Source organism: Fibrobacter sp., assembly GCF_017545445.1.
In the GTDB taxonomy this organism is placed as follows: domain Bacteria; phylum Fibrobacterota; class Fibrobacteria; order Fibrobacterales; family Fibrobacteraceae; genus Fibrobacter.
The window spans coordinates 1-57,671 of the sequence record NZ_JAFWOM010000011.1 but is presented as its reverse complement, the minus strand read 5'-3'; the positions used below and the strand labels follow the sequence as shown (position 1 = coordinate 57,671).

Genomic DNA, 57,671 nt, shown 5'->3' with positions numbered 1-57,671 from the left:
AATATCATAGCCCTTTAGCAACTCCCCACCGACGTTAAACCCAAGTCCAAGATATCCAACACTCATATCACCACTGTCATCTATTGTGGCTGTGCCTACAATCGCTCCAGCCGATTCCACGGATAATTCAGCAAACGACCTCATCCCATCATCGTTACCATAAGGCCACGTGAAATAAGAACTACCGCCATTACTGTAATCATCATACGCAAACCAATACCCGTATGAATCAGAGCCGTCATCTTTGCCCGTTTCAACTCGAATATCATATGATGCTGCGCAGAACATTGCTTTGGGGCACTTTACAGTACCCGTCACTTCCGTATAAGTTGTTTCATCAAGAACTGTAATTTTTGAGGAACTTGATTTTGCGGTAACAGTTCTGGACGATGAACTTTTCACAACTTTAGACGAAGAAGTAGTTGTAACAGGAGACGTGCTCGTGCAAGACGTACTCAGAGGAACCGCGGTATTGTTAGTACAGATAAAACTTATAGTACATACCCCATCGCTCGATGTTGTAATGGCACCTTCTTCACACATTCTCTGCGGTTGGGCATCGCAAGCAGTATTTAATTGAGCCCATTCGTTGTTACTACAAATAAAATATGTAGTACAATCCCCCTCTCTAACCGACGTTTGCGTTCCGTCCACACAAACTTGTTCTTGCACAGGAGTGCCTCCTGCAAAAGCGGCGGCATACTTGTCGTCCCATTGGCTTACGTAATCGGTACATCCCCACATTGCAGCGACAGATAAAAGCAAAAGAATCTTTTTCATAAGACTAGCACCCACTAAAAAAGGAATGTAAGACCAACACCGACAAGTCCGCCCAAAACCACACCCAACGAAATATTGCGGAAGGTTTGGTACTTTTGGGCATTGTCATGCCCCGTCTGGAATTCCACTTGGTTCGCCGGAGGAGTCGCTGTGGCGTCTTTAGCCTTTTTGTCAAACACTAACGCCATGGCAGCACCAATGACCGCAACACCGCCAGAAATCGCTATCGGCACCCAATGGATTTTCTTTCCGCCTTTATCCTTTTGAACGTCGCTTGCCGCTTGGTCGGCCTTCGCCTGGTTCGATTTTTTTCCATCAAGTTCATCGTAAGCAACTTTGGCTTTGGCCTCAGTCGCATCAACAGACATTGCAACAGCTTCCGGCGAATGCATGAGCTTATGCGTCACCTGCACAACTTCATGCCACTTGGGCTGCACATTCACTTTTTCGGTCCAGCCGTTCCCCTGGAGCATCACGTCTGCGCACAGAGGCACTTCTCCAGCGTAAGGTGTACTGCCAGCGTCTTCTCCATCAATGATAACAAGCACCGCCTGAGGTTCACCTTTGTATTCCACATTAAGTTCTAGACCGCCCTTACCGCGAACAAGTTCCTTATCGAACGTCTCCGTTTTGTTTTTCGCAATGGACACGCGGAATTCAACCGGATCATAGCAGGGATGCGTCACCCTCACATCATGGAACCCTGCCTCCAGTTCAATTCGGGAATCATCTTTACGGACACCATCGACGGTCACATTTAGCACACCGCGATTTGCGGCTTCATTCATGACCGGCTTCATTTCAAGCCAGCCAACGTTCGACGAAAGCGTAAGTTCTATTTTTTGATTATTGCTTTTGACACTTTCAACTTTTTCGGCATCTTCGTAACCATCAAACGTTGCCACAAAGCGATGTTCACCTTCTTCGATCTGGACTTTGCACGGCGTGCTCAAGCACTTGGGAATAGCTTTTCCATCAACCGTAGGCACAGCCCCAGCCGGATTCGAAACGATTTCCACGATAAACTTCTTTTTGCCGGCATAGCTAAACGAACCCGCTTCGCTAATGGAACCAAAACCGCCAACTCCAGCAAATCCGCTACCTTTCACACCGCGGAAAAATTCGGGAGCTTTCTGCTTGATCAAATCCAAAAGTTCTTCGACGTTCTGTCCGCGTCCATTGAAACTTGCAATGAGCTTGTTGCCCGCCGTTTCGTAAAGTTCGGCAGAAAGCGTAAGCGACGAACCGAAACTCCCCACGCGGGCCTGGCAAATATAGTCGGCAGAAATGTTCTTGCCGGTTTCCACTAGGCAACTGCCTTCGCAATCTTCAATCGCTTTACCCGGCGGGAGCATCTGCTGGATGTTCTCTCGCGTCATGATGGTGTAGTTCTGCACCGCAGGGAGTTCCTTGACGGCTTGTTCACGCAATACGTTTGTTAGGTACTGGCGATCCGAAAGCGAGACATTTTCCTTGGCGGCACCATCGACTCCCGTTTCAAGCACAGCTACGTATGTAGCCAAAGCATCCGCAGCAAGCAATAACAGAATTGAGAAAGCAAAAAACAATCGTTTCATGCACGAAAAATAATTTTTTTAGCTATTGGTCATTGGTCTTTGGTCAATGGACATTAGTTATTAAAGGTTTGGAGCTATAAGCGGTGATTGGGGTTAGGGGAAAGCCTTCCCCTCGCTTCTGCCCTACGGGCATCCGCTACCCCTTCTTGCGGGCTTCAAACGCCAGCCCGCAACGCCTGGCTCAGATGGAGTCAGGAAAACACCCCCCGGCGCTACGGCACGCTCAGCAGCCTAGCGAGCATTCTCTCGTCTAGATTCCAGCCAGCGCTCGTAGAGGAAGAGTGCGATCAAATTCTTTCCGTCGATGAACTGGTGAGCAGCTTCTTCGTAGGGCAATACTTCCGTACGAATCCACTCGTTTTCGTCAGTGTAAGTCTGGTTCTTGCCATCCATCGCATCGAGTTCTTTTCGAGTCACATGGCGCTCAATAGCGTAAAGGCGGATGCGCTCGTCCAAAAGCCCGCAGCTTCCGGCAAAGCCATCGCTCGCGCCCTTGTACCAAAAATCCATCAAGTCGATAAGTTCAGAATCGTCGGCCTTGATTTGCGCTTCTTCTTCAAGCTCCGAAAGCGCCACCTTGCGGAAATCGCCCGACCAGTCCAGAATCCCCGCCGGAATTTCAAGCGACGCCGTCTCCGAAATGGCGAATCGCGGTTGACGCACCAAAAGCAAGTAACGCTTGCCTTCGCAATAAAGCACGACAAGCACGCCCACGGCATGCCCGCGCACAAGCACAATCCCGTGCACCGGCTTGCCATCTGGCAAAAAAGCTGTCGCATTCAATTTGATAAACAGCGGAACATGGCGTTTACTAAAATAATCGACCGAAGCGAAATGCACCTTCGTAATCGTGAATTTTTTTTCGGAAGCCTCGAGCCATTGCTTATAAATTCGACTTTCGAGAATTATCGGTTTGTCTTCTTCAGGGATTTCAGCAGCAAAGGAATATTCAATCATTTCGAGACCTTCTTATCATCATGAAGCGAATCGGCTTTAACGGTATCGCGGGCAACGGAATCTTGCACAACCGTATCAATCACAACAGTATCGCGTGCAACCGTCGCCGACTTCCATATACCGAATAAACTATCTACAAACTTTGATTCGTCCTCTTCATCATCGTTTTCAAGAACAAGGAAATTTGACGAAAGATTATAAACAAACCAATCTATCTTCGTCGAAGGTCCACAAGAAATTTCATTATCGTCCGGCACGAACATAGAACGCCAAAATGTCATCTTTTCACCAAACACAAAACCGGAATATCTGAATGTTTCCACCCATGCGCACTTTGGAATTTTTTCGATATAGTACAAATTCGTATGCCAAACCGTATCCAAACGCACATTGACCTTGCCTAAAGCCGTAGTATCATATTCCCACTTGTCTTTAAGGCAATACATAGAATCAGCCGAAGCGCAAGCATAATGCACCGGAACAAGCACCGTATCGTCAAGGCGCCAGTTGTCTGGGAAAAGCGTATCCGCAACAACATCGCTGCATTTATCCACACGCCTTGTACAATTCGCACGGAGCGTCCGCCAATAAAACTTCTGCGGAGTAATCGAATCCAGCACCCGCAAAACCGAAGGAGAATCCTTTGTACGCAACGGGAGTGAATCCATTTTTGCAAAAGCCGAATCTACAAAAATGTAGAACGTATCCGTGACAATCTTTCCGCGACGAAGCTTGATGGAGGTAATCAGCGAATCCGTATCGTTTTTCACGACTATATCCGTCAAGTCCGAAGGAACATCTTCGGGAAGCACCATTTTGAATGTCGTATCCGAGCGGTACATCGGCGCCGGACAATCGTCCGTATTCACCTTGATGTTCACTTGGGGAGAAATCACAAGCTGAGATTCCTCGTAACTTTCATCCAAATCAATTGACGTAAGCGAACAATTCGAAAACGACCAAATCTTAGAAAGCGTAATATATAGCGTATCCGAAATCAAGTGGACAGACTTTCCCGAATCTAGCACAGCCCCCAAGAAAAATCCATTACCCTCTACCGCCTCACCGCCAGGCATCACATCAAGCGGACCATCGCCGTCATGCGTACAGCCGGCGAAAAGCATCATCAAAGGGAACAATAAAATCGAGAATAAAAAAATTGCGGATTCACGCTTCATACAGACTCACTCAAAAAGGCAAATGCTTCTTGAATATAGCAATTTGAGCGGAATCCACTGGGTGCGTCAATTTGTAGAAATCCTTCCAACGCACAAACAACCCATTTTGACGCAAAGTCAAGAAGAACGAAGCGCTATCTTGCGGAGATAAGCGGCCCACAGCATCCTTGACATCAAGCATCTTTCCGACGGTAGGAGCCATTTTCCACGAGCCAATGCCGAACATACGCGAAGTCACGCCATTGCCATGATTGAGTTCGACAAACATTCCCAATGAATCGCGCCCCGCCTCCAGCACAACCCCCGGAAGCACAGGGTAAATCGGAGCCTCCCCTAGCCCTCTAAAGACATCCGCTGAAAGCAATTGTTCCAAACCCTCGAAGTCAAAGTTATCGACAATGGATAGCGCAGACCATCCGAGCGGAACATGCGGACACGGCCCCGGAAAAAGGCAGCCGGTCTTGCTCGAAATCCAGACCTTCGAAGAATCTTCACGCGGCATGTGCAAATAAACACTACGAGTCGTATCTTCTACAACGACAAGAAGCGCCTCGCCAAAATCCTTCTTGGGAGCGACCCAATGAATTTTCGCCCCATCCGATGCTAAACCTTTGACATAGCGCAAAAAGGAATTCGGGAGGACTAGCGAATCATTCACCACCCACGAACACTGCACATAGCCATCCTTGAGTTCAAATGGGGTTCCATCATAAGACGTGCAACCTTCAATCCACTCTTCAACACGCTGAAGAACGGGTTCCTCGTTTCCGGGGAGCGGAAGTTTATCGGCCAGCTTGCGAAACCAGCCGTTCGAGAAAGCAACAACTATCAGAATGAAAAAGAAAACGATTCTTACTAACGGGAACTTGTGCTGTAAGTTATTTTTTCTTTTTTTACGTTGGATCTCTGTCGGAAAATCTACGGGCATCGACTACATGAGGTAATAGGTCGCTGCAGCAATCGCAATCAGCAAAAGAACGATTACGACAAAAGCAGTGCTCTTCGAAGACGGTTCTTCATCTTCAAGCGGGTTTTTGTCCAAAACTTTCGGTTCAACTGGTGGAGCAGGCTTTTCAACAGGCTTTTCATAAACAGACGGATCGATTTTTTCCACGACCGCAACACGAGCTGTCGGAGGATCCTTTTTCGGTATATTAGCCACCGACGGAGCCGCAGTTGACGGAGCCGCATCTTTGGGCGTTTCTATCGGCGTAAATGCCGCCATATCCGATTCGCTCATAAAAATGCGGATAAATCGTTCTAGCCCCACCTTCTTCAAACTATTCGATAGAGATTCCTTATCGGCAAGAACCGCAAACGCACCGTTCTTGTTAGACAGTTCCTGATGGCACTGCATAAAGGCATTGTAGGCATCGCTATAGACAAAGTCAAGTCCCGACAGATCCACAGCAACAAACCTGAAGCCAGCATCATAGCTCATGATGGTACGGAAATTTGACTTGAACCGTTCTGCATCAAACGCACCTATCGGATTGAGAGGAGCTGGGAGAACAAGGAACAAACCCACATTTTTTGTATATATCTGCGTCATGTAAACAAATATAAGCTATTGTACGAGCAATATACTCAAAAAAATGAAGATTTTTAGTGTAATATGTAGGGATTTTGGGTATGAGGTATGGGCTCGGGGCTTGAGCCCCTTTGACGCCTTCGGCGTCTGCGTCTGCACTCGGTCATAAAAATATGCAATAGTTCACAAGGCGAAGCAAGCAGAAAACATTTATGTTTTCTATTTGTGAGCCGAAGAAATAGACGCGAAGCGTCAACCATATTTTTGCGACGCTCGTTTTGCACGCTACTGGGGTATGGGCTAAAGCAAGTGGTTGGTGGTTAGTGGTTAGTAAACAGTAGGCAGTGTGCGGTCATCCTGGAGCGTAGCATAGGGACAACCTCAAAAGGCGAGCATCGTAGCCATACTTGTATGGATATGATTGAGCCAAAGAGGTTGGGGCTTGCCCCATCCAGTGAAAGTTTGGGGTATGGGCTCGGCACTGCGTGCCTTCGGGGTATGGGGTATGAGGTATTGCAACTAGTTCCGTGTAAGCTGGTCCCGGCCCTTCGACGTAGCTCAGGGACCTTAGGCCGGGATGACAAAGCAATTAGTTCCGTGTAAGCCACCAACGCCGACGGCCTAACGACTAATGACCAATGACTAAAAACTAAACTATTCCAATATTTCGTCGTCGGTTTCGATAATCGGCTTTGCGGGAGCCGGTGTCGTTACAGACGATGCCGGAGCGGCGCGATTTTCGACGGGAGCTGCCGGTTCCGATGTTGCAGACGAGGTCGGAGCAGAAACTTGAGTCGTAGGTTCCGCAGAAGCCGGAGCAGCAGGTGTAGCGTTCGCAGGTTCCGTTGCAGGAGCCGTCGTCGGAGTCGAACCAACAGCCGATTTCGTTTGCGAAGCAGCCTCAGACACAGGTTGTTCTTGAACCGTTTCCACTACAGATTCTTCAACCGCATATTCCTCTGTGTCCTCCGTCACAAGTTTCTTCGATGCAGCAGTCGGACTCAGGTGACTCTTCTCTCTCGGCTTGTGGCCAAAGAGGTACGGGCTAAAGCTAATGCTCACGCGGTGTACCGGAGAAAACACCGGATGCGATTCAAACGCATAATCCACGACGAGGAAATTCATAATCGTAAGACCGGCACCCGCCGTCACGCTTTTGAACGTCGTAAAGCTGCTAAGGCCGACCCGCAACTTGAGTCCAAAGTCAAACGCAAACTCGACACCACCGCGACCGCCAGACAGCCAATCCAAAGGATCTTCCCAAATGCGCTCGCCACCATGCGTATCTTCATCAAAATCCAAATCCCTGTGATCGTGATGGAAAAGTCCTGCGCTCTGCCAGTAGAAATTGAACTTGCCATAGAGGTACGCCACAGGCAGCCCATAGCTCAACGCGAGGTAAAATTCAGGAGCAGAATATTCAAATTCGCCAGAATCCCAGGATGCAGCCGACGAGGTCCAGCCTTTCAAGAGGCCCGCCACGTAAAAATCGTCTTTAATCTGGTAACGCGCACTCGCATCGCCACGGAACCCCCAACCGCTCTGGTCCATATCACGATACAGCACATGGAACGCAAGTCCAAGGTCCAAACGGTCTAAAAAGCGACGGCCCCACGCCACAGAAAACACCCAGTCTGCATAAGAAAGCGTGTTGTAATTGGAACCTTCGGGCAGCGGCTCACCATCCTTGATGTCAGGAATATCGTCAGCACCGAACCTAGCGAACGAAACGCCAAGGCCTTGGTTGTTAAAAAGCGGAATCACCATCGACGCATAATCGTACTTGGTATCTTCATAATAAGCCGTATGCGAAAACGAAGCCCACATGTACTTCGCCTGCGAAAGCTGGTACGCATTCGTCGAAAGGCCCAGATAATCGCCTTCGACCGCTAAAGTCGCCGACCCCAAAGCCGCAGAACGCGCCCCCGGTTCAGTATCAAGAGTCGCATTCGCCCCCACAACGCGGTCAGCAGCATAAGCCACCGTCGCAAACGCAGAAGCAACGAAAAAAATCCGAAAAAAATTAAAATTCTTCAAAAAAGACATTTGGTGACCACTAAAATAGATTTTTTTCTCTCGGCAGACTCCCCAAAATAAACGTATTTCGTCCAAAAACGCATAAGACCTAGAATTTGCGAGCCCTTAGGCTTATTTTTACCCAAAAATGCTACCAAACCGACCATTTTCTTTCGTTTAGTAGCATTTTTTCAACTTTATACGAAATAAAAATGACATTACCAAGGAATTTGATGCTACCAAATCCACTTCTTTGAGATACTTGGTAGCATATTTCAACATCATTTTGCCGCAAAGTCCTATTTTTCAATTAATTTATAACAAAAATGTGATACCAAACCCCTAGAAAAATCCAATTTAGTAGCATAATTTGGCATTTTCCGCCCTTTTCGTCCTCGATTTTCACCAACAACGTCCATTTAAGCTGTTTTTCATCCGGAAAAATGTTTATTTTTCTCCACAGAAACCGTAAAAAACAATGCTTTTAGACGAATACATCCAAAATTTCTTGATATACCTGCAAACACAGCGCAGGTATTCCGAAAGGACGGTCATCACGTACCGGAAATCGCTTGAAAAATACCTCGCCACGCTCACGGCGGCTCAAGCGCCCCTCGAATCTTTCTCAGAAATGAACATTAAGGGTTTTGTGTGGGATATGAAGATCAAGCAAAAGCTTGCTCCCACAAGCATCTGCGAACACCTCGCCGCCCTCAAGAGTTTCGGCAAATACCTCGTCCGCTCCAAAATTCTCGACAAGAATCCCGCCGATGCCATCCCGATGCCCAAGCGCCCCAAGCGACTCGTCAACGTCCTCGGGCAAAAGGACCTCGCCGAAAACAAGTTCGACAAACTCGAAGAAACCCAAGAACCAACTTTGCCACAAGTCCGCGCACGTCTTTTGCTAGAACTCATTTACGGTTCGGGACTTCGCATCTCAGAATGCCAAAACCTCACCTGGGACCGTATCGACACAAGTGCAAAGCTTGTTCGCGTGCTCGGCAAAGGCAACAAAGAACGCATCGTACCGATTACAGAAAGCTTTATCAAGCGCATTGCGAATTACAAACAAATGCAATTACAAGCAGGGCATATTCCCACCGTAACAGGCCTTGTATTCTTGAGCGAAGAAGGCAAACCCTTCGGACTGCGAACATTGCGAAACGACATCCACGACTTGCTCCGCAGCATCGGCTGGGAGGGCAAGGCAAGCCCGCACGTGCTGCGACACAGCTTTGCCACGCACTTGCTCGAAAATGGTGCCGAAATCATGAGCGTCAAAGAGATGCTCGGACATTCAAACATCTCAACCACGCAAGTCTATACGCACGTCAACGCCGAACGCCTACGCGAAGCCTTCAAGAAAACACACCCAAGGGCATAACATTTAGCAGTGATTAAGGCGACTCTGATAACAAACCAAATCGTTGTCAGAAGAACGAAGCAAAGCAAAAACATGAAAATTTTCGATTATTTAGGCTGCGACGAGGTTTTGTCATTTTCAGAAAAATGAATGGGAACATAAACAACAATCTTCCCAGATTTAACCTTAGAGAATGTCCATTGACTTACTGCGTTTCTTATTTCTTCATCAAATTCTTTAACACCCGTAGTCGATTCCATTATCGACGTTTCTTTTACGGTTCCATCCGCAGCAATCGTTAGCTTCAAAGTGATTTCGCCTTCAATTGTATTAGCTGAATTTTTCTTCAGGAATTTTCCGTATATATAATTTAAATTGAGGCTTTGTCGAAATTCATTTGCAACTCTTGAACGCATATCTTGATTAAGAATTCGTTTATCCGCAGATTCAATCTTTTCATAAAGAACTTTCACAGTCCCTCTAGACACAATATCAAGAAAATTTTTAAGAAAACGATCGTTGTCACGACCAAATCTTGCAACAACACCATAATCAAAAGCTTGTGTACGAATATTTTTTAAGAAATCGCAAGCTGATTCAATTTTTTTAGAAGAGTCATACCTTAATAAGCATCCAATATCGTGCCGAAGCCCCCGATTCCTTTTTTCCTTATGAGTCCGTTCAATCGGGAAAAAAGCCTTCATCAAGCTATCTTTGGTCCGCTGCACTTCAAGTTGTTTCGCAGAATCCTGTAATACGGCAGTTTGCGTATTTGCATCAAGAGAATCTTCAGAAACCACATCCGCAAGAGAATCGCTTTTTTCCGTTACATTCTGTAACGCAGCAGAATCAGGCGATTCAGCGGGTTTGGATATTTCAGCTACACCGAAACTATTCGAAGCGTTGCTTACCGACTTTTCATTTTTAGAATCATTATCGACATTGCAACCAGCCCACAGCACCGCTGTAGCCAACAATGCAATTTCACTAAAATATTTGCTAAAGAAATTTGCCATACACCTATTATACAAAATAGGCTATTTATAGAATCGTAAAAATATCAAAATCAACGTGACTCATTGACCATAAAGCACGTTCATCTTTTCTACAACTTGTGGAAAATAGTGTTCTTCTACAACAAAAGATATTCCATTCTTTCTAAAAATGAACATGCGGAAACCATTGTTATTGCACTTCATTTTACACAGCCCCAATTTGTCAAACGAAAAAGTTTTTTCTCCGTAACGGGTGCAAAATACAAACTTATCATTGAACCATCTGATTTCAAGAATTTCCTTTGAATTGCGATAGGCTTCGACCCAAAAAAGGATAGCCAAACATAGGCAACAAAACCAATCAGAATCGACATTCCCATTTATTCCAATAAAAAGGCAAAGCACAGTCAACAAAAGTCCAATAATACATTGCCCCCAAATGGTTAACATGCCACAACGGCATCCCAAGGGCTTGTATGTTATATATTCAGCATTTTTTGCTTTGATCATTTTATCCGTTGAACATCCGTAAATTCGGCATAACATTTTCACAACATCTGGAAACGCCCTTTCACGAAGAACAAATGTCTGCATTCCCTTTTTTAGATAAACACCGAAACCATCTCTTCCTGCCTCACCGCAACGACAAGGGAAAAAATCATTAAACAAGAATTCCTTTTCGCCATAGAGAGTTTTCAAAATAAATTTATCCTTAAACCATTCCACAGCAAAAACTGTTTTAGAAAAAGTATAAATAGCAAAAGCATAAACAGCACTTGACACCAACCAAATCGGCCACAATGACTTCATGCCATCAACAAAAAATACCTCAACCATAACAAACACTAACGCTACGATGAAAAAAATCATTAGCAAAATACATTCGATACGGTTCGGCCTTGCAATTTTGTACTCAATGAACCTATCAGAATCTTTAACTAAATCCTGCTCATCATTTTTGTCAAGAAAAGTAAAGCCATTTATATCGCCTTGACTTCGTTTGATAATAGTTTCAAGTTGGCGTTTCCGCATTTCGGGCAAATCATAATAGAAATTCTTCAAAGCAATTAAATTCAACTAAAGATTAGGCAAGTTATTTGATGCAGAAGAACGTAGAGTTTTCAAGCGAATGATAACCGCGATGGTCGCCCCGATAAGGCACATGAACATATCCGTCTGCGTATCCCAAATGTAGCCCTGCGTTCCTAAAAACGCTTCGGTATCCGTCGGATTGCTGAGCGATGCAAGCCATTCGATAATTTCGTACAAAGCCGAAATCGCCTCAGCCACGCACACCGACAAGAACCCCGTCCAGCCAGCTGTCTTGATCGGAGTCGTGCGGCGCAAAAGTTCAATCATCACAAGCCCGGGCGTGACACCTTGCATCAAATGCCCGATTTTATCGTAGTTGTTACGCGTCCAGCCGAACCAATCCTGCATCCAGAATCCAAGCGGAACATTCGCATACGAATAATGCGCCCCCATCAAAAGCACCGCCATGTGGAGCGCAATCACCACGTAAAGAAACGTTGGCATCCTAAATCTTTTGTACGTCAACACAAGAACCAACAGCCCGACAATCGCGGGTGTCGCTTCAAGAACCCAAGTGAGGTAAGTATCTTTGACTCCGATAACAGACCAAAGCGTTGTCAGGAGAACAAATACAAGCAAGAACAAATGAGATTTTGGAATATTATTCATAGCGAGAAAATACAAATTTTCAATGATTTAAACAGCAAAATATGGTTTATTCATAAAAATGAATAGGCACATAAACAACAATCGTCCCTGATTTAACCTTAGGGAACGTCCATCGACTTACTACGGTTCTTATATTTTCATCAAATTCTTTAACGCCCGTCGTCGATTTCTTTATTGAAGATTCTTTTACACTTCCATCAGCAGCAATCGTCAATTTTAAAACAATTTTTCCTTGAAATGTATTAGCAGAATCTTTCTTGACAAATTTTCTGTATATATGCCTTAAACCCGGACTTCTTTGTTGAAAAACACGTTTAATTCTAAAAAGCATATCTTGATTAGGAGTTCGTTTGTCTGCGAATTCAATATTTTCATAAAGAACTTTCAGAGTCCATTTAGACGGAAACACATTCGAATTACCCAATAACGATTGAAGAATAGACCTACCATCTACAGAAGCGTTTTCAGGACCATTATTAAACCGACCTTCAGAACCATCATTAATGCCAAGACGACGTGGTCTATTCCTATCCGCAATAACACCATAATAGCACATAACAGAGCCCAAATCTGCTCTAGCTTTCAAAATCGAATCACGATTTTTTGCAAAAATAAACCTCCGCATAAGAGCATATTGATATCCGTCTTTCTTTTTTTCTACATCATTCCATTCAATCGGGAAAAAAGCTTTCATCAAGCTATCTATAGTCCGCTGCTTTTCAAGCAGTTTCGCGGAATCCAACAATACGGCTGTTTGGGCGTTCGCATCAAGAGAATCTTTAGAAATCTCATTCGCAAGAGAATCGTCTTTTTCCGTTACACGCGGCAACGTTGTAGAATCAGGCGATTCAGCGGGTTTGGACACTTCAGCAACACCGAAACTGTTCGAAGCTCTGCTTACCGACTTTTCATTATTCGAATCATTATCGACGTTACCGCAACCAGCCCACAGCAACGCTGTAGCCATCAATGCGAGTTCACTAAGATATTTGCTAAAAAAATTTGCCATGGCCATAAATAACAAAATTCAAAACAAGCAGTCAATGCCAAAAGATTTCTTTTACAATTTTTTTCACATCGTTTTGGCTCAAAGGTTTTTCGGAACTTTCCATTGAGATGATGAAATTTTTCCCAGGGACATAGCCGCTTTGGAGGTAAGACGATAATTTTTTGACCGCCAGCGACGCATACTCAGGATCGTCCATCATTCCCAAATGTTCCCACAGCACATCCTTGCGAGTCCGCAAATCAAGGCAAGTAAAATCAGGATAAACGGTCAGGCCGCCATCTGCGAGTTTCAATGGACATTCGTATTTATAAGGGATTCCCAAACGCCCAAGCGTATCCGCGATAATCACCTCGGACTTTGAGCGGACGCGTTCGCCATTCGCCGTCCGCAAATCAGGAGCACCCGCATCAAAACCTTTTCCCTTGTACGGTACGGCAAGCCAACGCCTTGCATATTCATCATCAGAAAGCTGAACCGGCTCAACCAACGACTTGCGCTCCGCATTCATCTGACTGTAAATGCTAGTCAATTCTTCAGGGCTATATTTTGCGATAAAGCCATCAATCAAAGAAAGTTCGCGTTCCATTTCACGAAGTGCTTTTTCGTCATAATCTTTTTGCGCAAGTTTTGACATTTGCGAGACATTGTCTTTGGGAATATACTCACCTTTTTGCGAATCGGCATCAGTCATATGATAACCGTAAAACTGATTTCCGCGTTTCGCGAGCCTCAAACGCCCCTGCGGAGCACGCTTTAAAGATTTCTTAGTCCATTCAACAGCACGGAGAAGTACCTCCGCACGAGATTGCAACAAAGGCAACAAAATATCGGGAGACAGCCGTTCAAACGATTGCATCGCACCCTCTTATAATAGCACATAAAACAAACGATATAGCAAACCGAGGAGCGGACGCATCCTGCATATAATAATAAAGAGCGAAGTCGCTTTTTAGGCAACCCTGCTGCTTAAATATGCAAAATTTTTAGTTTAAAAGCAAGAAGAAAGGCAATTTTTGTGTTTTCAAGGGGCATTTTTTGCCAAAACATGCTACTAAAACAAGATTTTCCGCAATTTAGTAGCACGAATTTTACTTTATATTCAATATTTGGAAGCTAAGTTGTTGCAATCATGCTACTAAAATAATTTTTTCAGCGATTTAGTAGCACAAAAAAAGAATTCGCAAACACCAAACCGTGCCAAAACAAGTTACTTTATTCAAATTTCATGCTACTAAATTCAAAATTTCGGCAATTTAGTAGCACATTTTTGCGATTTTCATACTTCAACTTGGCTAAATTGACTACAACACGCTCTAAAAACATTTCAAAAACTATTATTTCCGCACAAGCTTCAGGGCTAGGCCGAAGGCCGTGCTGTTTACAGGAACGTCGTCCTTATTGTCGCCATCAAAGCTAAAGCCCCATGCAATTTTTCCGCTAAGCCCTATCGCATAGTGCTCCGACACAGACCAAACATTGCCAAGTTCAAGAACTATAACTGTTTCTTGTTCAATGTTACTCATCTGGTTTCCGTTACTCGAATACTCCATAAGAGAAGGGCCTGCCGCAATGCTTACAAACACCCCCTGTAATGAAGAATCGTTCAATTCAAACGGATAAACCATCACCCCCAAAAGCAACGAGATGTACGCTCTCGTCCATTTCCTTTGAAATTCATCCTTATCGAGGGAATAATACTTGTACTCTTCCGTACCGTTTACATAGAATACGCCAACATTTAAAAAAGGAACAAATGAGAAGGGAAGAATATCCCTAAGTATAACTCCGCCTTTAAAATCAATATCTACACCCAAGCCATCAAAAGATGTTACGTTATAAAAAAGGTCCTTATTATAAACCATTTCATCTTTTTCACGGTCGAAATAATAATTGTACTTGGATTTGACCTTATACGATGTACTTATGGACTTTCCGCCTACAGTAACATCAAAGTACGGATAAACAACCCGTTGAGTATCGGCATACGCAACCCACGCGAAGGACAAAATAAAAAGCAATATTTTCTTCATTACCCTTCGTCCTTAAAAACAGCGTAGTTCACAAACTTGCCACACGACGTATCTTCTGGCGAAAGGAATGTCACCAAATCATAATCCCAACCACGAGGGTTAACAGCACGTTCATCAAGTTCCCTAAAATCATAATCGATTCGTCTTGAATGTATCGCTTCTATAACGTACGTAGGCAAAGGAATTTCACGTCCGTTACAAAAGAAAGATATATCGACAATAAATTCAACATTTTCTGAATGAACTTTTAAGCTATCCCAATCATCACTAAAAACAGCATTACCATGTGAATTGGAAACAGTCACACACTCTAGCGAATCTATAGCAGAAGACGAAACGCACATTTTCAACGAATCCGTCCCAGCAGGTTTCACAGCAGCAATATTGATATCGTAAGCGTGACCAGACGGCAAGTCAGGATCGCAGCCCATGCCACATAAGCACATTCCCAACAACAGTATCAAAGACGAAATACGAAATAAACGAACATTCATATTAAAAATGTATAAAAAAAAGCAGGAGTCATTTTGTATAAAAAAAATTACTTTAATCGTACTTTCAGAGCTTCAATTTCACCCGATTCCATGCCGAGAGCAAGCAAATATTTTTCTGTCGCAGCCGCCAAATCGACATTCTCGAAATCCGAAATATCGACACCTACGGTATGATACGAGTTTCGCAAATTATTGGCGATAACTTCCTTAATCAAATCAACCTGTTTCGAGGTCAACGCCACCTGCACACCATCTACAATGCTGTAGTAATTCGTGAAGGTTTTTGCGTAATCCGACTTGATTTCGTCGGCAGTCGCACCCATCAGCGCTTCGAGTACGGCAATCGTAAATCCAGTCCGGTCCATGCCATAAGTGCAATGCACCAAATACGGTCCATCATGTTCTATCATATAGCGAAAGCCCTTGACTAGACCGTTCTTGAAAACTTTATTCACAAATGTCGGAGGGACACCAAGGAAAACAACATTCTGCGTTGAATAATAAGAATTCGTCCAACCCCTATACGTAATAGCGGCATCCTCGCCTTCTGCAAGATCCATAAACGTCGCCACTCCGGCAACCTTCGCCAAGGAATCTGCATATAAATTACGCCCCAGCCCCGCATCAATCGGGCTTGACGAACGATACAGCACGCCCTCGCCCATTCCCGTTGTCTTCACGACTCTGAAATTCGCAAATTCCGGAATGGATAGGTCGGGGTAAGCATCTAAATAAGCGGACATCGATAAATGGTTTCGCAATTCTATATAATCGAGATAACCGCCCTTTTTCTTCATTTGAACAACAACGTTTATCGGGAATTTTGCATCGCGTTCAATGCCAACGGCTTCGGACGCATAGCCGTTACTGACCTCAAGCGTCACATAACCGGAACCATCACCGACACTTAAAAGAAATTCTCCTGTAGAAACATTGCCCGTAGATGTAACCACAGGAACATCCACCGTGTCGTAACCATCGAACATCACCGTCACGATGTCGCCACGTTCAAATACCGTCAAGAAGGAATCCGCCTTAAAATTGAGATTCACGTCCCCGTAATAGAAAAGATCCAAGGTGTCTTCCATGACAGTGGTCGAAATCGAAAGAACACCCTCTGGGGAAACAGTCTTCGAAGAGTTCGAAGTACTCGAAAGGTCAGCCGCAGAATTCGAAGAATCCACCGCAGAACTTGAGGAAACTACAGAAGTGTTCGAGATGGCGACAGAAGAGCTCGATTGAATATCCATCGAAGAAAGTTTTTCTGGAACAACAAGAAAATAACTAGGGTTATCGTCGCTGCAAGCGGAAAAAAAACAACGCCATAGCTAGCGAAAAAAAACGCAGCTACCCTCTTTTTGATAGTCAAGCCCAATCCCTTCATCGTTTTACCTCAAATTATATATAACAATTTTCAGCTCATAGATAAAAGGGGACCTCTAAAAAATGCTTTGATTAGGAAAAAGACGGGTGGACCAGCCCAATTTTAGTTTTTCACGATTTTGTAGCATGTTTTTGCATTTTCCGCACTTTCAAACAGCCAAATTCGCCTTTTGCGCCTTTCATCTCTCGTCTAAAAATCTATTTTTGCGCGCATGACGAAATACCACTTGGCCACTTACGGCTGCCAGATGAACGAATACGACTCCGCAATGATTGCGCAGGAGCTGGATTTATGCGGTTGCGTTGAGACGAACAACCAAGAAGATGCCGACATCATCATCGTAAACACCTGCAGCGTGCGTGAAAAGGCCGAGGAAACCGCCATCGTGAACATCAGCAAGCTCAAGTACTTGCGAAAAAAGAATCCCGATGTGAAAGTCGTGGTATGCGGTTGCATGGCAAAGAACCGCGGGCCGGAACTTTTGAAGCGACTCAAGAACGTGAACTATATCGTAGGCCCAGACCAGTATCGCAAAATTCCGGAACTGTTATTTGGCGATATCCACAGTCCGCTGCACCAGACGCACCACAAGATGTTCATTGACGAAGACCGCGACGAAAACTATCTCGGCGAATACGCCAAGTTGAACAACAACTTCAACACATTCGTCGCGATCCAGCGCGGTTGCAACAAGCGTTGCAGCTACTGCATCGTGCCGTACCTTCGTGGTCCCGAGAAGTACCGCAACATGGACGACGTGCTGACAGAAGTCAAACGAGCCGCAGACAAAGGCGTTACCGAAGTGATGTTGCTCGGCCAAACGGTGAATGCATACAAAACGCCAAACGCGGATTTTACGACATTACTGACAAAAGTTTCTGAAATCGGTGGCATCAAACGTATCCGCTTTACTAGCCCGCATCCACGCCACTATACGAACGAACTCATCGACGTTCTCCTGAACAACCCGAAAGTTTGCCATTACGCACACATTCCGCTCCAGAGTGGCTCCGACGCCATCCTCAAGAAGATGCGCCGCCAGCACAACATGGAACAGTACATGACCGTCATCGAGCAATTGCGTAGCAAGGACCCGTTCTATGCGATTTCGACAGATGTCATCTGCGGATTTGTCGGCGAGACCGAAGAAGATTTCGAACAGACTATCAAAGCGTTCGAAGCGTGCCAATTTGACACGGCATACATGTTCATCTACAGCCCGCGCAAAGGCACCGAATCGTACAAAGAAACGGAAATTCTCACGCCCGAAGAAAAGCTCGCCCGCCACACGCGCCTCGTGGAACTCCAGAACGCGATTACGCTCAAACGCAACCAGATGATGATGGGCCGAACCGAAGAAATTCTCGTCGAAGCAAGTTCCACCCGCGATGCCACTGAATTTGTCGGCAAGACGGACAACTTCAAAAAGGTCATCTTCAAGCCAGAAGTTGGCCGCATTATCAAGCCGGGCGATTACGTGCAGGTGAAAATCGACGACATTCGCGGCTGGACACTCCGCGGAACGCTAGTTAGTGGTTAGTGGTTAGTGGTCAGTGATTAGCAGGAAGTAGGAACGTCATCCTGAACGATAGTGAAGGATCCAGTTACAGTTCCTGCAAACAATGGCAAAGGATCAGGGGTTAGTGGTTAGTGGTTAGTGGTTAGTGGTTAGTGGTTGGTGGTCAGTAGGAAGTAGGAAGTAGGAAGTAAACGGCAGCCAATTGTTATGCTCTTACGAGTTTTTTAATCGGTCGCAGAATGCGTCAATGCACAAAGTTCATTTTTACTTTCTAAAACGTCAACCTCGCACTCTAGTTCGCCGATGTAACTCATGGAATATCAATGACTTACGCATTCTGCGATCACCGCTTTATAAAAATATTTGTATCTTTAGTCACGAGGGAAAATAGAGGCTACCATGGCTAAATACTTTATTCAAAATCTAGTTATTACCAGTGCACTGTGCACATTGGCCACAACTGCATCTTTTGCAGAGGCCTCCCCGACTCTTGCTACCGCCCAAAAGGCCTACGTGAATGGCAACTGGAAAGAAGCCGCCTCCGCTTATGAGCAGGTATGCCCCGTACAGCCCGATTCGACTCGTACCGAATGCTACTTGTGGAACATCCTCGCCCTTTCGCAAACAGGCGTTGCCGCAGATTTCAGTAAAGCAGGCAAACGTCTCGACAGCCTCATCGACAAGACGAATCCGCAAAAAGCGATTTATTCCGATCTCATGATGACAAAGGCTCAATTCCAGATGTACCTCGGTCGTTACAACAAAGCAGCCGAATCACTCGTCCATGCCATAGAAACGTCTCAACCGCACCAAGCGAGCGTGCTGCAAAAAGTCTGCACCGCAGTACAAGACCGCGCCCGCAGCGCTGAATTGAACGAAGCCTGCAAGAATCTCGGCAAACCTCAGGCGAAAAAGACCATTCCCGAAGCCACGACACAAACGGCAAAGACAGAACAAAAACCAACAGATGTCAAAACAGCCTCAAATCCAGAAACATCCAAGGCTCCCGAAACAAAGCCCACCGAAGCTGGATCCGCATGGCAGCTGCAACTAGGCGCATTTGGCGTCAAATCCAACGCCGATTTGCTCGTTGACAACTTGAAGAAACGAAACATTTCATGCACAATCACGCAGAACACGCTCGAAAGCGGGAAAATTCTCTATATAGTGCGCACAGGACCATTTGAAACAAAAGAAAACGCTGTAGATTATGGCGCAAAAAAACTAGCACCCCTCAATGTAGAATTCAAGCCTATGCTTGTTAAACAGGCTCTTTAAACAAATAAAATTGCAAGCTAAAATTTTTTTTACTGTTTTTATAGCATAAAACACGCGTTTTTTACTCATTATACCTACAAAAAAGAAAAAATAGTTCTATATTTGTGATACCCCCGCCGGGGTGGTGAAATTGGTAGACGCGCTGGACTCAAAATCCAGTACTCGCGAGAGTGTGAGGGTTCGATTCCCTCCCCCGGCATTAAACGTTTAAGAAAGAGATCAAAATGAGTAATATGTTCAAAGTGCTTTCTACTGTATTATTCGTGAGCTCATTAGCATTTGCTCAGAGTGATGACCTCTTTTCTGAAGACTTTCAGGACGCTGCAACAGCAGACTCCATTGCACAAGCCAATGCGCAAATTTCCGAATCCAATGTGGGTACAGCACAAGCTAATGGAGCTCAGTGGGACGGATTCAATTACGAAGATTTAGGTCTCACCCAGTGGGAATATCAGCAAGCCAAAGAACAAGGTGTTACACGTGATAAACTCACGAAGCTTGTTGAACTTGGCATCCGCCCGACAGAGTATCTCCAAAAGCCGTGGAATAGGCTCGGTGTGAGCGAAGAAGATTGGCTCAGCCAGCGTGCCGAAGGTATGGAAGATGCGGACATAGACCGTTCTTACCGTTACCATCAAGGCGAGCAGGGCAGCGCTTATCTTTCCCTTTTGATTCCTTCCTATTATCAGTGGAAAACTAAGCAAACCGCCAAGGCAACCTTTATGGATGTTCTTGAGATTGGTAGTATCTCTGTCACAGTAGTTCTTGCCGTTCAAGGAAAGAGTTATTGGTATTACGGATTTATCGGAATCGCAGCTGCACATTTCTGGTCTTTTGCAGACGCATTCCTCAGCACCCAATGGGATAGCAACCCAGATGCAAACCGCTTCAGTTTCGGTGTCATTCCGACTCCGGAAAAAGGTGTTGCTAGTTTCCTTAACGTCAAGTTCTAAGCAGCAAAATGCAGCTAGAATTACTTAAAAGCAAAATTCATCGCGCTACAGTTACTGATGCGAACCTCAACTACGAAGGTTCTATTACTATCGCACGCGATTTGATGGATGCAGCACACATCCTTCCCTTCGAAAAAGTTGGCGTTCTCGATGTCAACAACGGTTCGCGCCTTGATACCTACGTCATCGAAGGTCCGGCAAAGTCTGGCGTTATCTGCTTGAACGGAGCAGCAGCCCGTTTGGTACAGCCGGGCGATTTGGTCATCATCGTGACTTATGCAACGATGTCCCCGGAAGAAGCCAAGACATGGAAACCGACGGTCATCCGCGTCAACGCCAAGAACGAGATTATTTAGTTGTTGGTCATTGGTCGTTAGTCTTTAGTTATTAGTTGTCCTCGCGTGAGCGGGGATTTTTTGTATTCTGTAGAATATGACGTAATCCCTAAAAAAAATTGCATTTTGCCACTTCGTGACAAGATAATGTTATATATTAATGGTGTACGGCAAAAAAAATATTGCCGTGAGCGATAACAGTAAATTTATTATAGAGGTTATTCCATGCCTATTGACATTATGTACGTTGCAATTGGCCTTGCAGTACTTTTATTCATCTGCATCTTCACAATGTCCTACATCAAAGCGGCTCCAGACGAAGCCATCATCGTTTCCGGTATTCGCAAAGAATCCAAAGTGATTATCGGTCGCGCCGGTTTCAGAATCCCGTTCTTTGAACGTGCCGACCATCTTTCATTGCAATTGATTCAGATTGACGTGAAAACAGGTAGCCCAGTCCCAACGAAAGATTACATCAACGTTTCTGTCGATGCCGTTGTGACCGCCAAGATTTCGGACAATCCAGAACGTCTCAAATCTTCTGCACAGAACTTCTTGAACAAAAAGCCAGAAGACATTCGCGCCATGATCGTCGATATTCTCGAAGGTAACATGCGTGAAATCGTAGGTCGCATGCAATTGGTCGATCTCGTGGGCGACCGCAAGCAAGTCTCTGAACTCGTGCTCGAAAACGCTATTCCGGACTTGGAAAAGCTCGGTATCGTGGTGCAGACGTTCAACATCCAGAATTTCGAAGATGCAAACGGCGTAATAGAAAATCTTGGTGTCGATAAGACATCTGCCATCCGCAAGGCAGCCGCCATCTCTAAGGCAAATGCCGAAAGAGACATCAGCGTTGCTCAATCGCAAGCCAAGAAAGAAGCTAACGATGCCGCCGTTGCCGCAGAACTTGAAATCGCCCAGAAGCAAAACGACTTGGCCGTGAAGAAAGCTAACCTGCAAAAGATTTCCGATACCGAAAAGGCTATTGCAGATGCCGCTTACGAAATCCAGAAGCAGACGCAGCAAAAGGAAATCAACGTGGCACAGGCCGAGGCCGAAGTCGCGAAGCAAGAAAAGGAAATCGAAATTCGCGAACGCATGGTCATGGTGACAGAAAAGGAACTCAAGGCCCAAATCGAAAAGAAAGCCGAAGCGGACCGCCAAGCACAAATCCAGCGCTCCGAAGCAGAACTTTTCCAACAGCAAAAAGACGCTGAAGCCATCCGCTATAAGGAAGAACAGCGCGCCAAGGCAATCAAGCAGATTGCAGAAGCCGAAAAGGAAAAGGCTTTCGCCGAAGCTGAAGCCACGAAGGCAAAAGCCTTAGCTGAAGCCGAAGCCACAAAGGCTAAGGGTCTCGCCGAAGCTGAAGCCATCAAGGCTCAAGGTCTTGCCGAAGCCGAAGCGCTCAATAAGAAGGCCGAAGCCATGAAGCTTTACGGCGACGCAGCCCGTCAGGAAATGCAGCTCAAGACGATCGAAAAGTACTTCGAGCAGATGCCGCAGATTGCAGCAGCCATCGCAAAACCGATGGAAAAGATCGGAAACATCACCATGTACGGCGAAGGCAATACGGCTAAGCTCACCGGCGACATCACCAAGACGCTTACACAAGTCACGAACGGTCTCACGGATTCGCTCGGCATCGATCTCCGCACGGTTCTCGGCTCCATGTTCGGAGCAAAGCTCGCTGGAGTCACGAAAGACAATTCAAGCGAAAAGAAGGATAATTAGGTATTAGGTTATAGGCTTTAGGTAATAGGTGAGTATCATGCGATTTCTGATACTGACATTTGCTCTTGCTACATTTGCTTTCGCGGGTTCTCCTGCGAAAGCGGATTCTGCTGCATTTTCGGATTCGGCCATCGCAGCACCGGAAGTACAGGAGCAAGAAACAGAAATCGATACCATTTATGTCATTCACGATAGCGGTATTCCCTGGAACCGTGAGCATTTTGACCCGGAACGCTTGATACGGCACGACACTTTCGACCCGGCTTTGAAAGTCGCTTATACTTATTCGGTGAGTTTCATCGGCGGTTCGCTCGGTTCGTTTGCACAGCAAAGTTTCATGGCCCATTTTGCATACGAGTTTACGCCGAATCTGCATTTGTACGCAAATGTCGGTCTTTGGATGCCGCTATATTCCAACATACGCTTCGGAACGCCCATCGCAAGGGAAGACGTGAAACAAGGAAACGTGGGCATTCTCATCCCGGATATCACTTTAGAATACAAGCCAAATGACAATGTGACCTTTAGAGTCATGTACGTCAACGAACACGATGCATTCAGAGCCTACGGCCCGCACCGTTTCTTCTATGACGACTGCCCTTGGCGAAACCCGTTTTATTGCAGATAAAATCCGCCTATAAATATTCTGCGCCCTTTTTTAGTGCAAGTTAGTGCAAGCTTTCTCGCTACTCTCGCCTTGCGTACTTTTGATGTCTTCGACATCCGTGGCTTCACTCGGTCATGTGCGCCTGCAAGCAGTCGCCCGCTACTCTCGCCTTGCGTACTTTTGATGTCTTCGACATCCGTGGCTTCACTCGGTCATGTGCGCCTGCAAGCAGTCGCCCGCGACACTCGTTTTGCACACTTTTGACGCCTTCGGCGTCAGTGGCTACGGCTCGGTAATAAAATCGTGCAAGCACGATTTTGCTACTCTCGCCTTGCACACTTTTGTATATTCATTGGCATGAATATGAAATACATTATTTTATCTGCCCTTAGCATAACAATGCTAGCCTTTGCGGACGCTCCCGCAAATATAGAATCTGCCGTAACCGCTTCCCAAATCGTCTCCGAAGCCACGGCTCCCGCAAACACCGCCGACGATAACGTTTACGTTATTCAAGACAACGGTATTCCATGGAACCGCGAACATTTCGATTCCGACCGACTGGTGCGTCACGACACATTCGACCCCGCACTGAAAGTTGCGTACAGCTATTCTCTTAATTTCGTAGCAGGGAGCTTCGGATCGTTCGCAAATCAGAGCTTTATGGCTCATTTTGCCTACGAATTTACGCCGAACCTGCACTTGTACGCAAACGTCGGCCTTGGGATGCCGCTTTTCGCCAATATTAATAACGGCTCCCGTATCGCAAGAGAAGACTTACGTCAAGGCAACGTCAGCGTGTTGATTCCAGACATTTCGCTTGAATACAAACCCAGCGAAAATACGTATGTAAGACTTTCTTACGTCAACGAAAGAGACGCGTTCAAAGCTTACGGTCCTCGCCATTTCTTCCACAACGAATGCCCTAGTCGCAGTTCCATACTCTGCCAGTAAGCACATCTATTCTACATTGTTACCCCAGACTGGTTTGACTCACCATCCTTGAGCCGAACCATTCCGGGGTCTTTTTTATTTTTTGCTAAATTTTATAGCAAAGAATGTTCCACAACTATTCTAAAGCTTTCCGCCTAAACTTTGCCGTAGGAGTTTCTTCGGCTGTTTTTGCCGCATTCCTCTTTGCAGGTTGCGAAGAAGAAAAGCCTGCCCCCGTCAAACGCGAAGTTCGCCGTATCAAAGGCGAAGTCGAAGTGCTGAACAGTTGCAGCATGAAGGGTGCTGCCGTCAAAATGCGTTCTTTTTTACGCGAGAACGGATTTGATGTTGTTCATATCGACAACGAACGCCTTCAAAATTACGACGAGACCATCATTGTTCTCCGAAACCCGGAATGGGAAGGGGCTCAAGTTCTCGCCGCCACGCTCAAGACGAAAAACGTTTTAGTGCTATTGAATAAAAATGCCACGGTCGATGCCGTCGTGCATACCGGAAGAGATTTTCAACAAATAATAGAACCCGATCAGGGAGTACAAAATGACAGCAACAAATAACCAAGATCTTTCAGAAACCGTTAAGCTTGGTGCAGGTATCCTTTTTGAACTTCGCGCCCAAAACGTGCAGCTCATCGACCTCCGTGGAATCAAGAATGAAGCGGATTACTTCCTCATCGCCACTTGCGAAAGCGAAGCCCAGATGCAGGCGATTTTGAACGAACTCACCAAAGAGTTCAAGGCTCGCAAGCTCCACTATATCGGTGTGGAATACAAAGAAGGCGTACGCTGGGCCATCTTCGATGCAGGTCTTGACCTGATGGTTCACCTGTTCGAAGAAGAAAAGAGAAGCGAAATCTCCTTTGAACGCCTCTATGCTGATGGCAAGATTTCGGACCTCGACGAAAATGACTTTATCCGCGAAAACGCCAAGAAGTCTGGAGATGACAATGAACTCATTTAATGCAGAAATCGCAAAGGCACTTGCAGCAACTGGAGCTTTTGACGAAGAAGCCGCATTGAAACTTATTTCCGTGCCGCCTGATACAAGTCACGGCAACTACACAATTCCTTGCTTTTCGCTTGCCAAGACGCTCCGCAAAGCACCGAAGCTCATTGCCGAAGATTTAGCCTCCAAGGTTCAGCTCCCGGCAGGCCTTTCTAAAGTTGAAGCCGTAAACGGCTACCTCAACTTCTTTATTGACCGTGGTTTCCTCGCCAAATCGACTCTCGACGAAATCGCCGCAAAGGGCCTCACATACGGTCACGCCGCATCGAACGGCAAGGTTGTCTGCATCGACTACAGCTCCCCGAACATCGGTAAGGAACTCGCCTTCCATCATCTGCGCTCTACGATGATTGGTAACTCGCTCGCCCGCATTTACAAGGCCGCCGGTTACAAGGTTGAACGCATCAACCACCTCGGTGACTGGGGCACAGCATTCGGTAAGCTCATCGTGATGTACCTCCGCGAAAAGCTCCCGACCGACGAAGCCACTTTGGACGCACTCACTGTGAAGGAACTCAACATCCTTTACGCAAGCTTCTCCAAAGCAAGCAAAGAAGAACCCGGTCTCGAAGATGAAGCACGCGCCGCATTTACGAAGCTTGAACAAGGTGACGAATTCTACCGCAAGCTGTGGACCGCATTCCGCGCCGCAACGCTCAAGGAACTCATGCGCATTTACGACATGATGGGCGTTGGCTTTGATCACTACACCGGCGAATCCTTCTTTGAAGACAAGATTCCGGCAGTGCTCGACAAACTCCGCGAAAAGAACTTGTTGGTAAACAGCCAAGAACGCGACGTGGTGATGCTCGACGAATTCGACTTGAATCCGTGCCTTATCCGCAAGAGCGATGGTTCCACGTTGTACGCAACTCGCGACCTCGCCGCCGCCATTTACCGCAAGAAGGAATACAACTTCGACAAGTGCCTTTACGTGGTTGATTTAGGACAAGCGCTCCACTTCAAGCAAGTGTTCCACGTTTTGAAGAAGATGGGCCGCGAATGGTACAAGGACATGTACCACATTCCGTTCGGCGTGATCCTCCAGATGGTCGATGGCAAGTGGGAAAAGGGCAAGACCCGTACCGGTACGGCAAGCCTCCTCCGCGACGTGATCGAAGCCGCCCAGAAGAAGATTCTCGAATTCATCGACGAAAAGAATCCGAACCTCGAAAACAAGGAACTCATCGCACGCCAGATCGGCATCAGCGCGCTCACCTTCAACGACCTCAAGAACAGCCGCTTGAAGGATGTCCGCTTTGACTGGGATGCCGTGATGAGCTTCGAAGGCGATACAGGTCCGTACGTGCAGAACGCTCATGTGCGTCTTTGCAGCATCATGCGCAAGGCCGGCTACACGGTGAACGTTGCCGACGTGGATTACGCCCAGCTGACCGATGACGCCGCTTACAGCCTCATCAACATTCTCGCAAAGAAGGGCGAAAAGATTCTCGCCGCCGTCAAGGACGATGAGCCGAGCGTGCTTGCGCAATACGCACTCGAAATTGCCGAAGCCGCACACAAGTTCATCCACGAAGACCGCGTGCTCGGATCCGCTGAAGAAAAGTCCAGACTCTTCCTCGTGCAATCCACGCAGATTGTGCTCGAAAACGTGCTCGATTTGCTCGGCCTCTTCCCCATCCGCCAGATGTAGCAGCGCGCTTCGCGCAGTAGGAAGTAGGAAGTAAGAAGTAGACAGTTAGACAAATGCGTAGGTCGAGTGTCGCGACAAAACTTGTTTTGGCATGACCGAGACCAGCATTTGGTACTTGAGCAAAGCGAAAGTACTAGTAGACAGTAAAAAAAAACGAGAGCTTGAAAGCTCTCGTTTTTTTTTGCGTTCGGAATACTTCCTACCGACTACTTCCTACTGTCTACTAATTTCCGTTAATGCATCTCACGGAATAGCCGTTGTTCTTTGCGGTTGCGGGAACAAGCTGGCGGACCATCTGGTCACTCATGCGGCCCATCGCCCACAGCCAGATCGTTTCGTTACGACCGTTCTGGGCGCTCCAGAAACCTGCATATTCGCCCATTTCTTCGTAGCGAACCGTGGTTTTGCCAAGAAGTTTGCGATAACCCGAGGAGAATACCGTAAAGCCATATTCATCGGTACCGCCACCACCCTGCCAACCAGTCGTAGCCTTCATCTTGGAAGCGAAGCTACCACACTTGTCAACGCCATCGAAGCAACCCGTGAGCCCCTTGAGCATGTCGGACCATTCGCGGTCACGCGGTAAATGCCAGCCTTCCGGGCAAGCCTTGCGGGCGCCTTCCAAATCGTACAAACGGCCACTGCGGGCACAGTAGGAATCCTTGTCTTCGTAGCACCAAGAATGCCCTTCGACATTGTAATTCACGTTCTGAGCAAACCATTCACGGCCTTCCACCTTGATGATGCGGTAAACTTGTCCGTCACGCGGGTCCGTAAACGACGTAGATTTATCGCGAATTTCGGCACGATGTTCTTGTTCGGCCTTGCGGAGTTCCGAGAGCTGTTCACGTTTGAACTTCTGGCGGCCTTCATAATCGGCAACCCAAGCCTTCTGCGCCATCGGATTTGTAAACTTTATACGTAAATCATGGACATTGAACAAATCATTGCCGCAAGCTAAATCGACACCGGCAATATAGATGATAAGCTCATCATTTCCAAAACGACGAGGTTTGTCGAAATACGAAACCCAAGCTTCCATCGTATTACGACAGTTTTCATAGAAACCCGGATCTTCAATCATTTTCACCGGAACCGTCATGTTACCAGCAACGGAGAAATCGAATTTTCCGTCAACCACGCGGAATGAAACCGGTTGGACGTTTTTGTAGTGGGTGTATTCGCCAAAGCGAATGTCTCCCTCAATTTTGGCTGCGGAATACTCGCCCTGACCCTCCGCATTAAAAATAGCATCCCACGCTTTAGGCGGTGCAGCAAAAGACTGTGCAAGAGAAGCGACAAGCACAGAGCATATCCCCAATTTGAATAATTTCATTCTCTCCATTGGACAATCCTCTTTTAATTAATTCCTAATAATATTGTAATGTTAGTTATTTTTTATCTATAAGATTACAAAATTATTGGTAATGAGACCTAATTTTTTTAATATTATAGCATGTCTATGACTCGTTATATTCTCCAGATTCATTGTCCCGACCAAAAAGGGCTTATTGCCGGCACCACACAAGTACTTGCGAAAGCCGGTGCCAATATTATTGACCTCCAGCAGCACACTGCAAAAGATATCGAAACATTTTTCTTGCGTGCCGTTTTCGACATCGAAGCGGATGGCATTCCCGAAGTCAAAAGACACCTCGAAACCATCGGTCCGCACCTCCAGCTGAACTGGAAGTTGTTCGATACGACCAAGACTGAACGCGTCGCCATTTTCGTTTCCAAAACGGACCACTGCCTTTACGATTTACTTTTGAAGCGTCGCGACGGCGACCTCCCCTGCGAGTTTAGTTGCATTGTCGGAAACCACCCGGACTTAGGCCCTGTCGGCGGAACCTTCGGCGTACCGTTCTACTATGTGCCGTCCAACCCCGACAAGAGCATTCCGGAAAATCGCTTCCGTGAAATCATCAAAGAAACTAACACGGACACCATCGTCCTCGCGCGTTACATGCAAATTCTTAGCGAAGCATTTACTGAAGAATTCAAGTACCGCATCATCAACATCCACCACGGATTCCTGCCAGCATTCAAGGGAGCGAAGCCTTACCACCAGGCATGGCACAAGGGCGTGAAGATTATTGGAGCAACAGCTCACTTCGCGACAGAAGACCTCGACCAAGGGCCGATCATTTGTCAGGACATCCAGCGCGTGCCCGAAACAGCAAGCATTGATGAACTTGTAGAATTAGGCAAGGATATCGAAAAACGCACTTTGTCCGCAGCCCTCAAACTGTGGCTTGAGCATCGCGTATTCGTCTATGCAGGCAGAACTTTCATTCTCTAGGAGAGACCACCTATGTCAGAAGAAATTAAAAACGAAGCCCCCGCTCAAGATCCGACCACAATAGTGGACAACAATGTAGGCAAAGAAGCCGTCAACGAAACAAAGATTGAAGCGCCTACTGAAGTCGCACCGGCAGCGGTAGAAGACTCTTCTTCACAAGGGGAACTTATCAACCCGATGACAGGTGAAGTCATTCGACCGGCAAAGCCCAAGGATGAAGTTTCCGCCTCGCCGTACAAGAAGTTCAAGCCTGAAACGTTCGTGAACCCAATGACAGGCGAAGAAGAACAGACGACCATCGGTTCTCAAGTGATCATCAAAAAAGACCGCGGACTGGCCTACTACGTCGGCTTTGCGCTGCTCGTCGTTCTAAGCTTCGCGTTCTTCTTTATGCCGGGGATTGCGATAACATTTGCAGTGAGCCGCATTGCAGCCTTGAACACGACGGCCGCATGGGTCTTTAGCGCCATCTTGAGCTTTGTCGTATGGCTCTTGTTCAAGATGAAAATCAAAGGTTTCGAAAAATCTTTCCACTGGTATTTAGTGCTTTGCGTTGTATGCTTGGTCGCCATGTTCGCGATCCAGTTCGCCACTGATTACAACGTAATCTCAGAAGTTATATCGCTCCTCGCAGGAGCAAAAGGTTAGGAGTTTTCAATGAACAACACAGATACTTTTGTACACTTTCTCGTAGAATCAGGTGCTCTCAAATTTGGCGACTTCATTACCAAGAGCGGTCGTCAAACGCCTTACTTTATCAACACTGGAGAGTTCCGCACAGGAGCGTCGCTTTCAAAGCTTGCTGAATTTTACGCTTCTGCATTCATGGTTCATTTCGATGGCAAGGCCCAGAACCTCTACGGTCCGGCATACAAAGGCATTCCTCTTTGTGCAGCAACCGCCATGAAGCTCTCGGACCTTTACGCCCAGAACCTCACATTTACATACAACAGAAAAGAAGTCAAGGATCATGGCGAAGGCGGCTCTCTCGTCGGTTACAAGTATGCCGAAAAGACGAACGTCGTCATCATCGAAGACGTGATTACCGCAGGCACCAGCGTGAACGAAACGATGCAGGCACTTTCACAGATTGAAAACGCAAACGTCGTGGGCCTCCTCATTTCCGTGGATCGCAAGGAAAAGCTTGAAAACGGCAAGTCCGCTTTGCAAACCGTTCAAGACGAATACGGCATCGAAGCGCACTCCATCGTAAACATCAACGACATCATCGCGTTCCTCGAAAAAGAAGAAAACCGCAAGGCCATTAACGCTCCCGAAGGAATCCTCGACCGCGTTTATGCATACCGCGAAAAATGGGGTGCCGTTTAAACCGACCTTCAAAACGGCATAAACTTTTCTGCGAAATCACCGAGAACAAATGACGTTCAAGAAGTCCATACTATCCTTTGGATTTGCATTTTGCATGCTCACCGGGTGTGCAGACTCATATCATTGGACAGCAAGTCACCCTTTATACCATAAGGCTCCTTATGGCGGTATAACGGTGACGGGCGTCGAGAACGCATTTGTCATTTCGCGTTCATCATGGTTTGCCAAGCGTCTCGAAATCGACAAAGATAGCGTACAAATTAAAGGAACGCAACATTGCCGAAAAATATTCGAGGACGAATTGCGCAAGGGCTACGGAAAACTGACCGTACTCTCGGATTCAGCAATCACCAAATTCCCCGAAGAAAGCCTAAAGCTTGACGAACGCATTTTCATCAAAGGACACATTCCGGAACAAGGCGTAACCCTCAAGGACGCCTCAGGCAACGAGCCTTCCATGGTCCTCATTTTGCACGAGTTCATCATCGGAACGGATTTGAAGCGAGAAGACTTCTTTGACTATGCGCTGATTCACAACGAAAGCGGCAGCATCCGCAAGCCAGAAAACGTCAGTGCGATTTTTTCCTATACGCTTTGGGATAACATAAAGCAACGTCCGCTATTCAGTGCCGTTGACGAAATCCAGCAGCCCATTACAACATATAAACTCGCAAACTTAACAAATCTTATCCAAATTGCAGTCCAAAAAATCCGCAAGAATCTTATCGCAGGAGTTGGCAAATGAAAAAACTCCTCACCGTTTTAATATTCCTTGCAGCATGGGCAAGCGCTTCTGAAGTTTACTTCGATTCCCGCTTCACGCTTTGGAAAGACGCGACGATCTTGATTTGGGCTTTGAACGGAGATTCCCCCATCAACGCTTCGGAATTCTGCCTTTCGCTCCGTCGCAACAATACGGGCATTGGCGACCCCAAGTGCCGTGAACTAGGCGAATGGGAACGCGACACCATAGCCACACGTTACGGATCTTGGCTTTCGAACAATCTCGAAAAAGGATTGCAGTCTAGCTACTTGCGAGCAAGGCACCCCGGCATGGCCGCAAAAATACAAGCGCTAGAAGACAATATCGTTCTCTTTATCGCCCCCCAAGGCAAAAATTTCCAAATTGCCATCTTTGACGAAACATCACAGGAACCCCAAGCAGCAGGCATCGTAAGAGCGAATAACGACAAGATCGCTCTCAGCGACGACATCGCATCAACCTTTTTCGACAAACGCACCAAGCGCCGCCTCACAAAAGAAGAACGTCTCAAGCAGAGAACGGAACCCGACGACTTGTACAAAGAAGTTCCCAATTTAAAAATCTGGGCAGGGATGGGCATTGGATACTCCCAAGCGCATTTCCCATTCACGCCGGACAACTGGACCAAAAACCACACCAGAAGCCGAGTCCGCAACTACCGCATTACTAAAGATTCTGTAAGCCTCTGGAACTTTATCGACGATGCAGACCCCTACCTTTCTATTTATGCAGGCCTCACGTGGCACGGTTTTATCGGCGTGGAATTCATGTACCGCTATTCCAACCGCGATATGAAAACAGACAACTCCGATACCATTTATCGTGAGCTCGACCATTGGGAATTTGGGCAGCACGATATCGGGCTCAATGTGCTTTTCTCCATGACATACCCTGTCACGCCTTGGCTAGACATTACGCCACTCGCATTTATCGGATTCCAATACACGTTCTATAACGAAGACATTGGACTCAAAAGCGATGTCAAAAAGCCGTCGCGAGCCTATCAATACCGTATAAAATTCGAAGATGTCTATAAAGGAGCTCTGCTCGGAATCGGCGGGCAGTTCGTCTTCAAAAAACATTACGGAGTTGATTTACGTGCAGGGCTTTCAAGCCGCGGTCGAGACCTTTACGAGGCACCATCGCCGGACGCAGGTGCCGCACCCACGACAATCGGAAGAACGACCATCGATTGTTTCGTAAGCCTAGGCTTTGAATACCATTGGACGATTTAGTTCGGTATTAGGAATTACCTTTTTTTCTTTCTTCGCCAAATTTGCCGCAAGACACGCACGCCGTATGTGACTACGTTCAAATTCGACTTTTCGCCATCGTAGCACGTAGGAATCGGCAATTCCGCTATGGCAAAATTTTGAGAATCCGCCAATGAAATCAGCTCCAAGTCAATATCGAACGACGAACTGAGGCGGCTCAAATTTACCGTTTCCAAGAACCGGGAAGAATAAACGATAAAGCCGCTGTGACGATCCGTAAGCTTTACACGAAACGCTTTATCTTCAAGTTTAGTCAAAGCTCGCCCGCCTAAACGTTTGTAAAGAGGCATGCCACCACGTTTTGCATTCCCAGCAACAGCGAGGCGCGAACCTTGCAGCACATCCAGGTTACGGTTTTCCATTTCTTCAAAAAACTCGCCCAATTTTTCGGCAGGGTATTGCCCATCACCGTGCAGACAAGCGATAAACGCAGCTCCAGATGCAAGACCCTTTTCAATCCCTTTTTTGACAACGGCTCCGTAACCTTTGTTTTTTTCAAACTTCAAATATTCAAAACGATTCTTGAGACAATCTTCACCTTCCGATGTATTTAAATAATCGGATTCAATAAACTTTTGATAAGCGACCGCCGTACCGTCACGCGAACCATCATCAATGACAAGTACGTGAGCACGCGACAAAACGGATTCGTCGATTTTAGAAAGAACTTCGCAAAGTTTTCTTTCTACGTTATATGCAGGAACAAAGATGAAGTAGTCGTTGGTCATAAGTGGCTAGTAAGCAGTGGTTAGTGGTTAGGAAATCCGTAATGCATAACAAACCATGTGAGGGATTCTCGCAGAACCACGTCAATCGGAGTTTGGGCTTTGAAACCGAGCAAGCGTTCCGCTTTTTCCACTGAAGGCAAACGGCGCATGGAATCGTCATACCCCTTGCCGTAATATTCTACGCCAGAGATTTTTTCCGGTTCAGGAATTGATTCAAGAGATACGCCCTTGATTTCAGCAAAGATTTTCCGCATTTTGTGAGCAAGTTCGGCTATCGTAATTTCGTTATCAGGATTCCCGACATTGAACGCTTGGGAGAAAGGCAACTTACTGACCTCCGTTGCAGCACCCAAAGCAGCAGACACACGGCCCATTTTTCCGGTTTCGAAAAGCGCGAACAAGAATTCAATAGCATCGAATACACTCGTAAAACTACGCTTTGCCGTTCCACCATTCACTAGCTTGAGCGGTTCACCGCGAACAAGTGCAGACGAGAAATTCGCAAGCACACGCGGAATGCCGGAACCATCGACCCCCGGCATAAAGTCCATGTACGGCCCGACAAAGTTGAACGGTCGCACCACGGTCCACTTCAAATTCTTGAGTCCCGCGATATAGCGTTCCGTGAGGAGTTTCGCAGTCGCATAGCTCCAGCGGCTCGCCGACACAGGCCCAAACGTCAGTTCAGTTTCGTCTTCGACGAGCAAACCGGAATCGGCTGACGTACGGCCATAGACTTCAGACGTTGAAAAATGAATCAACCACGAGCCCGACTTGGCACAAGCTTCAGCCAACGATGCTGGATGGTCGTAATTGCTGCGGATAACTTCGGAAGCTTCCGCCATGTAGCGGCTCGGCGTACAAATTGCAGCCAAGTTCACCACAACCGGATACTTCGCAATGCGTTCAACGACACTTTTATCGGCTAAGTCAGCAACCATGAACTCGCAACGCTCGTTGCTAAGCCTATGCTGGATTCGGTAAAAATCCAAGTCAACGCCAAAAACACGCCACTGCGTGCGCGTCAAAATAGCATCAAGAAGATGACAACCAATAAAACCACCGCAGCCGACAATGGCTACGGTGATGCTAGAATCGTTGAACAGGGGATTCATTATTCCTTGACAATGAAGAGTTCGGAGTTGTTCCCCTTATTCTGCTTATTGTACGGAGCAACGCGAATAATACCAGTCAAGGTCGGTTCAACACCACGCTTAGCGTCAAGCTTAACCTTCACTTCGTTACAAGTCTTGCCATCTATTACAGCGTCATAAGCTTCTTCGAGCAAATCAACGCCCATGTCAGAAGCATTTTTCTTAAACACAATCTTATAACCATTGTCTTCGATATCTGTTCCGAAAACAACCGTAATTTCTTGGCCAATCTTAAATTGTTCACTAATAGTCGGATAAACAACCTTGACGCCTCCCGTCACGGAGCAATCATAACGGCTATTTGCCCCCGTCGGAGAATCATCGTCATCACCACCACAAGCGAAGAATGCAAGGGAGCTGGCCAAAAGCAATGCATGAGAAAACTTCATAAAATCCTCTTTTCAAATTTTAAGTTTAACGTTTTATAATATACAAATTTAAGAGATAAAAAGTTTTGCTCTTACCCCATAACCCATAGCCCAAAGACACATACCAACCGAGATAGCGTCCTTGACCAGTCCCATCCCACCGATACCCTATTCTTTCAACAATTCCGGGTGCTTTTCGGCAATACGGCGGGCTAGATAGACAAACGGAGTGTCCATGAGCGACGTCACGATGAAGATGCCGTAGCCAAACACGAGAATTTCACCAATGGTATTCCACGGGAAAACGCCCGCGAACGCAAGCAAGTTGAACACGACCACGTTAATCAACTGGCTTACAAGCGTAGAGCCGTTGTTGCGCAGCCACAAGTAACCTTTTTTGTCGCCGAACTTCTTTTCGGACCACTTCCAGACGGCATGGTAAGCCCACACATCGTACATTTCACAGACCGCGTATGCGAACAAACTCGCAAGCATCACACGCGGCGTATTCGAGAAAACGGTGCGGATCGGTTCAGCCATGGTGTCGCCCTCGGCGGGGATGTACAGAAACCAGCTTTGCGAAATGAGAATGAAAGTGACATTTGCAAGGATGCCGATTTTCACGCAGCGGCTTGCCTCCTTTTTGCCAAAGACCTCGCTCATGATGTCCGTTGCCAAAAACGATGATGCGAAAATGACGTTACCGAGCGTGGTGTCGAGCCCGAAGGCATGCACGAGAATAAGCACTTCAATGTTGGCTGCAATTGTGCAAATGACGGTCCAGGCGAAAATGCCCTGCTTGCCGAAGAAGCGGAAGAAAGCGACGAGTCCACCGAAGAACACGAAGATGGAAGCAATGAGGATGAGTTCGTTTTGCATTGTAGGGTTTAGGTTGTAGGTATTAGGGGTTAGGAGAAAGTAGACAGTTAGAAGTAGGCAGTAGACAGTGGTTAGTAAACAGGCTCGCAATGGAGTCATCCTGAATCCCTTTAGGGATGAAGGATCCAGTCAATTTCCGCCTGCGCTTTTCAAGACTTCACTGAATCCTTCACTGCGTTCAGGATGACAGCTTCGGCTTGGATCCTATCGGGTTCTACGAACCCTCCAGAATGACGTAGAACTCTATTTTCTACGATCTATAGCGGCAAACAGTCTGTTTTTGGCGATAGCTTCGAATTCGGTGCCCGGCTTGCCGTAGTTTGCAAACGGGTAAAGCGAAATGCCACCACGCGGCATGAAGATGCCCTCGACTTCGATGTACTTCGGGTCGAGCAACTTCACCAAATCCTTCATGATGATGTTCACGCAGTCTTCATGGAAATCCCCGTGGTTGCGGAACGAGAACATGTAAAGCTTGAGCGATTTGGATTCCACCAAATACTGGTCCGGAATGTAATTGATCTTGATTTCGGCAAAGTCCGGCTGACCCGTTTTCGGGCAAAGGCTCGTGAATTCCGGGCAGTTGAACGTGACCATGTAGTCGTTACCCGGATGCTTGTTCGGGAACTTTTCGAGCACTTCGGGGCTGTAGGTCGTCTTGTACTGCGTCTTGTTGTTGCCAAGCAGCGTAACGCCTTCGAGTTCAGCTTCTGAACGCATGTTGTCTCCTAGTTTTGGTTTATAGGCTCACGGACTTTTTCAAGAAAGCCGCGACCTAAGGTCAGGATGGTTTCGAACTGACCGATTCGAAAGCTAAGATAGAAATTTTCCACCCTGTTTCAAAATTATTTGATTCATACTTTCAATTTAAATGTATAATAGATAAAAAGACGGAGATTTTTATGGCACTCATGATTATTCAGCTTTTAATTGTGCTCCTCGCACTGTACGTGGGTTCACGTTACGGGAGCCTCGCCCTCGGCGCCATTTCGGGAATCGGCCTTGCCATTTTGGTACTCGGCTTTGGCATGAAACCCGGAAAGCCCCCTACAGATGTCATTTACATCATTATCGCGGCGGTAACATGCGCGGGCATCATGCAAGCTTCGGGCGGTATGGATTGGCTCATCCAGATTGCGGAAAAGCTGTTGCGCAAACACCCGAACCACATCACGATTCTTGCACCGCTTTGCACATTTTTCTTAACGGTGCTTGTTGGCACGGGTCACGTGGTCTATACGCTGATGCCCATCATCTGCGACATTTCTCTCAAGAAAGGAATACGCCCCGAACGTCCTTGTGCTGTAGCCTCGGTCGCTTCACAAGTTGGCATTACGTGTTCACCGATTGCCGCAGCAGTCGCTTCGTTTGTCATCATTTCGAACAAGAACGGATTTGGCATCAACAACCTGCAAGTCATTGCAATCACGATTCCTGCATGTTTGTGCGGACTCATGGCCGCTGCGGCAGTTTCATACAAACGCGGTCTCGATCTTGACAAAGACCCCGCTTTCCAAGCTCGCCTCAAAGACCCGCAAATGAAAGAGTATATGTACGGAAGCACCGCCTCCGTTTTGGACAAAGAAGTTTCCAAGGACGCAAAACGTGCCGTCTATATTTTCCTTGCTGCACTCGCCGTCATCGTCCTGTTTTCCATTTTCCAAATTACCGGTCACGACATCCGTCCGCAGTTCCCGACAGGCAAAGTAATCAACGGTATCGCAGAGATAAAGCCGCTCGCCATGAACATCATCATCCAAATCGTGATGATTTCTGCGGCTGCGTTTATGATTATCTGTTGCAAAGCAAACCCCAAAAAAGCCGTAGCAGGCGCAGTTTGGCAAAGCGGCATGGTCGCCGTCGTTGCCATTTACGGAATCGCCTGGCTTGCCGATACGTATTTTGCAAACTACATGGACGTGATGCAGGGAGGCCTCAAGGACATTGTACAGCATTATCCGTGGGCCATCGCGATTGCGTTCTTCGCCGTAAGCGTACTCATCAACTCGCAAGGAGCTGTCGTCGCTGCGATGCTCCCGCTTGCCTATAGCCTAGGCATCGAAGGCCCAGTGCTTCTAGGAGTACTCCCGAGCGTTTACGGATACTTCTTTATCCCGAATTACCCCTCCGATATCGCGACCGTGAACTTCGACCGTTCAGGTACGACCGTCATCGGCAAGTATTTGCTGAACCACAGTTTTATGCGCCCCGGTTTGGTGAGCGTTATTGTTTCGACGATTGTGGGCTCGCTAATCGTGAAAATATTCTATTAAAAAGTCGAAATTCAAACTATAATAAACGTAATAAGAATAGTCTCAAATAAGAAACTGGTGCCGGCACACTTCGACGTAGCTCAGTGCATCGCAGTAGCCGGCATAACAGACCTTAATAGGGAAATTTTAATGTCGTTTACTATAATAAGTTCAAACTAGTAAGCGAGTGCGTTCAACCAATAGCAAACCGCAGTGACAGCAGCAAGTAAAAATTTAACAAGTAGCTCTTTCTTGTTTTTCGTCGAAAAACTGGCAATGCAATTCAGAGTCAAATAAACAGCAACGACTATGCCAACGATTTTAGTGATGTTGTGAGAAAGCCAAGGGGAAATAATATGGCCAAGTTGCAAAAGAAGAATCGCAAAGAAAACCTGCAACAGCAAAGTGATTACAAAAATAGCACGGCCTTTGGCAGTGGCAAGCTTGAACATTCCCCCTGAAACCAAAGCCTTTAGCGGAGACTTGAAGAGCATCGCAATACTCATTACAACAACGAGCAGAAGTAGAACGGCACCGATGATTGCAGTCATAATTTTCTCCTGATAAGTTTATTGTTCATCCAAAAGCCTTCAAAAGCAAAATGGATTACTTTAAATATAAATCCAAAAAAGTAAAATCACACAAGTCTGTTAAATTAACCAATCAAAATTTCGCAACTAGGCAACCATAGATGTTTTGTCAATGATATTAATCGCTCCCATGAGCAATATCCGCATATTATCGAATAGATTTATTATTGCGTGCTGTAGCCTAAAAAAAATAAGGGGTCGCAATGAGTATGTTTTCAAAAATATTTAAGGCCTTGACATTTGTCCTTGCGTCATCAACTTTTTCGTTTGCGGCCTTGGCCGACAGCGCGTCCAAGTTCCTCGGCAACATTCCCGTTTTTGGCGAAATCCCCGAAGATTTTGGCACCTACTGGAACCAGATTACTGCCGAGAACGGGTGCGTTTGGGGCTATGTCGAAAAAACACGTGGTGAGTACGACTGGACGGGTTGCGACCTCGCCTATAACTGGGCAAGAAAGAACAAGGCTATTTTCTCGTTTCACACCCTGTTGTGGGGTTCCCAAAAGCCGCAGTGGTTGGGAAAGACTCTCGACGCTAGCGAAACAAAAAAAGCTTGGACTGATTGGATTGATGCGGTTAAAGAACGTTATCCCGACCTCGAAATGATTGAAGTGGTAAACGAAGCCGTCAAAATCAACAACAACAACTATCACTCTGGATATACCAACAGCAATCTGGTTGAAGCCCTTGGCGGCGATAGCGGAAACTACGAATTCGTGGTCACGGCATTCAAAATGGCACGTGAACGCTGGCCCAAAGCCATCCTAATTTACAATGACTACAATACAATCCAATGGAATAAGGAGCAAGCCATAGACCTTGTTAAGAAAATCAAGGCCCAGGGTGCGCCAATTGATGCCTTTGGAATGCAGTTTCACGAAACAACCACACAAGGGAGCGGCAAACGCAAGTGCTTGCATTTCTCCGTCCTCAAACGCGCACTTAACGATGCACACGAACAAACGGGCCTACCCATATACATTACACAATACGATGTCGGAGACAAGGACGATAATCTTCAGAAAAAGTGCTACATAGAGCATATTCCGCTCTTGATGGAAACAGAATACGTGAAGGGCATTACCCTTTGGGGCTACATTTACGGCAAAACTTGGTTGGAGGAGGGTAATTCCGGCCTTATTAAAAACGGCGTTGACCGCCCGGCAATGACTTGGCTCAAGGAATATTTCAAGGATTCGAGAGTTCGTCGCTATATGCTAGGCCTTGCCAACGGTGCAGAAAAACGTCTAGGTAATGTCATTGTCGATGGTCAATCCATTCCCGAAGATTATGAGGACTACTGGAATGAAATTACTACGGACAACGCGTGTACATGGATTGCCGTCGAAAAGGAACGCGGCAATTACGATTTTTCAAAATGCGATGCCGTTCATCAGTGGACTGTTTTAAATCGATGGGATACTCGCATGCCCTTCAAGTTCCGCAATCTGCTGAAAGGGACGCATTTGCCACATTGGCTGAATGGGCTCGACGTGAACGAAACCAAGGAAGCCATTACGGCTTGGTTTGACGCCGTTGCCAAGCATTATCCCGAAATTTACCAGATTGAAGTTGTCGATGGAGCCGTCCGTAATAGCACAGGTCACTATCATTCCGGATTTGAAGCCTACAACAACGTAATTGAGGCTCTCGGCGGCGACGATGGCGACTACAAGTTTGTGGCCACGGCCTTCAATATGGCTCGTAAACGCTGGCCTTACGCTACATTGATTTACAACGATTATGACGAAATGCGTTGGGAAAACGATCCGACGGTTAATCTCATTCTGAAACTTCAAGAACAAAATGCGGCTATCGATGCATTTGGATTGCAGGCAGCAAACTGGATGATCCAAGGTTCAGGCCCTGAGATAAAGTGCATTGCCGGGAGTACAATACGGGACGGCATTCAAAAAATTTACGACAAGATAAAGATTCCCTTGTTCATTACAGAATACAGCATCGGTACGGATGATGACAACCTTCAGAAGGCTTGCTTTGCAGAACATATTCCCGTTTTCATGGAATCGGAATATGTTGCGGGAGTCACTCTCTGGGGCTACATTTACGGGGAAACGCCGCGGATGAGCCCCACAAATACAGGCCTCATCAAAAATGGAAATAATCGCCCCGCTATGGACTGGCTTGAACAATATTTCATTAAGCACTGGGCAGACAGCAAGAACATGTGGCCCCTGGGCATTCCGACACACCCGCTAGACTCGTTAGATTCAATCGCTTTGGAAAAACCGGAAGGCATTGGCGATAATGGCAGAAATTTCGGCAGCAAGCTTCGCCTAGAGCAGAACACGCTCCAGAATTACGACATATTTGATGTGCAAGGAGTACGCTTGGGAAGGCTTTCGGCATACGGCTTTGAAGATGCCGCCGCCAAGTTCAAGTCCGCCAATGCCGCGAAACCATCGGGAATCTATTTCTTGCGGAACCGCATCACAGGCAAGATGAAGAGCGTTAGAGTCGTGAGGTAGAAAGGCGAGTTTTTCATCCCACCCCTATTTCTTGTAAAGGTCGGAATGCGTTCCGGTATCTACTAACTCAAGAATCAGAATGTCATCTTCAATTTTGTAGATGAGCAAAAGATCCGGTAGAACATGGCATTCTCTGTGGCCAATCCAATTCCCTACTAATGCGTGATCCTTAAATCGTGCGTCAAGAGATTCACCTTTTTGCAACAAATTCACAACATCTCTGATTTTTCTAACGTTGTCCAAGTTTCTTTTGGCAATTAGTTTAAGATGTTTCTTGAAGCGGTTTGTAATCCGTAAATTATACTTGAACCCGTCTTTAGAACTCATACCTTTATATCCAACTCATCAAGCAATTCATCAAACGACGCATACGTCTTGGCGTTAGGATCGTGAGCGAGTTCTTCGCCTTCCTTTATTGCTTCGAGGAGTTCTTTGGACGGAGGTCTAGTAACAGCAAACGGCAAGCCGTGGTGCAAAATGGCCTGTTTCAGAAAAACGGTAAACGCCTGGGAAAGAGTCAGTCCCAAGTCATTGAAGAGTTCTGTTGCCTGAGCCTTAAGCTCTTTATCAATTCGAATATTTGTGACCACGGTGCTCATACTCCTAAATATACCACAAAAAGTTGCGTTTGTAAAGCGGTTGTAGTATTTATGTTGCAAGATCTGACCATCAATTGCGATTAGAACCGTGTAAGCAATCGGTGCCGTGTATGCGATGGGAAACGTATCTGCAAATAGAACTGTGTAATGATGCCACACGGATTGTGAAAAAACTAACGTTTTTTCTTTCTAGTAATTTAATGCTATCCATGTGGCAAATAATGAGAATAGAGGCATACGATAGATAAAGTGACTGCGATGGGTGCCGTGTAAGCTGGCCCCGGAACGGGGTCCGGGGTGACAATGTGATAGGTGCCGTAGCTGTGATTAAAACCGTATATACGATTTCAATCACCATGAAATGCCGTTAGGCATTTCGAATCCGTGTGGCAAAGATGCAGCATGCAGCGGTTAGGGGAAAGCAATCTGTGCAGTATCTGCGACTAGAACCGTGTAAGGCAACCCCCGGAATGGGGTTCACATCTTTCTCTGAACTGTTTTAACATCCGATGAATTCAGCCCGACTTATGGCGGGCTTTGTTTTTCAACTGATTATAATGATAAAACAGGAATGAGCCGTAGCGTGCAGGCAGTTGATTGCAAAATTTTACAGTAAAAAGCCAGTCCAAACGTCTCGTTAATGCGTGTATATATAATGGTAGGGAAAGTTTCTCTATCGCCATACGGGGGCGTTCCCGATTTATAGTCAAAACTCTAAATCGTATTGACAAAGTCAATACAATAGAGTATATTATGTATGAACATAAAAATAAGCGAACATGCAGCTAAAAGGATGGCGGAACGGAATATTCCCGAAGATGTTATCCGAAATGCTTTCGATGCCGAGGATTGGGAATCTTACGACGCGTCCGAAGTTGACGAATCCGCCATAATCGTGACAAAGACAATCAACGGGAAAAAATGGTGTTTCGTTTTTAACTGGGAAACGGAAACACTTATCACCTGCTATCCAAGGAGGTAACCAATGTACAAAGGACTTACCGAAAAAGAAATTAAAATCGCCAAGCACTACGAGAATATGACGGAAGCCGAAGCTGATGCGGAACATGAATGGGCGAAGACTAATGGCCTATCTTTTTCCGGCCCTGGAGCGATGTCCAAGGTCATAGCGGCAGCAAAGACCCGATCCGAGAACAAAGCCCGTATGGTGTCTATCCGCATGGACTGCGAGGACATCGAGGGCATCAAAGCCAAGGCTGCACGGATGGGGGTAAACTACCAGACACTCATCAAAACATTGGTCCACCGATACCTTAACGGCACTGTGACTTTCTCTGAACTGTTTTAACGTCCGATGAATTCAGCCCGCCTTATGGCGGGCTTTGTTTTTCAACTGATTATAATGATAAAACAGGAATGAGCCGTAGCGTGCAATCGGTTGATTGCAAAATCAACAAGCATTTGCGTTAGGGATGGAAGCCCGCAAGGGTTAGGACTCGCGTAGCGAGGCTTAACGAACAGCGAGCAAGCGAGCTGATAGCGCGACAGCCCGACCCGGCGTAAGCCGGGGAACGCCCTATTTTTGCACTAATGAGCACTAAATTTTTTCTTCGCGAAAAAATTTTACTACATTTCGAGCCATGAATCAAGAAACTCCAGATACAACACTAGGTTTATCTAACGTCAACCACCTAGAACGACTTTATGACGGCTGGTTCCTCGATTACGCCAGCTATGTGATTTTGGACCGTGCGGTCCCGTATTTTGAAGATGGCCTGAAGCCTGTTCAGCGCCGTATTTTGCATTCCATGTTCGAAAACCACGACGGACGCTACCAGAAGGTGGCGACGATTGTCGGTCGAACGATGGCTTACCACCCGCATGGTGACGCCTCCATCGGCGATGCACTTGTGGGCCTCGGCCAGAAGAATTTGCTCATCGACACCCAAGGTAACTGGGGCAATCCCTACACGGGCGACCGCGCTGCAGCCCCCCGTTATATCGAAGGCCGCCTCACGCCGTTCGCTGTCGATGTCGTGTTCAACCCCGAAACGACGGAATGGATCCCGAGTTACGATGGCCGTAGCGAAGAACCGGTCACACTCCCAGTCAAGTTCCCGTTGCTTTTGGCTCAGGGCGTCGATGGTATTGCTGTCGGTCTCTCGACTTCCATCCTCCCCCACAACTTCCGCGAGCTCTGCGAGGCTAGCATTGCCTGCCTGCGCGGCAAGAAGTTTACGCTTTACCCGGACTTTTTCACGGGCGGCATTATCGACGTGTCGGACTACAACGACGGTCAACGCGGGGGCAAGGTCAAGGTCCGCGCGAAGATTGAAAAGGTCGATAACAAGACGCTCGCCATCCGCGAAATTCCATACGGCACCACGACCGTGAGCTTGATTGAAAGCATTGTCAAAGCAAACGACAAGGGCAAAATCAAGATCAAGCACGTGGATGACAACACGAGCCAGGGCGTTGAAATCTTGGTGCACTTGCAGCCGGGGACGGACCCGCAGGTGGCCATTGACGCACTTTATGCGTTTACGGACTGCGAAAAGTCGCTCTCTCCGTGCACTTGCGTCATTATCGACAAGCACCCGAAATTTGTGGGCGTCTCGGACATCTTGAAGCTCAACACGGAACACACCGTGAAGCTTTTGGAATGGGAACTCGCCAACGAACTCAAGCACCTCGAAGACAAGTGGCACATGACCACGCTCGAAAAAATATTCATCGAGAAGGAAGTCTATGAGGTCATCAAGAAGGCGAAGGACCGTGAACAAATTATCCGCCTCGTTCGCGAAGGGCTTACGCCGTACCTCAAGCGTCTGCACCGCAAAGAGGTTACAGACGAAGAAATCGGCAAGTTGATTGAAATTCCGATCCGCCGTATAAGCCATTACGACCGCGAAAAGGCAGACCAGCTCTTGAAGGAGCTCGAAGAGAGCATCGCGACCTGCAAGTACAACCAGGAACACATTATCGATTACGCTGTGAACCACTTCAAGAACATCTTGAAGAAGTACGGCGAAGGCAAGGAACGCCGCACGCAGATTGCCGAATTTGGTAAGGTGAACGCCGTACACGTGGCGCTTGCAAACCAGAAGCTTTACGTGAACCGCAAGGAAGGTTTCGTAGGCACGGGCATGAAGAAGGAAGAATACCTCTTCGATGTGTCGGAATACGATGACTTGATCGTGTTCAAGGCCGACGGCAGCTTCAAGGTCGTGAAGGTCAGCGACAAGGACTTTGTCGGGAAAGACATTATCTTGGTCGAAAAGTTCAACAAGGACGACGAACGCCATATCTATAACGTCATCCACCAGGACGGCAAGGACGGCTACGCTTACATCAAGCGCTTCAACGTCGGCGGCGTGACTCGCGACAAGGATTACTACATGGGCAAGAACAAGCCCGGTAGCAAGATCCTTTACATGTCGAGCAACATGAACGGCGAAGCTGAAGTCGTGGAAGTCATCTTGAAGCCGCGTCCGCGTATCAAGCTGAATTTTGAAGTCGATTTTAGCGAAGTCGAAGTCAAGGGACGTGGCGCGATTGGCAATATCGTTTCAAAGTACCCGATTAAGACGGTCAAGAGGCTGCGCAAGGGCGTTTCGACACTTGGCGCAAGAGTGCTTTACTTCGATGCTCCGAGCGGTATCGTTTCGACACAGAAGAAGGGCGATTGCCTCGGTGAATTCGGTGAAAACGACAAGCTTTTGATTATCAAGCAAGACGGTAGCGCCCGCGTGCACAACATGGCGGACCCGATTCTCGTGGGTTCGGGCATCAAGTACCTGCACAAGTACGATCCGGCACAGGTCTTTACGGTACTCTACTTCGAAGGCTCGAATTACAACTACATGGTCAAGCGCTTCAACCTCGAAGGCTGCCCCATGACAACGGAATTCAGCGTGGTTTCCGACCACAAGGACACGAAGCTCATCGAACTCTTTGCAACTGATGACGCCCGAGAACTGATGGAATACCAGGTCGGTCGCGAAGTGCAAAAAGAAGAACTTGACTTGACGGAAATTGCGGAAGTCAAGGGCTACAAGGCTCTCGGAAGCAAGTTCACCGCCAAGAAGATCAAGCGCGTGAGCCGTATTTCGCCGGCAGACCCGTTTAGCGACGGAAGCGGCGACGCCAGCGACAACACGCAAGAAGATCCAAGCTTGTTCTAGGGAATTCATGGATCCTTCGCGCAGCTCAGGATGACAACGGAATGGTAAGCTGTCATCCCGAATGCAATGAGGGATCTAGTTAAATTAATAACTGTGACTAGATTCTTCGAGGCCTACGGTCTCTCAGAATGACGAAGCCCCAAAAGGAGGCCCCGGAATAAATCCGGGGTGACAGTGTAAAAAAACAAGCCGGTGGTGAGCCGGTCTTTTTGCATTTAAGAAAACATGTTATTTAAAATTTTGAATCACTAAAATCTCGATCCACCCACCCCAAATAAACTTTCAAATAAAATCGCGGTCCCCTTTTAAGTTCGTATGTATTCGTAACCACATAAGCATACGATGCAGAAACTCTTAAAATCATCAAATTAATGTTCAAATCGGCATGTGGCCTGAAATAGAATTTACGACCGGGACTAAAAGCAAACCAATCCATCTTATAGCCCGCACTCACCGATACAGGGACCCAGCCCTTCCAAAAGAAATATTCCACGGTCGGATTCAACAAGAACAACGTCCAAAAAAAACTATTCATCAGAATATCGTCATCATGGTGGCCTTCACCACGCAACACAACAAACGGAAGGAAAGCAAAAGAAACAAACGAGTTTATTCCTGATACTCTATGGTCAAAATGACTCGTATCACTTCTATCCGAAATCATGTGGTAACTAAAAACATCAGCATTCAGATAAAGATTTTTCCCAACCGGAATTCCCCCTTCCAAGGTCATACTACAATCTTCATTATAAACCGCTTTATCATTGACATGATCAGTCCACCCTGTACCTTCACCTCCAAAAAAGAAGCTATCAGCAAAGGTGTGGGAATAGAAAAGCGCCAAACCGCATAGAATCACTAGCCAACGCATAAATTATCCCCTCCAAAACATTCACACAAGATACAATCTAAAGAATATCTCTGTTCAAGAGTTCGCCGTGGCTGAGTTCCAAACGGCGGAAGGGGCTGTTCAGATAAAAGTCCGGGTTATGCGTTGCCATGAGGATGGTCGTGCCGCGGGCGTTGATTTCCTTGAAAATGCAGAAGACTTCTTCAGCGTTTTTCGGGTCCAAGTTACCGGTCGGTTCATCCGCCAAAAGCAAGTACGGATTGTGCACCATCGCACGGGCTATCGCTACGCGCTGCTGTTCACCGCCCGAAAGCGTGTAAGGCATCGCAAAGCGCTTTTGGCTAATGCCGACGAGTGCAAGCGCGTCAAAGACCGCAGCATTAATCTTATTGCTCGGAGTGCCCACAATACGAAGCGCAAGTGCAACATTCTCGAAAACATTGCGGTCCGGCAAAAGTTTAAAGTCCTGGAAAATAATTCCCATCTTGCGGCGGAGTGCCTGGATTCTATCGTCCGGAGTGTTCTTGCTATCGTACAAAACGTTGTCCGAAAACTTCACCATTACCTGACCGCCACGCTGTTCGTCCGGGCGTTCGTCCATATAAATTAAGCGAAGCAGCGTCGATTTTCCGGCACCGGAATGCCCGTCAAGAAAACAAACTCGCCCTTATTAATGCGGAACGTGACGTTGTTCAACGCCTTCCAGTTGGCTTCGTAAGATTTCGTGACGTGGGTAAAATGAATCATGAACTAATCCATCATTCTGATTTCGACGAGAACTTCCTTGCGCCATTTCTGGATAAGCTTCTGGAGCTTTTCGTTTTCGAGATGCGTTGCCGCCATCATCTCAATTTTGCCGTAATCTTCTTCGAGCGTGAGTTCACGGACTTGGCGAGAATCGTCCAAGCGGAACAAGTGGTAAGCGCCATCAATGATGACCGGTTCTGAAACTTCACCCACATTCAAATTTGCGACTGGATCGACATAAGCGGGTTCCATTTCATTACGCTGGAACCAACCAAGCAAACCGCCCTGGAAGTTGCTGGACTTGTCTTCACTGAATTTCTTAGCCGCATTGGCAAATTCTTCTTTTGTCTTAATCGTCTTGCGGAGAGAATCGGCAAGAGCCACAACCGCAGCCGTATCCTTCGCGGTCGGAATCGTGCGCAACAGAATTTGTGCAGAACGCACGCCGTCTTCTTTACGGCCAAGCACACGCGCAATGTGCCAACCCAAATCCGTCTTGACCGGAGTCGATGCGTAGTGACCGTTCTTTAAACGTTCAATCGCCTTTTCGAAAGCCGGATCCAAGAGACCACGCTTAAAGTAACCGAGGTCGCCGCCCTTTGCAGCAGAGCTGTCCTGCGAATGGCGTTGTGCTAAAAGTTCAAATTTGATGCCAAGGTTGAGACTATCAATCAATGCTTCGGCCACATGCTTTACAGAATCCACAATCGCAGTATCCGGCTTCACAGGAATCTGGATGTGGCTCAGCAACACGCAGTTGAACTGGCGCGGCAAGGAATCCTTGTAATCCTTGTAGAACAAATCGACCTCTTTTTTGGTCGGATGAATCGCCCCCACGTGAAGCTGACGCACACGGGAAATTTCCATGTGGCTGCGAATTTGCTTGCCGAGCTGTTCGCGATACTGTATCATCGAAAGTCCGAGCTGCGCACGTACCGCCTTTTCAAGAGTAGCCATGTCAATTTTCTGGCTTGCGGCAATAGACTGGAGATGAGCCGTCACACGCTGATCGACTTCGGCTTCCGTAATCACAATCGAATCGCGGTCAATGCGGCTGAGCAAAACCTTTTCTTCAATCAAGCGGTTCAGCACCGTTTCTTTCTGCTGCTGTTCCGTCATGTTCGCAGCGTCGGGCGTCTCCTGGAACCTGTAAAGGTTGTTCATAAACTCCGAACGCATAATCGGCTTGCCATCAACAACAGCGGCAATGCCCTCCATCAACACAGGTTCGGCAAAGCAAGCGACAGACAATGCAAAAACTACTGAGGCAATTCGATTACTGATCATTATTTTTCCTTTTCACTAAGTACATCCATCTTCGTAATTATGGGAATTCCCGTTTTCCATTCATCCTTGAGACGTTTTAAAACAACGTTTTGATGCTCCACCCAAGCATGCGTAGAAACTTCTTCAATCACTTCGTCAAGCGGACGTGCATCGGCAGAATCCAAGCGGCTCGTGACCACAGCAATCTTTGCAGCACCGTCACACACTTTCATCGGAGTGATGCGCCCCACCACAACATGTCTAATAGAGGGAATCATGCACGGGTCCGGAGTCTTATCGACACCGTCAAACTCTCTCATTCGCTTGATCAGCCGATGATTCGGCGGGATCGATTCAAACTTGGTATTCTTGAATTCCTTGTAATAAAGAACCGCGGACTTCCAGTCGGCAAACGAAAGAATTGCTCCCGAAACAGAAGTTTTGCCATTCAAGAACAAATTTTTGTTTTTATGGTAGAAGTCAATTTTTTCACCATCGCTCACCATCATCGTATCAAGGAACGTCTGCATGTAGTAATCCGCGACAATCTTGCGTTTTGTACGTTCGAGCATGCGAACTAAAGCGGAATCTTTCAACGCACCGTTTTTTACCGCCTGCTGATAGACGAGCTCTTCTTCAATCCAGTGCTGCAAAAAAAGAATACGTTCGTTATCGCCCCAACGATCCCAATCGGGAGCATACGTGTAAATCTCGGACTGGTGCAACTTGGAGTCGCCCACAGTCACAATAACAGGGTCTTCGGACTCACAACCTACAAAAAACGATACACAAAGAGCGAACAATATACGGATAAGAAATTTCATTGCGACAAATTTAGCAAATTCGCGGCAAAGAAAGTAGTTAAATCCATCTAGAGCCGACCAAAACGGCCTTTCAACCTCACCAAAGCGTCTTCTTCCACAACATCTTCGACATCGCCGCCTTTCCGCTTGTACCTGAGAATTTCAAAATCCTCAAGCGTAGCCTTCGCCTGCAAGTAAAGGTCGGCGAAATCATTGTCGTCCGTTGGAGTGCGGTCGATTTTTCCAAGAAGTTCGCGGGCATTTTTGAGTTCATGGTCCTTGAGATAACGAGCCTTGAGGAACGGGCGGAAATACTCGCGGAGAGTATTAGCCGAAAGCTCCGCATTTGTCGAAGCGGTCGATTTTTCGTGAACATCTTTTGCGTCGCCAAGCTGGAGTGGGAAGCCTAGTATTTCGGCAATAGCGTGCAGCCGTTCAAATAAAGTAGAATCTTTTTGGTACGCAGAGTGAACTGTTGTGATTATTTTATTTTGGATTAAATGTTTTCCGCTTGCATTTCGCATGTTCACGCTGAAATCTTTTAGCAAATTCCAACATTTTACAAAAGCATCAGCACTGACGAGGCCCGATTCATACGTGGCACGCACAAGCGAAAGGCGGATTTTTTCATCTTCGCTGCGGGTGTTTGCAGCAAGACTCTTGAAGTCGCGAATTTTTTTGCCGCGCGAGAATTCAAGCCCCGTAAAACGTACACAGCGAGTCGCATCAAGACAATCCGCTGCCAAAGATTTTGCAACCCAAATCTTGAGAGCTGTTTCAAAGTTATCGGCAAAGACTCCGCCCATTTCAAGTAAATTCAGGCGGTCGGCAATAAGCTGCTTTTTCTCTTCGGAGAGAGGGACGTTTTGTTGTGCGGAATGAGCCGCAGTTTCGAGACGTCCGCCCTCCACTCGCTTGCGGAAAGATTGCCAAAAGCGCGATTCATCCGCACCCATCAAAGCAGACTCGCCAAGTCGCCAGCCAAAACGCATATTTTCAAGCGGAAAATCAATGCCAAACGTCACAATCGCCGGGCGAACCGCAAGGAACATGCGGTAAGAACCCCATTCCGGGCTTATTTCGAGTTTATACGGTTCCGGGAAGCCAGGCTTCGAAACAACCAAATGCAAACGCAAATGATTTTCTTTGTCGGGATTCACCGTCGGCACATCAATGTTTGTGCCATTTGCACCTGAGCGGATTTCCTTTGTATTTGAAAAAACTTCATACAGCAGCAAGAGAGGTGCTTTATGCGGAAAGTTTTCAAGAGCTGCGTAAAACTCATCGTCAATAGCGGTGCGTTTGGCTTCGAGCGATTTCTTGACTGTTTTAGGCATCTCGCGAATCACCGATTCAATCATCCATTCGCGCCACTGCTGGATGCACATTGCAAACTTTGCCGGAGAAATTTCCGTGAGCAAATCAAAGGGCAAATTGAGCGTGATACCGTCGCAATCGCGAGTCGCATCAAAAACCATCTCGCCAGAGACAACCCGGTCGCCAAAGCGGAAATGCTCGATGGAACCGCCATTAACAGGTTTTAGGTCATAGGTTTTAGGTGTTAGGTTTTTCTTATTCCAAGAATCGCCAAGTTTCCCAGAAAACCCTCTCTCGTCTTTCGTCTGTAGGGCAACGCCCGTTCTCTCGTCCAATAAATCCAGCCAATAGGCTTCATCAAATTTGAGGAACTGGTCGGTATGTTCGTGGATGTAATCCTTGAGAGTCTTGATGGAGTTTACTTTGCTTGCAATTCGCGTGTAGTATTCTACGAGGGCATCTTCGCTTGGAGCAAGTCCGAACTGGCGTTTACGTGCTTCAAGCGCATGGAGATTTTCGACGACACGATCGTTGTGCGTCATGAATGGGAAGGGTCTTGCCACCTCGCCCATCACCACCGCTTCACGCCAGAAAATCTGAGCGCAGTCTTCGGGATTCACACGTGCATAATCGATACGATGGCCACGGCTAATCACAAGCCCGCGGAAACTCACTTCTTCAACCGCTTCGACAAATCCGCGTTCCTTGTTCCACGTCGGTTCAAACCAGCGACGCGTGCAGAACGGTTCGGCCACTTGCAAAATCCATTCCGGTTTGATTTCGGCAGCCTTCGTAAGGAATGTGCGGCTCGTTTCACGCACTTCGGCACTGAAAAGCCATTCCACGCTCTTTGCGTACAAATCGCTGCCCGGGAACACATGCGTTTCGCGTCCGCTCACCAAGCGGTAACAGCCGTTTTCGATATCGCGGTGGGCGATTCCGCCCAAGAATCCGGAGAGGAGTGCAATGTGCAAATTGTCGCGATGGAACGAATCGAACGGACAAACTCTATTTTCAAATTTCACTTCGAGAATGCGGCTGAACTGTTCGTACAAATCCACCCATTCACGCAAGCGCAAAAAATGCATGCTGTTCTTATCGCAGAACTTGCGGAGTTTGTTCCAAGTCTTGCCGTCCCAGTCCGTGCAGAACGCATTCCACATCGAAACGTAAACGAGAAAGTCGCTCTTGTGGCCGCAGAATTTGCGGTGCAGCTGACGGATGCGGGTGCGTTCCGGCTCATCGTTCGGCACCACACGCGGGTCCTGAATGCTAAGCGCCGAGCACACGATAAGCGCCGGCTGCAAAACGCCCAAATCACGAGCACGCAAAAGCACCGCCGAAAGCGCCACGTCCATCGGGAGGCGCGTCATATCGCGACCAAGCTTCGTCACATGACCGCTAGAATTGTCAGCGGTGAGCGCACCCAGTTCAAACAACGTCTTGTACGCACCGCGGAATGCCGAATGCGGAGGCGATTGCAAGAACGGGAAGTTTTCGAGTTCAAGTCCGAGACTGCGAAGTTGTAGCACCACGTTCGCGAGATTGCTGCGGCGAATTTCAGGCTCCGTGAATTCGTCTCGCTTTTCAAAATTCTCGGGAGAGTAAAGACGAATGCACACGCCGGGCTTCACGCGCCCCGCGCGTCCAGTGCGCTGCCGCGCGCTGGCTTTCGAAATTTCTTCAACGGGAAGCCCCTGGATTCTCGCCTGCGCATTGTATCGCGAGATACGCGCCATACCCGTATCGACAACGTAAGCAATGCCCGGAATCGTAAGCGACGTTTCTGCAATGTTCGTCGCCAAGACAACGCGGGTCTTGCCGGTATGCTTGAAAATGCGGCGCTGTTCGTCAGGACTCATGCGTCCGTACAACGGAAGCACGTCAAAAGTTGCCGCATCCAGTTCATGAGCAAGCTCGCCCATCAAGTCCTGAATGTCGCGTTCCGTCGGTAAAAAGCAAAGCAAGTGGTCGCGATGCCGCGTTTCCAAATCGAGAATTGCATCGTGGGCTTCTTCGATCAAGCCCGAATCGCCCTTGCCGGAGATATCGCGGAAATCCTTCGACTCATTTCCCTTCGACAAGCTCAGGGAACTGAAGGTCGGTGAGCCTGCCGAACCGCCGAAATAATATTCCACATCCACGGGGTATGTGCGGCCTTCGGCCTCCATCACGCAGCTGTTGTCGTAAAACTCTTCGAAAAGCTTTGCATCAAGCGTTGCCGATGCGACAATCAACTTGAAATCAGGACGACGAGCGAGAACAGTCTTGAAAATGCCAAGCAAGATATCGATGTTCAACGAGCGTTCATGCGCTTCGTCAATCATGATAGCATTGTACTGCCGGAACAACCTATCCTTGCGGAACTCCTGCAACAAGATACCATCTGTCATCACCTTGATAGGAGCTTCATTCGTCCCCTGCTCCCAAAAGCGAATTTTCGTCGAAACAAGCTCCTCGTCCTTGAGTTCTTCACGCAAGCGGTCCGCAATCGAAATCGCCGCCAAACGCCTCGGCTCCGTCACACCGATTTTAAAAGAACAGGTATTAGGTTTTAGGTTACAGGTTTTAGGAGACTCAAGAGGATGTTCTTCTCCCGCAATTCTCTCGTCTTTCGTCTTTGGACATTCACTTCGCTCAGAATGACATGCAGCGTCACTTCCTACTTCCGACTTCCTACTGTCTACTTTTCCTAAGAACCACTCGAGCAAAAATTTCGGCAGCTGCGTGGACTTGCCGGAACCCGTATCGGCCTTGACGATAATGACCTGATGTTTTTCCAACAGCTCAAGAAACTCGTCCTTGTGCTCAACGACGGGAAGCTCAGGGTATTCAATCTTTAAATCAGACAAAAACATAAAAGTGGTTAGTGATTAGTGGTTGGTGGTTATGGCGACTTCGTCGCAGTTTGCAGTAAACAGTGATTAATGGTTCGGGATTAAATTAAAAATGAATAATTAAGAATCGAATTACCATTTTTAATCTTTCACTTTTAATTTTTCATTTTATCATCCTGTTTACTAACCACTGTTTACTATCCACTACTCTTTAATATGCCCGCATTTGTCGCAGGTGAGCTTGTAGCTGTTATCAGGATCGACCACCATCACGCCATCGCATTCCGGAACTTCACACGGGAGTTCTCCCGGCATCACTTCTCTATATGTCTTTTTTTCTTCCATAATGCACTGAATATAGAAATTCGTGCCCCCGCACCGCCAATACATTACTTATTTTTTTAGCATGGAAAACGCAAAAACAGTCAAGCAATCTCAAGTCGAAACCCGCGACATCGTTCACCCTTCCGACGTCAACGCCTACAATTTCGTATTCGGCGGACACATGATGTCGCTCCTCGACAAAGCCGCCTGCATCGCCGCCTACACGCACGCAAGGCGCAGAGTCACGACGATTTCCATCGACAATGTACGCTTTTTCAAGCCGGCAACCGTCGGCACGATTCTCACGATTAAAGCGTCCGTCAACCGCGTGTTCAACACTTCATTAGAAGTCGGTCTCAAAGTCGTCGGCGTTCACCCGCAAATTTCGTGGCAGCCCGAAGTCATCTGCCATGCGTACATGACGTTTGTCGCCCTTGACGAAAACGGAAAGCCGACCCCCATTCCTTCCATCATCCCCGAAACCGAAGACGAAATTCGCCGTTTCGAAGAAGCGGGCATCCGCCGCGACGCAAGGAAAAAACTGACCGCACAACTCGAGGCAAAATAGAACCATTCGGGGCTAAAAATCTACGCCTAAATCCTTTTTTGCAGGGAAACACCTTCATTTTGCGGGGCAGTGCCTTCATTTTGCAAGGAAGCACCTTCAATCGGGCTTTTTTTAACGTATTTTACATACTAAACGAAGCATTTTTTGCATTTAATATGTAACCGCGCTTTTATTACTTTATACAAATACATACTAAAAAAACAATTCAAGGCAGTTAGTATGTAAAAAACGTCCATGAAGGGCCGTTTTTTGAGGCAAAACCACTTCAAAACAGCATCAAAAAACATGCACCATCGTGTTTTAGCCGTTTTTCAACCTCATTCACACATGCTTTTACATACTAAGACATCCAAATATCAATTTTAGTATGTATTACAACAAAGTAATCACCATAATTAATACCCTCCGGCACCCATATTTTCCCATCTCCACGACAAAAAGCGGTCGCCACAATGGGCAATCACGCCTCGTTCCAAAACACTGGATACAGTCGAAAACATTTTATTAAAAACGACCCTTTGACGCGCCGTCTTCCGTTTCTAGATTTTTACACATGAAACAGGTAGATGTCAAAGACCGTTCGCTCATCAGCCTTTCGTGGCCGCTAATCCTCACGTTTGCTGTGAGCATGATCCAGCCCATGATGGACAGCTGGTTTTTGTCGCGCACTTCCGAAACCGCAGCCGCGGGCGTCGGAGCCATGCTCCCCATTCTCGGAGCGCTTTTCACCGCCCTCCACGCCTTCTCGCAATCCGGCGCAAGCATCGTTTCGCAGTACATCGGAGCAAAGCAGAACAGCCACGCGAGCAGTACGCAAACGTTGGTGTTGTTCGGGAGCATCCTTCTCGGCGTCGCGCTCACGCTCATCATCTATCCGCTTTCCGGGAACATTCCGCAATGGATGGGACTCACCGAAGCCCCCGCTGAATACGCCACGCAATTTTTAAGCGTCGTTTCGTTCGGATTCGCCTTCCGCGCCTTGCAAACCATCCTCACCGCCCTCATCGCGACGCATGGCCTTACCATTTGGAACTTTATCGGCAACACACTCACAATCGCCACAAACGCCGCCTTGAACGTCGTATTCCTCGAAGGATATTTCGGACTCCCTAAAATGGGCGTTCACGGCGTCGCCCTCGCAACCGCACTTTCCTGGCTCATTTCGTCGGGCATCCTTTGGCTTGTACTCAAGTTCAAAGTGCACCACCACAGCAAAACCCGCGACTGGAAACGCACCCGCGTTCTGTTGCCCGACTGGATTCGCATCGGCCTCCCCGCCGCCGCAGAGCCCATCAGTTTCCAGCTTTTCCAGGTGTTCATCACCGCGATGGTCGTCTATATCGGCACAACCGCAATGACCGCCCGCGTGTTCGCCGGTAACTTCGCTGCACTCTCCGTCATTCTCGGAGTCGGCCTTGGTAGCGGAAACCAGATTCTCGTAGCGCACCTCGTCGGTGCACATGACTACGTAAAAGCAAACCGCCGTGTTCACCAAACTCTCGCCGTGGGCATAATCAGCGGATTCTTGCTATCCGTCGCAGTAGCCCTCCTCGGCGAGCACCTGCTCAGGCTCTACACCGACAATCCCGAAGTCCTCCGCCTCGGCAAAATCTGCCTCTGGTGCGACGTCGCCGTGCAACCCTTCAAAGCCGTAAACTTTATCGTCACCACATCGCTCCGTGCCGCAGGCGATTCCAAATTCCCGGCACTCGTGGGTAGTGGCATGATGTGGACGCTCGGCCTTGCCACCTCGCTTATCCTTGCATTTGTCGTTGGGCTTGGGCTCCCCGGCCTTTGGCTTGGCATGGCCGCCGACGAATTCTACCGTTCGTTCGCCAACATTTGGCGCTGGCGCAGCGGCCGCTGGAAAAGCAAAGCGGTGGTTTAGTCCTGGAGACAACGGACAGAGTACCCGACGCGCTTACTACTCTCGTAGCACAGGTACACATCGTCGCGGCCGTAGAACAAGTACATGTTGTACGCGCTACTGTTACCGTACTCCGTAGAACTCCAGAAGAACGCGTCATCGCCCTCGCTACCGTAAATTCCATTGTCGCCCCTGTTGCCAGCAGGAAGCGCCGAGAACCCGAAAGCATCCGAGCCCTCGCCACTGTGATTCCATCCAGATGTAGACTTGAGCTTTGTCCCTGCGGTTGATGAGCCACCAGCTGCGTTGAACAAAGTTTCCCATTCAGCCTTGCTCGGCAGATGCCAGCCATTGGGGCATACACCCTGAATATTTCCTGACGGCAGAGAGCATGTATAGCCATAGCCACATTCGCTTTCCAACTTACCTACCGCAGCAGGCCACCTGTAAAGCCTTCCGTACTTGGCGCAGTTACTTTCCTTATTATTGTGACAAAAACTAGAGTCAGCTTCGTAATTCAGATTTTCTGCCATCCATACCTGGTCGCCAATTTTCACGGTTTTGTAGGTCTGACCATCGCGGTCATCAACCAACTCGCCGTATTCGCAGATGTCTTCCGTTTCTGTTTTGCAGCCTATTTGTGAACTAGACGAAGACTTTGCCGAGCTACTGCTTGACTTTGCTCTGCTACTGGATCCAATCATTCCTTTGGAACTCCAAGATGACAGTGAAGAATCATCGTCATTCGAGGAAGTACTGCTATCGTCACCACAAGCGACAAGGGCTATAGACAGGAAAATAGCAAGCAGAGATTGCTTCGCAATGCTCGCAATGACGTTATTCATTCCAAACTTTCTCATTCGCACTCCTCTTATAAGGATAAAATATAAAAATTTAGATGTAAATAGATTGACTATAGAGAAAAACTATATATAGCAACACGATATAGGCGATTCCGGCATAAAGCCGGAATAACAATGCAAAAAAACTTCACTGAATCCCCTCCGCGTTGCTCCGAGGATGACGCGTTCGTGTCAAGATGACGCTCTAGTTAGAGATTGCTTCCACCACGCTTTGCTCGTGGCAGGCTCTGTTTCACTCATCGCAATGATTATTCTCTCGTCTCTCGTCTCTCGCCTCTCGTCTAATCCAGATCGGAAGAGCGT

The 57,671-nt window shown here is 47.3% G+C and carries 55 protein-coding genes and 1 tRNA gene (1 of these 56 running past the window's edge); 24 read left to right on the top strand and 32 right to left on the bottom strand.

Annotated elements, in window-relative coordinates; translation table 11 throughout:
• The 7 genes from IKG78_RS01240 to IKG78_RS01210 all read right to left on the bottom strand — a co-directional run.
• Positions 1 to 765, bottom strand: partial view of a hypothetical protein gene (locus IKG78_RS01240; RefSeq protein WP_290938315.1) — the 5' portion only. 303 nt of this gene lie to the left of the window's left edge; only the first 765 of its 1,068 coding nucleotides appear in the window; it begins with the start codon at positions 763 to 765; its stop codon lies beyond the left edge, outside the window.
• Between the two features lie 29 nt (positions 766 to 794).
• Positions 795 to 2,357 carry a PEGA domain-containing protein gene (locus IKG78_RS01235; RefSeq protein WP_290938312.1) on the bottom strand — a complete coding sequence of 521 codons (1,563 nt, stop codon included), beginning with the start codon at positions 2,355 to 2,357 and terminating at the stop codon, positions 795 to 797.
• Between the two features lie 231 nt (positions 2,358 to 2,588).
• Positions 2,589 to 3,314: an NUDIX domain-containing protein gene (locus IKG78_RS01230; RefSeq protein WP_290938310.1), complete on the bottom strand. Its 726-nt coding sequence runs from the start codon at positions 3,312 to 3,314 to the stop codon at positions 2,589 to 2,591.
• A complete protein-coding gene (locus tag IKG78_RS01225) occupies positions 3,311 to 4,492 on the bottom strand; it encodes a hypothetical protein (protein ID WP_290938309.1) in 1,182 nt (393 codons plus the stop codon). The genes IKG78_RS01230 and IKG78_RS01225 overlap by 4 nt, the downstream gene beginning before the upstream one ends.
• A gap of 10 nt (positions 4,493 to 4,502) precedes the next feature.
• Positions 4,503 to 5,420, bottom strand: a complete 918-nt coding sequence (locus IKG78_RS01220) for a peptidase M23 (protein WP_290938307.1) — start codon at positions 5,418 to 5,420, stop codon at positions 4,503 to 4,505.
• 3 nt (positions 5,421 to 5,423) lie between these two features.
• Complete coding sequence (locus tag IKG78_RS01215) at positions 5,424 to 6,044, bottom strand: STAS domain-containing protein (protein WP_290938305.1); 621 nt, start codon at positions 6,042 to 6,044, stop codon at positions 5,424 to 5,426.
• Positions 6,045 to 6,677: 633 nt separating this feature from the next.
• Complete coding sequence (locus tag IKG78_RS01210; RefSeq protein WP_290938303.1) at positions 6,678 to 8,069, bottom strand: hypothetical protein; 1,392 nt, start codon at positions 8,067 to 8,069, stop codon at positions 6,678 to 6,680.
• Between the two features lie 448 nt (positions 8,070 to 8,517).
• On the opposite strand from IKG78_RS01210, the gene IKG78_RS01205 reads away from it, so the two are divergent.
• Positions 8,518 to 9,423, top strand: coding sequence for a tyrosine-type recombinase/integrase (locus IKG78_RS01205; RefSeq protein ID WP_290938301.1), 906 nt, complete (start codon positions 8,518 to 8,520; stop codon positions 9,421 to 9,423).
• 86 nt (positions 9,424 to 9,509) lie between these two features.
• Here the strand turns inward: IKG78_RS01205 and IKG78_RS01200 are convergent, their stop codons facing one another.
• From IKG78_RS01200 to IKG78_RS01165, 8 genes are all read right to left on the bottom strand, one after another.
• Positions 9,510 to 10,418: a TonB family protein gene (locus IKG78_RS01200; RefSeq protein WP_290938299.1), complete on the bottom strand. Its 909-nt coding sequence runs from the start codon at positions 10,416 to 10,418 to the stop codon at positions 9,510 to 9,512.
• 60 nt (positions 10,419 to 10,478) lie between these two features.
• Positions 10,479 to 11,459, bottom strand: coding sequence for a hypothetical protein (locus IKG78_RS01195; RefSeq protein WP_290938296.1), 981 nt, complete (start codon positions 11,457 to 11,459; stop codon positions 10,479 to 10,481).
• A 15-nt stretch (positions 11,460 to 11,474) separates the two neighbouring features.
• Entirely contained in the window at positions 11,475 to 12,098 is a 624-nt protein-coding gene (locus IKG78_RS01190) for a DUF2238 domain-containing protein (protein ID WP_290938294.1), read from the bottom strand.
• Between the two features lie 46 nt (positions 12,099 to 12,144).
• Positions 12,145 to 13,113, bottom strand: a complete 969-nt coding sequence (locus tag IKG78_RS01185) for a TonB family protein (protein ID WP_290938292.1) — start codon at positions 13,111 to 13,113, stop codon at positions 12,145 to 12,147.
• A gap of 25 nt (positions 13,114 to 13,138) precedes the next feature.
• A complete protein-coding gene (locus tag IKG78_RS01180; protein WP_290938290.1) occupies positions 13,139 to 13,963 on the bottom strand; it encodes a hypothetical protein in 825 nt (274 codons plus the stop codon).
• A gap of 478 nt (positions 13,964 to 14,441) precedes the next feature.
• Entirely contained in the window at positions 14,442 to 15,137 is a 696-nt protein-coding gene (locus tag IKG78_RS01175; protein WP_290938289.1) for a hypothetical protein, read from the bottom strand.
• On the bottom strand, positions 15,137 to 15,601 hold the full coding sequence (locus IKG78_RS01170) for a hypothetical protein (protein ID WP_290938287.1): 465 nt from the start codon (positions 15,599 to 15,601) through the stop codon (positions 15,137 to 15,139). The genes IKG78_RS01175 and IKG78_RS01170 overlap by 1 nt, the downstream gene beginning before the upstream one ends.
• Before the next feature lie 77 nt (positions 15,602 to 15,678).
• On the bottom strand, positions 15,679 to 16,881 hold the full coding sequence (locus tag IKG78_RS01165) for a tyrosine-protein phosphatase (protein ID WP_290938285.1): 1,203 nt from the start codon (positions 16,879 to 16,881) through the stop codon (positions 15,679 to 15,681).
• 345 nt (positions 16,882 to 17,226) lie between these two features.
• Here IKG78_RS01165 and miaB point away from each other — a divergent pair, with 345 nt between their 5' ends.
• The 11 genes from miaB to argS all read left to right on the top strand — a co-directional run bounded on the left by miaB (position 17,227) and on the right by argS (position 27,054).
• Positions 17,227 to 18,555: a tRNA (N6-isopentenyl adenosine(37)-C2)-methylthiotransferase MiaB gene (gene miaB / locus IKG78_RS01160; RefSeq protein WP_290938283.1), complete on the top strand. Its 1,329-nt coding sequence runs from the start codon at positions 17,227 to 17,229 to the stop codon at positions 18,553 to 18,555.
• Positions 18,556 to 18,933: 378 nt separating this feature from the next.
• Complete coding sequence (locus IKG78_RS01155) at positions 18,934 to 19,812, top strand: SPOR domain-containing protein (protein WP_290938281.1); 879 nt, start codon at positions 18,934 to 18,936, stop codon at positions 19,810 to 19,812.
• Between the two features lie 115 nt (positions 19,813 to 19,927).
• A tRNA-Leu gene (locus IKG78_RS01150) sits at positions 19,928 to 20,011 on the top strand.
• Positions 20,012 to 20,036: 25 nt separating this feature from the next.
• Positions 20,037 to 20,765, top strand: a complete 729-nt coding sequence (locus tag IKG78_RS01145) for a hypothetical protein (RefSeq protein ID WP_290938279.1) — start codon at positions 20,037 to 20,039, stop codon at positions 20,763 to 20,765.
• Between the two features lie 8 nt (positions 20,766 to 20,773).
• The gene (gene panD, locus IKG78_RS01140; RefSeq protein ID WP_290938277.1) at positions 20,774 to 21,121 is read left to right on the top strand and encodes an aspartate 1-decarboxylase; all 348 of its coding nucleotides are present in this window, start codon (positions 20,774 to 20,776) and stop codon (positions 21,119 to 21,121) included.
• A gap of 204 nt (positions 21,122 to 21,325) precedes the next feature.
• Entirely contained in the window at positions 21,326 to 22,837 is a 1,512-nt protein-coding gene (locus tag IKG78_RS01135; protein ID WP_290938275.1) for an SPFH domain-containing protein, read from the top strand.
• A gap of 37 nt (positions 22,838 to 22,874) precedes the next feature.
• Entirely contained in the window at positions 22,875 to 23,465 is a 591-nt protein-coding gene (locus tag IKG78_RS01130) for a hypothetical protein (RefSeq protein ID WP_290938273.1), read from the top strand.
• 342 nt (positions 23,466 to 23,807) lie between these two features.
• Positions 23,808 to 24,398, top strand: coding sequence for a hypothetical protein (locus IKG78_RS01125; RefSeq protein WP_290938271.1), 591 nt, complete (start codon positions 23,808 to 23,810; stop codon positions 24,396 to 24,398).
• Between the two features lie 104 nt (positions 24,399 to 24,502).
• A complete protein-coding gene (locus IKG78_RS01120) occupies positions 24,503 to 24,952 on the top strand; it encodes a LytR C-terminal domain-containing protein (protein ID WP_290938269.1) in 450 nt (149 codons plus the stop codon).
• Complete coding sequence (rsfS, locus tag IKG78_RS01115) at positions 24,936 to 25,355, top strand: ribosome silencing factor (protein ID WP_290938266.1); 420 nt, start codon at positions 24,936 to 24,938, stop codon at positions 25,353 to 25,355. Before IKG78_RS01120 ends, rsfS begins: the two co-directional genes overlap by 17 nt.
• Entirely contained in the window at positions 25,342 to 27,054 is a 1,713-nt protein-coding gene (gene argS / locus IKG78_RS01110) for an arginine--tRNA ligase (RefSeq protein WP_290938264.1), read from the top strand. Before rsfS ends, argS begins: the two co-directional genes overlap by 14 nt.
• Positions 27,055 to 27,277: 223 nt before the next feature.
• Here argS and IKG78_RS01105 read toward each other — a convergent pair whose 3' ends face one another.
• The gene (locus IKG78_RS01105; protein ID WP_366074502.1) at positions 27,278 to 28,399 is read right to left on the bottom strand and encodes a fibrobacter succinogenes major paralogous domain-containing protein; all 1,122 of its coding nucleotides are present in this window, start codon (positions 28,397 to 28,399) and stop codon (positions 27,278 to 27,280) included.
• A gap of 117 nt (positions 28,400 to 28,516) precedes the next feature.
• On the opposite strand from IKG78_RS01105, the gene purU reads away from it, so the two are divergent.
• The 5 genes from purU to IKG78_RS01080 are packed head-to-tail and all read left to right on the top strand — an operon-like array spanning position 28,517 to position 32,683.
• A complete protein-coding gene (gene purU, locus IKG78_RS01100) occupies positions 28,517 to 29,356 on the top strand; it encodes a formyltetrahydrofolate deformylase (protein WP_290938260.1) in 840 nt (279 codons plus the stop codon).
• 12 nt (positions 29,357 to 29,368) lie between these two features.
• Positions 29,369 to 30,004, top strand: a complete 636-nt coding sequence (locus IKG78_RS01095; protein ID WP_290938258.1) for a hypothetical protein — start codon at positions 29,369 to 29,371, stop codon at positions 30,002 to 30,004.
• Positions 30,005 to 30,013: 9 nt separating this feature from the next.
• Complete coding sequence (gene pyrE, locus IKG78_RS01090) at positions 30,014 to 30,685, top strand: orotate phosphoribosyltransferase (protein ID WP_290938257.1); 672 nt, start codon at positions 30,014 to 30,016, stop codon at positions 30,683 to 30,685.
• A 49-nt stretch (positions 30,686 to 30,734) separates the two neighbouring features.
• Positions 30,735 to 31,430 (top strand): hypothetical protein, encoded by a 696-nt coding sequence (locus tag IKG78_RS01085; protein WP_290938255.1) that lies wholly within the window; start codon positions 30,735 to 30,737, stop codon positions 31,428 to 31,430.
• The gene (locus IKG78_RS01080; protein ID WP_290938253.1) at positions 31,427 to 32,683 is read left to right on the top strand and encodes a hypothetical protein; all 1,257 of its coding nucleotides are present in this window, start codon (positions 31,427 to 31,429) and stop codon (positions 32,681 to 32,683) included. Before IKG78_RS01085 ends, IKG78_RS01080 begins: the two co-directional genes overlap by 4 nt.
• Before the next feature lie 14 nt (positions 32,684 to 32,697).
• Here the strand turns inward: IKG78_RS01080 and IKG78_RS01075 are convergent, their stop codons facing one another.
• The 5 genes from IKG78_RS01075 to queF form a co-directional block, all read right to left on the bottom strand.
• A complete protein-coding gene (locus IKG78_RS01075; RefSeq protein WP_290938251.1) occupies positions 32,698 to 33,450 on the bottom strand; it encodes a glycosyltransferase family 2 protein in 753 nt (250 codons plus the stop codon).
• A gap of 20 nt (positions 33,451 to 33,470) precedes the next feature.
• On the bottom strand, positions 33,471 to 34,565 hold the full coding sequence (locus IKG78_RS01070; protein ID WP_290938249.1) for an NAD-dependent epimerase/dehydratase family protein: 1,095 nt from the start codon (positions 34,563 to 34,565) through the stop codon (positions 33,471 to 33,473).
• Positions 34,565 to 34,993, bottom strand: a complete 429-nt coding sequence (locus tag IKG78_RS01065; RefSeq protein ID WP_290938247.1) for a hypothetical protein — start codon at positions 34,991 to 34,993, stop codon at positions 34,565 to 34,567. Before IKG78_RS01065 ends, IKG78_RS01070 begins: the two co-directional genes overlap by 1 nt.
• Positions 34,994 to 35,140: 147 nt before the next feature.
• Positions 35,141 to 35,851, bottom strand: coding sequence for a queuosine precursor transporter (locus tag IKG78_RS01060; protein ID WP_290938245.1), 711 nt, complete (start codon positions 35,849 to 35,851; stop codon positions 35,141 to 35,143).
• 243 nt (positions 35,852 to 36,094) lie between these two features.
• The gene (gene queF / locus IKG78_RS01055) at positions 36,095 to 36,571 is read right to left on the bottom strand and encodes a preQ(1) synthase (protein WP_290938243.1); all 477 of its coding nucleotides are present in this window, start codon (positions 36,569 to 36,571) and stop codon (positions 36,095 to 36,097) included.
• Positions 36,572 to 36,753: 182 nt separating this feature from the next.
• Here queF and IKG78_RS01050 point away from each other — a divergent pair, with 182 nt between their 5' ends.
• On the top strand, positions 36,754 to 38,124 hold the full coding sequence (locus IKG78_RS01050) for an anaerobic C4-dicarboxylate transporter (RefSeq protein WP_290938241.1): 1,371 nt from the start codon (positions 36,754 to 36,756) through the stop codon (positions 38,122 to 38,124).
• Positions 38,125 to 38,279: 155 nt separating this feature from the next.
• Here IKG78_RS01050 and IKG78_RS01045 read toward each other — a convergent pair whose 3' ends face one another.
• Positions 38,280 to 38,654: a hypothetical protein gene (locus IKG78_RS01045; protein ID WP_290938239.1), complete on the bottom strand. Its 375-nt coding sequence runs from the start codon at positions 38,652 to 38,654 to the stop codon at positions 38,280 to 38,282.
• Positions 38,655 to 38,896: 242 nt separating this feature from the next.
• Between IKG78_RS01045 and IKG78_RS01040 the strand changes: the two genes are divergently transcribed.
• On the top strand, positions 38,897 to 41,182 hold the full coding sequence (locus tag IKG78_RS01040) for an endo-1,4-beta-xylanase (RefSeq protein ID WP_290938237.1): 2,286 nt from the start codon (positions 38,897 to 38,899) through the stop codon (positions 41,180 to 41,182).
• A gap of 24 nt (positions 41,183 to 41,206) precedes the next feature.
• On the opposite strand, the gene IKG78_RS01035 is transcribed toward IKG78_RS01040, so the two are convergent.
• Positions 41,207 to 41,509: a type II toxin-antitoxin system YafQ family toxin gene (locus IKG78_RS01035; RefSeq protein WP_290938235.1), complete on the bottom strand. Its 303-nt coding sequence runs from the start codon at positions 41,507 to 41,509 to the stop codon at positions 41,207 to 41,209.
• The gene (locus IKG78_RS01030) at positions 41,506 to 41,781 is read right to left on the bottom strand and encodes a type II toxin-antitoxin system RelB/DinJ family antitoxin (RefSeq protein WP_072826768.1); all 276 of its coding nucleotides are present in this window, start codon (positions 41,779 to 41,781) and stop codon (positions 41,506 to 41,508) included. The genes IKG78_RS01035 and IKG78_RS01030 overlap by 4 nt, the downstream gene beginning before the upstream one ends.
• Before the next feature lie 757 nt (positions 41,782 to 42,538).
• Between IKG78_RS01030 and IKG78_RS01025 the strand changes: the two genes are divergently transcribed.
• From IKG78_RS01025 to IKG78_RS01015, 3 genes are all read left to right on the top strand, one after another.
• On the top strand, positions 42,539 to 42,763 hold the full coding sequence (locus tag IKG78_RS01025; protein ID WP_290938233.1) for a DUF4258 domain-containing protein: 225 nt from the start codon (positions 42,539 to 42,541) through the stop codon (positions 42,761 to 42,763).
• A 3-nt stretch (positions 42,764 to 42,766) separates the two neighbouring features.
• Positions 42,767 to 43,090, top strand: a complete 324-nt coding sequence (locus tag IKG78_RS01020) for a hypothetical protein (RefSeq protein ID WP_290938231.1) — start codon at positions 42,767 to 42,769, stop codon at positions 43,088 to 43,090.
• 292 nt (positions 43,091 to 43,382) lie between these two features.
• Positions 43,383 to 45,926, top strand: a complete 2,544-nt coding sequence (locus IKG78_RS01015) for a DNA gyrase/topoisomerase IV subunit A (protein WP_290938229.1) — start codon at positions 43,383 to 43,385, stop codon at positions 45,924 to 45,926.
• 232 nt (positions 45,927 to 46,158) lie between these two features.
• Here IKG78_RS01015 and IKG78_RS01010 read toward each other — a convergent pair whose 3' ends face one another.
• From IKG78_RS01010 to IKG78_RS00980, 7 genes are all read right to left on the bottom strand, one after another.
• Positions 46,159 to 46,797: a hypothetical protein gene (locus IKG78_RS01010; protein WP_290938227.1), complete on the bottom strand. Its 639-nt coding sequence runs from the start codon at positions 46,795 to 46,797 to the stop codon at positions 46,159 to 46,161.
• A gap of 37 nt (positions 46,798 to 46,834) precedes the next feature.
• Complete coding sequence (locus IKG78_RS01005; protein WP_290938380.1) at positions 46,835 to 47,383, bottom strand: ATP-binding cassette domain-containing protein; 549 nt, start codon at positions 47,381 to 47,383, stop codon at positions 46,835 to 46,837.
• Positions 47,383 to 47,523, bottom strand: a complete 141-nt coding sequence (locus IKG78_RS01000; RefSeq protein ID WP_290938225.1) for a hypothetical protein — start codon at positions 47,521 to 47,523, stop codon at positions 47,383 to 47,385. The genes IKG78_RS01005 and IKG78_RS01000 overlap by 1 nt, the downstream gene beginning before the upstream one ends.
• A gap of 3 nt (positions 47,524 to 47,526) precedes the next feature.
• Positions 47,527 to 48,810, bottom strand: a complete 1,284-nt coding sequence (locus IKG78_RS00995; protein ID WP_290938223.1) for a peptidylprolyl isomerase — start codon at positions 48,808 to 48,810, stop codon at positions 47,527 to 47,529.
• On the bottom strand, positions 48,810 to 49,613 hold the full coding sequence (locus tag IKG78_RS00990) for a hypothetical protein (RefSeq protein WP_290938221.1): 804 nt from the start codon (positions 49,611 to 49,613) through the stop codon (positions 48,810 to 48,812). Before IKG78_RS00990 ends, IKG78_RS00995 begins: the two co-directional genes overlap by 1 nt.
• Before the next feature lie 47 nt (positions 49,614 to 49,660).
• Entirely contained in the window at positions 49,661 to 53,767 is a 4,107-nt protein-coding gene (locus tag IKG78_RS00985; RefSeq protein ID WP_290938218.1) for a DUF3418 domain-containing protein, read from the bottom strand.
• 183 nt (positions 53,768 to 53,950) lie between these two features.
• Positions 53,951 to 54,091, bottom strand: a complete 141-nt coding sequence (locus IKG78_RS00980) for a hypothetical protein (RefSeq protein WP_012820363.1) — start codon at positions 54,089 to 54,091, stop codon at positions 53,951 to 53,953.
• 61 nt (positions 54,092 to 54,152) lie between these two features.
• Here IKG78_RS00980 and IKG78_RS00975 point away from each other — a divergent pair, with 61 nt between their 5' ends.
• Complete coding sequence (locus tag IKG78_RS00975; RefSeq protein WP_290938216.1) at positions 54,153 to 54,638, top strand: acyl-CoA thioesterase; 486 nt, start codon at positions 54,153 to 54,155, stop codon at positions 54,636 to 54,638.
• Positions 54,639 to 55,191: 553 nt separating this feature from the next.
• Entirely contained in the window at positions 55,192 to 56,526 is a 1,335-nt protein-coding gene (locus IKG78_RS00970; RefSeq protein WP_290938214.1) for an MATE family efflux transporter, read from the top strand.
• Here IKG78_RS00970 and IKG78_RS00965 read toward each other — a convergent pair.
• Positions 56,523 to 57,365: a fibrobacter succinogenes major paralogous domain-containing protein gene (locus IKG78_RS00965; RefSeq protein WP_290938212.1), complete on the bottom strand. Its 843-nt coding sequence runs from the start codon at positions 57,363 to 57,365 to the stop codon at positions 56,523 to 56,525. The genes IKG78_RS00970 and IKG78_RS00965 overlap by 4 nt on opposite strands.
• Positions 57,366 to 57,671: the final 306 nt, after the last annotated feature.

Excerpts from the sequence above, each read along its gene's own strand:
- IKG78_RS01030 (WP_072826768.1), bottom strand. The coding sequence starts at position 41,781 with ATGAGCACCGTGGTCACAAATATTCGAATTGATAAAGAGCTTAAGGCT.
- IKG78_RS01210 (WP_290938303.1), bottom strand. The coding sequence starts at position 8,069 with ATGTCTTTTTTGAAGAATTTTAATTTTTTTCGGATTTTTTTCGTTGCT.
- IKG78_RS01065 (WP_290938247.1), bottom strand. The coding sequence starts at position 34,993 with ATGAAGTTTTCTCATGCATTGCTTTTGGCCAGCTCCCTTGCATTCTTC.
- IKG78_RS01185 (WP_290938292.1), bottom strand. The coding sequence starts at position 13,113 with ATGGCCATGGCAAATTTTTTTAGCAAATATCTTAGTGAACTCGCATTG.
- IKG78_RS01015 (WP_290938229.1), top strand. The coding sequence starts at position 43,383 with ATGAATCAAGAAACTCCAGATACAACACTAGGTTTATCTAACGTCAAC.
- IKG78_RS01125 (WP_290938271.1), top strand. The coding sequence starts at position 23,808 with ATGAAATACATTATTTTATCTGCCCTTAGCATAACAATGCTAGCCTTT.
- IKG78_RS01095 (WP_290938258.1), top strand. The coding sequence starts at position 29,369 with ATGTCAGAAGAAATTAAAAACGAAGCCCCCGCTCAAGATCCGACCACA.
- IKG78_RS00995 (WP_290938223.1), bottom strand. The coding sequence starts at position 48,810 with ATGATCAGTAATCGAATTGCCTCAGTAGTTTTTGCATTGTCTGTCGCT.
- pyrE (WP_290938257.1), top strand. The coding sequence starts at position 30,014 with ATGAACAACACAGATACTTTTGTACACTTTCTCGTAGAATCAGGTGCT.
- IKG78_RS01135 (WP_290938275.1), top strand. The coding sequence starts at position 21,326 with ATGCCTATTGACATTATGTACGTTGCAATTGGCCTTGCAGTACTTTTA.
- IKG78_RS01085 (WP_290938255.1), top strand. The coding sequence starts at position 30,735 with ATGACGTTCAAGAAGTCCATACTATCCTTTGGATTTGCATTTTGCATG.
- IKG78_RS01020 (WP_290938231.1), top strand. The coding sequence starts at position 42,767 with ATGTACAAAGGACTTACCGAAAAAGAAATTAAAATCGCCAAGCACTAC.
- IKG78_RS01225 (WP_290938309.1), bottom strand. The coding sequence starts at position 4,492 with ATGAAGCGTGAATCCGCAATTTTTTTATTCTCGATTTTATTGTTCCCT.
- IKG78_RS00965 (WP_290938212.1), bottom strand. The coding sequence starts at position 57,365 with ATGAGAAAGTTTGGAATGAATAACGTCATTGCGAGCATTGCGAAGCAA.
- IKG78_RS01075 (WP_290938251.1), bottom strand. The coding sequence starts at position 33,450 with ATGACCAACGACTACTTCATCTTTGTTCCTGCATATAACGTAGAAAGA.
- rsfS (WP_290938266.1), top strand. The coding sequence starts at position 24,936 with ATGACAGCAACAAATAACCAAGATCTTTCAGAAACCGTTAAGCTTGGT.
- IKG78_RS01230 (WP_290938310.1), bottom strand. The coding sequence starts at position 3,314 with ATGATTGAATATTCCTTTGCTGCTGAAATCCCTGAAGAAGACAAACCG.
- miaB (WP_290938283.1), top strand. The coding sequence starts at position 17,227 with ATGACGAAATACCACTTGGCCACTTACGGCTGCCAGATGAACGAATAC.
- IKG78_RS00980 (WP_012820363.1), bottom strand. The coding sequence starts at position 54,091 with ATGGAAGAAAAAAAGACATATAGAGAAGTGATGCCGGGAGAACTCCCG.
- IKG78_RS01070 (WP_290938249.1), bottom strand. The coding sequence starts at position 34,565 with ATGAATCCCCTGTTCAACGATTCTAGCATCACCGTAGCCATTGTCGGC.
- IKG78_RS01215 (WP_290938305.1), bottom strand. The coding sequence starts at position 6,044 with ATGACGCAGATATATACAAAAAATGTGGGTTTGTTCCTTGTTCTCCCA.
- IKG78_RS00975 (WP_290938216.1), top strand. The coding sequence starts at position 54,153 with ATGGAAAACGCAAAAACAGTCAAGCAATCTCAAGTCGAAACCCGCGAC.
- IKG78_RS01145 (WP_290938279.1), top strand. The coding sequence starts at position 20,037 with ATGAGTAATATGTTCAAAGTGCTTTCTACTGTATTATTCGTGAGCTCA.
- IKG78_RS01105 (WP_366074502.1), bottom strand. The coding sequence starts at position 28,399 with ATGGAGAGAATGAAATTATTCAAATTGGGGATATGCTCTGTGCTTGTC.
- IKG78_RS01060 (WP_290938245.1), bottom strand. The coding sequence starts at position 35,851 with ATGCAAAACGAACTCATCCTCATTGCTTCCATCTTCGTGTTCTTCGGT.
- IKG78_RS01050 (WP_290938241.1), top strand. The coding sequence starts at position 36,754 with ATGGCACTCATGATTATTCAGCTTTTAATTGTGCTCCTCGCACTGTAC.
- IKG78_RS01155 (WP_290938281.1), top strand. The coding sequence starts at position 18,934 with ATGGCTAAATACTTTATTCAAAATCTAGTTATTACCAGTGCACTGTGC.
- IKG78_RS01010 (WP_290938227.1), bottom strand. The coding sequence starts at position 46,797 with ATGCGTTGGCTAGTGATTCTATGCGGTTTGGCGCTTTTCTATTCCCAC.
- IKG78_RS01200 (WP_290938299.1), bottom strand. The coding sequence starts at position 10,418 with ATGGCAAATTTCTTTAGCAAATATTTTAGTGAAATTGCATTGTTGGCT.
- IKG78_RS01025 (WP_290938233.1), top strand. The coding sequence starts at position 42,539 with ATGAACATAAAAATAAGCGAACATGCAGCTAAAAGGATGGCGGAACGG.
- IKG78_RS01045 (WP_290938239.1), bottom strand. The coding sequence starts at position 38,654 with ATGACTGCAATCATCGGTGCCGTTCTACTTCTGCTCGTTGTTGTAATG.
- IKG78_RS01035 (WP_290938235.1), bottom strand. The coding sequence starts at position 41,509 with ATGAGTTCTAAAGACGGGTTCAAGTATAATTTACGGATTACAAACCGC.
- purU (WP_290938260.1), top strand. The coding sequence starts at position 28,517 with ATGACTCGTTATATTCTCCAGATTCATTGTCCCGACCAAAAAGGGCTT.
- IKG78_RS01080 (WP_290938253.1), top strand. The coding sequence starts at position 31,427 with ATGAAAAAACTCCTCACCGTTTTAATATTCCTTGCAGCATGGGCAAGC.
- IKG78_RS01040 (WP_290938237.1), top strand. The coding sequence starts at position 38,897 with ATGAGTATGTTTTCAAAAATATTTAAGGCCTTGACATTTGTCCTTGCG.
- IKG78_RS01165 (WP_290938285.1), bottom strand. The coding sequence starts at position 16,881 with ATGGATATTCAATCGAGCTCTTCTGTCGCCATCTCGAACACTTCTGTA.
- IKG78_RS01205 (WP_290938301.1), top strand. The coding sequence starts at position 8,518 with ATGCTTTTAGACGAATACATCCAAAATTTCTTGATATACCTGCAAACA.
- queF (WP_290938243.1), bottom strand. The coding sequence starts at position 36,571 with ATGCGTTCAGAAGCTGAACTCGAAGGCGTTACGCTGCTTGGCAACAAC.
- IKG78_RS01175 (WP_290938289.1), bottom strand. The coding sequence starts at position 15,137 with ATGAAGAAAATATTGCTTTTTATTTTGTCCTTCGCGTGGGTTGCGTAT.
- IKG78_RS01235 (WP_290938312.1), bottom strand. The coding sequence starts at position 2,357 with ATGAAACGATTGTTTTTTGCTTTCTCAATTCTGTTATTGCTTGCTGCG.
- IKG78_RS00985 (WP_290938218.1), bottom strand. The coding sequence starts at position 53,767 with ATGTTTTTGTCTGATTTAAAGATTGAATACCCTGAGCTTCCCGTCGTT.
- IKG78_RS00970 (WP_290938214.1), top strand. The coding sequence starts at position 55,192 with ATGAAACAGGTAGATGTCAAAGACCGTTCGCTCATCAGCCTTTCGTGG.
- IKG78_RS01120 (WP_290938269.1), top strand. The coding sequence starts at position 24,503 with ATGTTCCACAACTATTCTAAAGCTTTCCGCCTAAACTTTGCCGTAGGA.
- argS (WP_290938264.1), top strand. The coding sequence starts at position 25,342 with ATGAACTCATTTAATGCAGAAATCGCAAAGGCACTTGCAGCAACTGGA.
- IKG78_RS01180 (WP_290938290.1), bottom strand. The coding sequence starts at position 13,963 with ATGCAATCGTTTGAACGGCTGTCTCCCGATATTTTGTTGCCTTTGTTG.
- IKG78_RS01220 (WP_290938307.1), bottom strand. The coding sequence starts at position 5,420 with ATGCCCGTAGATTTTCCGACAGAGATCCAACGTAAAAAAAGAAAAAAT.
- panD (WP_290938277.1), top strand. The coding sequence starts at position 20,774 with ATGCAGCTAGAATTACTTAAAAGCAAAATTCATCGCGCTACAGTTACT.
- IKG78_RS01000 (WP_290938225.1), bottom strand. The coding sequence starts at position 47,523 with ATGATTCATTTTACCCACGTCACGAAATCTTACGAAGCCAACTGGAAG.
- IKG78_RS00990 (WP_290938221.1), bottom strand. The coding sequence starts at position 49,613 with ATGAAATTTCTTATCCGTATATTGTTCGCTCTTTGTGTATCGTTTTTT.
- IKG78_RS01130 (WP_290938273.1), top strand. The coding sequence starts at position 22,875 with ATGCGATTTCTGATACTGACATTTGCTCTTGCTACATTTGCTTTCGCG.
- IKG78_RS01190 (WP_290938294.1), bottom strand. The coding sequence starts at position 12,098 with ATGAATAATATTCCAAAATCTCATTTGTTCTTGCTTGTATTTGTTCTC.